This is a genomic window from Massilia putida, from assembly GCF_001941825.1.
GTDB lineage: Bacteria > Pseudomonadota > Gammaproteobacteria > Burkholderiales > Burkholderiaceae_D > Telluria > Telluria putida.
Window position 1 is genome coordinate 3,264,982 of record NZ_CP019038.1, and the last position, 57,148, is coordinate 3,322,129.

Annotated in this window: 48 protein-coding genes, 1 tRNA gene and 2 pseudogenes (2 of these 51 running past the window's edge); 25 read left to right on the plus strand and 26 right to left on the minus strand. The window is 62.1% G+C overall.

Going from position 1 to position 57,148, the window contains the following annotated elements:
- A protein-coding gene (locus tag BVG12_RS16720) for a hypothetical protein (RefSeq protein ID WP_075793394.1) crosses the window boundary here: on the minus strand, positions 1–191 show its beginning. It extends 475 nt beyond the left edge of the window; only the first 191 of its 666 coding nucleotides appear in the window; the start codon lies at positions 189–191; its stop codon lies off the left edge, out of view.
- A 23-nt stretch (positions 192–214) separates the two neighbouring features.
- Entirely contained in the window at positions 215–1,885 is a 1,671-nt protein-coding gene (locus BVG12_RS16725) for an amidohydrolase (protein WP_075793395.1), read from the minus strand.
- Between the two features lie 173 nt (positions 1,886–2,058).
- Here BVG12_RS16725 and BVG12_RS34835 point away from each other — a divergent pair, with 173 nt between their 5' ends.
- Positions 2,059–2,337 carry a glutathione S-transferase family protein gene (locus tag BVG12_RS34835; protein ID WP_218921059.1) on the plus strand — a complete coding sequence of 93 codons (279 nt, stop codon included), beginning with the start codon at positions 2,059–2,061 and terminating at the stop codon, positions 2,335–2,337.
- 24 nt (positions 2,338–2,361) lie between these two features.
- Positions 2,362–2,697 (plus strand): glutathione S-transferase C-terminal domain-containing protein, encoded by a 336-nt coding sequence (locus BVG12_RS34840; protein WP_218921060.1) that lies wholly within the window; start codon positions 2,362–2,364, stop codon positions 2,695–2,697.
- A 10-nt stretch (positions 2,698–2,707) separates the two neighbouring features.
- On the opposite strand, the gene BVG12_RS16735 is transcribed toward BVG12_RS34840, so the two are convergent.
- Entirely contained in the window at positions 2,708–3,208 is a 501-nt protein-coding gene (locus tag BVG12_RS16735; RefSeq protein WP_075793396.1) for a hypothetical protein, read from the minus strand.
- A 198-nt stretch (positions 3,209–3,406) separates the two neighbouring features.
- Here BVG12_RS16735 and BVG12_RS16740 point away from each other — a divergent pair, with 198 nt between their 5' ends.
- Positions 3,407–4,147, plus strand: coding sequence for a transposase (locus BVG12_RS16740; protein WP_156895656.1), 741 nt, complete (start codon positions 3,407–3,409; stop codon positions 4,145–4,147).
- Positions 4,148–4,156: 9 nt separating this feature from the next.
- Here the strand turns inward: BVG12_RS16740 and BVG12_RS16745 are convergent, their stop codons facing one another.
- Entirely contained in the window at positions 4,157–4,864 is a 708-nt protein-coding gene (locus tag BVG12_RS16745; RefSeq protein WP_075793397.1) for a 2OG-Fe(II) oxygenase, read from the minus strand.
- On the minus strand, positions 4,861–5,967 hold the full coding sequence (gene ada, locus BVG12_RS16750; RefSeq protein ID WP_075793398.1) for a bifunctional DNA-binding transcriptional regulator/O6-methylguanine-DNA methyltransferase Ada: 1,107 nt from the start codon (positions 5,965–5,967) through the stop codon (positions 4,861–4,863). Before ada ends, BVG12_RS16745 begins: the two co-directional genes overlap by 4 nt.
- Before the next feature lie 138 nt (positions 5,968–6,105).
- Here ada and hutC point away from each other — a divergent pair, with 138 nt between their 5' ends.
- From hutC to BVG12_RS16780, 6 genes are all read left to right on the plus strand, one after another.
- Complete coding sequence (gene hutC, locus BVG12_RS16755) at positions 6,106–6,825, plus strand: histidine utilization transcriptional repressor HutC (protein ID WP_156895657.1); 720 nt, start codon at positions 6,106–6,108, stop codon at positions 6,823–6,825.
- A gap of 306 nt (positions 6,826–7,131) precedes the next feature.
- The gene (gene trxA, locus BVG12_RS16760) at positions 7,132–7,458 is read left to right on the plus strand and encodes a thioredoxin TrxA (RefSeq protein ID WP_036236119.1); all 327 of its coding nucleotides are present in this window, start codon (positions 7,132–7,134) and stop codon (positions 7,456–7,458) included.
- A gap of 137 nt (positions 7,459–7,595) precedes the next feature.
- Positions 7,596–8,858: a transcription termination factor Rho gene (gene rho / locus BVG12_RS16765; RefSeq protein ID WP_036236120.1), complete on the plus strand. Its 1,263-nt coding sequence runs from the start codon at positions 7,596–7,598 to the stop codon at positions 8,856–8,858.
- 136 nt (positions 8,859–8,994) lie between these two features.
- Positions 8,995–9,264 carry a hypothetical protein gene (locus BVG12_RS16770; protein ID WP_075793399.1) on the plus strand — a complete coding sequence of 90 codons (270 nt, stop codon included), beginning with the start codon at positions 8,995–8,997 and terminating at the stop codon, positions 9,262–9,264.
- Between the two features lie 153 nt (positions 9,265–9,417).
- On the plus strand, positions 9,418–9,687 hold the full coding sequence (locus BVG12_RS16775) for a type B 50S ribosomal protein L31 (RefSeq protein WP_036236125.1): 270 nt from the start codon (positions 9,418–9,420) through the stop codon (positions 9,685–9,687).
- A 141-nt stretch (positions 9,688–9,828) separates the two neighbouring features.
- Positions 9,829–11,589, plus strand: a complete 1,761-nt coding sequence (locus BVG12_RS16780) for an ArnT family glycosyltransferase (RefSeq protein WP_075793400.1) — start codon at positions 9,829–9,831, stop codon at positions 11,587–11,589.
- A gap of 3 nt (positions 11,590–11,592) precedes the next feature.
- Here BVG12_RS16780 and BVG12_RS16785 read toward each other — a convergent pair whose 3' ends face one another.
- Complete coding sequence (locus BVG12_RS16785; protein WP_083685123.1) at positions 11,593–12,198, minus strand: FxDxF family PEP-CTERM protein; 606 nt, start codon at positions 12,196–12,198, stop codon at positions 11,593–11,595.
- A 403-nt stretch (positions 12,199–12,601) separates the two neighbouring features.
- On the opposite strand from BVG12_RS16785, the gene BVG12_RS16790 reads away from it, so the two are divergent.
- Entirely contained in the window at positions 12,602–13,075 is a 474-nt protein-coding gene (locus tag BVG12_RS16790) for a hypothetical protein (RefSeq protein ID WP_075793401.1), read from the plus strand.
- Positions 13,076–13,096: 21 nt separating this feature from the next.
- Here the strand turns inward: BVG12_RS16790 and BVG12_RS16795 are convergent, their stop codons facing one another.
- Entirely contained in the window at positions 13,097–15,064 is a 1,968-nt protein-coding gene (locus tag BVG12_RS16795) for an APC family permease (protein WP_075793402.1), read from the minus strand.
- 151 nt (positions 15,065–15,215) lie between these two features.
- Between BVG12_RS16795 and BVG12_RS16800 the strand changes: the two genes are divergently transcribed.
- A tRNA-Leu gene (locus BVG12_RS16800) sits at positions 15,216–15,300 on the plus strand.
- A 165-nt stretch (positions 15,301–15,465) separates the two neighbouring features.
- A pseudogene (locus BVG12_RS16805) lies at positions 15,466–16,694 on the plus strand (tyrosine-type recombinase/integrase).
- 1,095 nt (positions 16,695–17,789) lie between these two features.
- On the opposite strand, the gene BVG12_RS16810 reads toward BVG12_RS16805, so the two are convergent.
- Genes BVG12_RS16810 through BVG12_RS16820 form a run of 3 tightly spaced genes read right to left on the minus strand, consistent with a single transcriptional unit; the run spans position 17,790 to position 20,323 of the window.
- Positions 17,790–18,602 carry a DUF4435 domain-containing protein gene (locus BVG12_RS16810; RefSeq protein WP_075793403.1) on the minus strand — a complete coding sequence of 271 codons (813 nt, stop codon included), beginning with the start codon at positions 18,600–18,602 and terminating at the stop codon, positions 17,790–17,792.
- Complete coding sequence (locus tag BVG12_RS16815; protein ID WP_075793404.1) at positions 18,599–19,651, minus strand: ATP-binding protein; 1,053 nt, start codon at positions 19,649–19,651, stop codon at positions 18,599–18,601. Before BVG12_RS16815 ends, BVG12_RS16810 begins: the two co-directional genes overlap by 4 nt.
- Before the next feature lie 51 nt (positions 19,652–19,702).
- Complete coding sequence (locus BVG12_RS16820; protein WP_075793405.1) at positions 19,703–20,323, minus strand: hypothetical protein; 621 nt, start codon at positions 20,321–20,323, stop codon at positions 19,703–19,705.
- A gap of 1,036 nt (positions 20,324–21,359) precedes the next feature.
- Between BVG12_RS16820 and BVG12_RS16825 the strand changes: the two genes are divergently transcribed.
- From BVG12_RS16825 to BVG12_RS16845, 4 genes are all read left to right on the plus strand, one after another.
- The gene (locus tag BVG12_RS16825; protein WP_075793406.1) at positions 21,360–22,253 is read left to right on the plus strand and encodes a hypothetical protein; all 894 of its coding nucleotides are present in this window, start codon (positions 21,360–21,362) and stop codon (positions 22,251–22,253) included.
- A gap of 662 nt (positions 22,254–22,915) precedes the next feature.
- Complete coding sequence (locus BVG12_RS16835) at positions 22,916–23,830, plus strand: HamA C-terminal domain-containing protein (RefSeq protein WP_075793407.1); 915 nt, start codon at positions 22,916–22,918, stop codon at positions 23,828–23,830.
- Positions 23,830–25,932, plus strand: a complete 2,103-nt coding sequence (locus BVG12_RS16840) for a DEAD/DEAH box helicase (protein ID WP_075793408.1) — start codon at positions 23,830–23,832, stop codon at positions 25,930–25,932. The genes BVG12_RS16835 and BVG12_RS16840 overlap by 1 nt, the downstream gene beginning before the upstream one ends.
- Positions 25,933–27,119: 1,187 nt before the next feature.
- On the plus strand, positions 27,120–28,034 hold the full coding sequence (locus tag BVG12_RS16845; RefSeq protein ID WP_075793409.1) for a hypothetical protein: 915 nt from the start codon (positions 27,120–27,122) through the stop codon (positions 28,032–28,034).
- Between the two features lie 156 nt (positions 28,035–28,190).
- On the opposite strand, the gene BVG12_RS16850 is transcribed toward BVG12_RS16845, so the two are convergent.
- The 4 genes from BVG12_RS16850 to BVG12_RS34070 all read right to left on the minus strand — a co-directional run bounded on the left by BVG12_RS16850 (position 28,191) and on the right by BVG12_RS34070 (position 32,368).
- Positions 28,191–28,721 carry a hypothetical protein gene (locus BVG12_RS16850; RefSeq protein WP_156895658.1) on the minus strand — a complete coding sequence of 177 codons (531 nt, stop codon included), beginning with the start codon at positions 28,719–28,721 and terminating at the stop codon, positions 28,191–28,193.
- A 217-nt stretch (positions 28,722–28,938) separates the two neighbouring features.
- The gene (gene istB, locus BVG12_RS16855; protein WP_075791335.1) at positions 28,939–29,691 is read right to left on the minus strand and encodes an IS21-like element helper ATPase IstB; all 753 of its coding nucleotides are present in this window, start codon (positions 29,689–29,691) and stop codon (positions 28,939–28,941) included.
- Between the two features lie 90 nt (positions 29,692–29,781).
- On the minus strand, positions 29,782–31,311 hold the full coding sequence (gene istA, locus BVG12_RS16860; protein WP_075791334.1) for an IS21 family transposase: 1,530 nt from the start codon (positions 31,309–31,311) through the stop codon (positions 29,782–29,784).
- A gap of 160 nt (positions 31,312–31,471) precedes the next feature.
- Entirely contained in the window at positions 31,472–32,368 is an 897-nt protein-coding gene (locus tag BVG12_RS34070) for a hypothetical protein (RefSeq protein ID WP_156895659.1), read from the minus strand.
- On the opposite strand from BVG12_RS34070, the gene BVG12_RS16870 reads away from it, so the two are divergent.
- A complete protein-coding gene (locus tag BVG12_RS16870; RefSeq protein ID WP_075790971.1) occupies positions 32,337–33,587 on the plus strand; it encodes an IS256 family transposase in 1,251 nt (416 codons plus the stop codon). The genes BVG12_RS34070 and BVG12_RS16870 overlap by 32 nt on opposite strands.
- Here BVG12_RS16870 and BVG12_RS34075 read toward each other — a convergent pair.
- Positions 33,584–33,895, minus strand: a complete 312-nt coding sequence (locus BVG12_RS34075; protein WP_156895660.1) for a hypothetical protein — start codon at positions 33,893–33,895, stop codon at positions 33,584–33,586. The two genes, BVG12_RS16870 and BVG12_RS34075, sit on opposite strands and share 4 nt — an antisense overlap.
- 547 nt (positions 33,896–34,442) lie before the next feature.
- Entirely contained in the window at positions 34,443–34,631 is a 189-nt protein-coding gene (locus BVG12_RS35975; RefSeq protein WP_075793412.1) for a restriction endonuclease, read from the minus strand.
- A 294-nt stretch (positions 34,632–34,925) separates the two neighbouring features.
- On the opposite strand from BVG12_RS35975, the gene BVG12_RS16880 reads away from it, so the two are divergent.
- Positions 34,926–35,180 carry a helix-turn-helix transcriptional regulator gene (locus tag BVG12_RS16880; RefSeq protein ID WP_075796411.1) on the plus strand — a complete coding sequence of 85 codons (255 nt, stop codon included), beginning with the start codon at positions 34,926–34,928 and terminating at the stop codon, positions 35,178–35,180.
- 74 nt (positions 35,181–35,254) lie between these two features.
- On the opposite strand, the pseudogene BVG12_RS16885 reads toward BVG12_RS16880, so the two are convergent.
- Positions 35,255–35,392, minus strand: a pseudogene (locus BVG12_RS16885) (transcriptional regulator); the annotation flags it as partial.
- Positions 35,393–35,656: 264 nt separating this feature from the next.
- Here BVG12_RS16885 and BVG12_RS16890 point away from each other — a divergent pair.
- From BVG12_RS16890 to BVG12_RS16900, 3 genes are all read left to right on the plus strand, one after another.
- Positions 35,657–37,411, plus strand: coding sequence for a class I SAM-dependent methyltransferase (locus tag BVG12_RS16890; RefSeq protein ID WP_075793413.1), 1,755 nt, complete (start codon positions 35,657–35,659; stop codon positions 37,409–37,411).
- Between the two features lie 10 nt (positions 37,412–37,421).
- Complete coding sequence (locus tag BVG12_RS16895; protein WP_075793414.1) at positions 37,422–37,970, plus strand: DUF2726 domain-containing protein; 549 nt, start codon at positions 37,422–37,424, stop codon at positions 37,968–37,970.
- Positions 37,971–38,210: 240 nt separating this feature from the next.
- Positions 38,211–38,414: a type II toxin-antitoxin system VapB family antitoxin gene (locus tag BVG12_RS16900; RefSeq protein WP_075793415.1), complete on the plus strand. Its 204-nt coding sequence runs from the start codon at positions 38,211–38,213 to the stop codon at positions 38,412–38,414.
- Between the two features lie 246 nt (positions 38,415–38,660).
- On the opposite strand, the gene BVG12_RS16905 is transcribed toward BVG12_RS16900, so the two are convergent.
- Complete coding sequence (locus tag BVG12_RS16905) at positions 38,661–39,401, minus strand: substrate-binding periplasmic protein (RefSeq protein ID WP_075793416.1); 741 nt, start codon at positions 39,399–39,401, stop codon at positions 38,661–38,663.
- A 233-nt stretch (positions 39,402–39,634) separates the two neighbouring features.
- Between BVG12_RS16905 and BVG12_RS16910 the strand changes: the two genes are divergently transcribed.
- Both BVG12_RS16910 and BVG12_RS16915 read left to right on the plus strand, forming a co-directional pair.
- The gene (locus tag BVG12_RS16910) at positions 39,635–43,015 is read left to right on the plus strand and encodes an MHYT domain-containing protein (protein ID WP_075793417.1); all 3,381 of its coding nucleotides are present in this window, start codon (positions 39,635–39,637) and stop codon (positions 43,013–43,015) included.
- Positions 43,012–44,037 carry a response regulator gene (locus BVG12_RS16915; RefSeq protein WP_075793418.1) on the plus strand — a complete coding sequence of 342 codons (1,026 nt, stop codon included), beginning with the start codon at positions 43,012–43,014 and terminating at the stop codon, positions 44,035–44,037. The genes BVG12_RS16910 and BVG12_RS16915 overlap by 4 nt, the downstream gene beginning before the upstream one ends.
- A 43-nt stretch (positions 44,038–44,080) precedes the next feature.
- Here the strand turns inward: BVG12_RS16915 and BVG12_RS16920 are convergent, their stop codons facing one another.
- The 5 genes from BVG12_RS16920 to BVG12_RS16940 form a co-directional block, all read right to left on the minus strand.
- Positions 44,081–45,232 (minus strand): glycosyltransferase family 4 protein, encoded by a 1,152-nt coding sequence (locus BVG12_RS16920; RefSeq protein ID WP_075796412.1) that lies wholly within the window; start codon positions 45,230–45,232, stop codon positions 44,081–44,083.
- Between the two features lie 29 nt (positions 45,233–45,261).
- Positions 45,262–46,485 carry a glycosyltransferase family 4 protein gene (locus BVG12_RS16925; RefSeq protein WP_307189119.1) on the minus strand — a complete coding sequence of 408 codons (1,224 nt, stop codon included), beginning with the start codon at positions 46,483–46,485 and terminating at the stop codon, positions 45,262–45,264.
- Positions 46,486–46,513: 28 nt separating this feature from the next.
- On the minus strand, positions 46,514–47,458 hold the full coding sequence (locus tag BVG12_RS16930; RefSeq protein ID WP_370662845.1) for a GDP-mannose 4,6-dehydratase: 945 nt from the start codon (positions 47,456–47,458) through the stop codon (positions 46,514–46,516).
- Between the two features lie 10 nt (positions 47,459–47,468).
- Positions 47,469–48,512, minus strand: coding sequence for a GDP-mannose 4,6-dehydratase (gmd, locus tag BVG12_RS16935; RefSeq protein ID WP_075796415.1), 1,044 nt, complete (start codon positions 48,510–48,512; stop codon positions 47,469–47,471).
- Between the two features lie 362 nt (positions 48,513–48,874).
- The gene (locus BVG12_RS16940) at positions 48,875–51,187 is read right to left on the minus strand and encodes an NADP-dependent malic enzyme (RefSeq protein WP_075793419.1); all 2,313 of its coding nucleotides are present in this window, start codon (positions 51,185–51,187) and stop codon (positions 48,875–48,877) included.
- Positions 51,188–51,296: 109 nt separating this feature from the next.
- Here BVG12_RS16940 and BVG12_RS35150 point away from each other — a divergent pair, with 109 nt between their 5' ends.
- Both BVG12_RS35150 and thiL read left to right on the plus strand, forming a co-directional pair.
- Positions 51,297–51,458 carry a hypothetical protein gene (locus tag BVG12_RS35150; protein ID WP_229503983.1) on the plus strand — a complete coding sequence of 54 codons (162 nt, stop codon included), beginning with the start codon at positions 51,297–51,299 and terminating at the stop codon, positions 51,456–51,458.
- Between the two features lie 9 nt (positions 51,459–51,467).
- Complete coding sequence (gene thiL / locus BVG12_RS16945) at positions 51,468–52,442, plus strand: thiamine-phosphate kinase (protein ID WP_075793420.1); 975 nt, start codon at positions 51,468–51,470, stop codon at positions 52,440–52,442.
- A gap of 100 nt (positions 52,443–52,542) precedes the next feature.
- Here the strand turns inward: thiL and BVG12_RS16950 are convergent, their stop codons facing one another.
- The 3 genes in view from BVG12_RS16950 to BVG12_RS16960 are tightly spaced (at most 10 nt apart) and all read right to left on the minus strand, a layout consistent with a single transcriptional unit that may run on beyond the window.
- Positions 52,543–55,122, minus strand: a complete 2,580-nt coding sequence (locus BVG12_RS16950; protein WP_075793421.1) for an EAL domain-containing protein — start codon at positions 55,120–55,122, stop codon at positions 52,543–52,545.
- 10 nt (positions 55,123–55,132) lie between these two features.
- On the minus strand, positions 55,133–57,136 hold the full coding sequence (locus BVG12_RS16955) for a sensor histidine kinase, YfiR-like protein-associated (protein ID WP_075796416.1): 2,004 nt from the start codon (positions 57,134–57,136) through the stop codon (positions 55,133–55,135).
- A gap of 5 nt (positions 57,137–57,141) precedes the next feature.
- Positions 57,142–57,148 carry the final stretch of a YfiR family protein gene (locus BVG12_RS16960; RefSeq protein WP_075793422.1) on the minus strand. 548 nt of this gene lie beyond the right edge of the window, so 7 of the gene's 555 nt are visible here — the last part of the coding sequence; its start codon lies off the right edge, out of view; the stop codon is at positions 57,142–57,144.

Below are 57,148 nucleotides of genomic sequence, written 5' to 3' on the forward strand. Positions count from 1 at the left end.
CAGCCATACCACGTCCACGTGTCCTTCGCGCCCCGGTGCCATTGCAGGTGCCGCTCGTAGCCTTTTTCGAACGCGTCGGCCTGGCCGGGCTTGGGCACGATGACGACCATGCGGGCGTAGGACGGGCTGCCCTGCTGGGCGAACGCCGGGGACAGGGCGGCGAGAGCGAGAGCGGCGACGATGCCTTTCAATGCATTTCCTCCCAATGTCGATGTCATGGCTTGCGGTAGACCTGGCGGCCGCCCACCCACGTTTCCAGCACGCCGATCTGGTGGATGTCGTACGGCGACATCTTGAACATGTCGCGGTCGATCACGATGAAATCCGCGTACTTGCCCGCTTCGAGCGAGCCTAGCGTGTTTTCCTGATGGCCGGCGTACGCCGCGTCCAGCGTGAAGCAGCGGAACGCCTCCTTCAAGGACATCTCCTGCTCGGGATACCAGCCGGCGATCGGGTTGCCGGCCGCGTCCTGGCGCGTGACGGCCGCGTGGATGCCGAAGAACGGATTCGGCGCCTCGACCGGAAAATCGGAGCCGCACGCGATGCGCGAGCCCTGCGCCAGGAACGTCCGCCACGCGTACGCGCCCTTGATGCGCTCGGGGCCGATACGCTGCTCGGCCATGTTCTTGTCGGACGTCGCATGCGTCGGCTGCATCGACGGGATGATGCCGATGCTTTTGAATCGCGGGATGTCGGCCAGGGTCACGACCTGGGCGTGTTCGATGCGGTGGCGCAGCGCTTGTGCGTGATTGGCCGGGATCTCTTTCGCGAACGTGTCGAGGATCTGGCGGTTGCCGGCATCGCCGATCGCGTGCACGTTGACCTGGTAGCCCTTCTTCATGGCCTTGGCGATCATCGCGTCGATTTCCCCGTTCGAGTGGAACAGCAGGCCGTGCGAATGCGGGTCGTCCGTGTACGGCGCCAGCAGCGCGGCACCGCGGCTGCCCAGCGCGCCGTCGGCATACAGCTTCACGGCGCGCAGCGCGTACATGTCGTGGCCGTAGGCGTTCAGCGGGCCGCTTTTCGACAGCTGGTCGAAGTCCGCCCCGGTGCCCCCGATCATCGCGTAGATGCGCGCCGTCAGCTTGCCGTGGTCGGCGTAGTCGCGGTACAGCCGGTCCTGGCCGACGCCAATGCCCGCGTCGTGCGCGCTCGTGAGGCCGACGCTGGCCATCCTGGCCAAGGCGCGGTCGAGCATCGTGCGGGCTTCCTGCTCCGTCGGTTGCGGCAGCACCTCCTGGATCATGGCCTGCGCGGCGTCGACCAGCACGCCCGTCGCGTGACCGGCGGCGTCGCGCACGATCTTGCCGCCCACCGGATCGGGCGTCTTGTCCGTGATGCCGGCCAGCGCCAGCGCGCGGCCGTTGGCCCAGCCGGCGTGGCCGTCGACGCGCTCCAGCCAGACGGGGCGATCGGCCACGACGCCATCGAGTTCCTGCGCCGTCGGGAAGCGGCCCAGCTTCCAGTTTTCCTGGTTCCACCCGCGCCCGCGCACCCACGCGCGCTCGCCGTTGGCGCGCGCATAGTCGCCGATGGCGGCCAGCGCCTGCGGCAGCGACGTCGTGGCCGACAAGTCGAGCTGCGTCAGCATTTCGCCCAGGCCGAACACGTGGCCGTGCGCATCGATCAGGCCCGGCAGCACGGTGCGGCCGGCCATGTCGACGTGCTTCGCCTGCGGCGCCTTCGCCGCCACGTCCGCGGCGGTGCCGACGGCGAGGATGCGGCCGGCGTCGTCGAACGCGAGCGACGCGAACTGGACGACGTCGCCCTTCGCGTTCAGCGTGTAGCCGTTGGCATTGTCGATGACGGTGGTGGCGTGGGCCGTGGCGGCGGTGAGGGCCAGGGCGATCAGGGTGTGCCTTGTGTGCTTGTGGCGCAGGCGCATCGGGGTCTCCGTTCTCGTTGTGGTTGAACCGCGGTACGGTTCAATAGCAAGAAACAGAGTGTATCGAAATTTATATTGTGGTCAATCGCCGGGCCACGGTTCGATCGCAAGAACCGGAGGGTGCGACGCTTTGTACGGTGGTCCAATCGTGGTCCGACGATTGGAGATGAACGATGATCACCCTGTACGATTACCTGCCCTCGCAGAATGCCTGGAAAGTCCGCCTGCTGCTGAACCACCTCGACCTGCCCTACCGCACGGAGATCGTGCGCATCTTCGAAGGCGAAGGCCAGCGTCCCGAATTCCTGGCCGTGAGTCCGACCGGCGCGGTGCCGGCGCTGCGCCTGTCCGACGGCCGCACGCTGGCCGAGTCGAACGCCATCCTGACGTACCTCGCGCACGGCACGCCGTATCTGCCGGAGGATGCCTTCGGCCAGGCGAAGGTGCAGTAATGGCTGTCGTTCGAGCAGGACCACGTGGCATCGATCGCCACCTTGCGCCACTGGAGGCTGACGGGCAAGCTGGCGCGGCGCGCGCCGGCGCTGGTCGACCGCCTGCGCCTCGTCGCGCACAAGGCGCTGGCGATCCTCGACCGCGAACTGGCGCAGCGCCCGTTCATCGCGGGCGCCGCGTACACGATCGCCGACATGTCGCTGTTCGCCTACGTGCACCGGTCCGACGAAGCCGGGCTCGCGCTGGAAGACTATCCCGGCATCGTCCGCTGGATAGCCGGCGTGCGGGCGCAGCCGGGCTTCCTGGGCACGGTATACCCCTACTCGATCGACCCGTTCTCGGGCAACGAACTGCCCTGACGGCGCGCGTTCACTCGAACTGGATGCGCGTGATGTAGTACGGCGGGTAGGCGTTGCCCTGGCCCTGCCAGAGGATGGCGTCGATGGTCTTGCCGGCCGCGTCGATGTCCTTGAGCGGCACCTCGACGACGGCCCACGTCTTCGCCTTGGGCTGGATGACGTAGTCTGCCTCGATCGCTTTGCCGTCGGCCATGGCCTTGACCATCAGGGTCTGGCCGCCGTCCCTGCCGCCGTTGATGACGAAGGTCAGCTTGCTGTACCCCTCGGTGGAAAACGGATCGTGGTGCAACGCGAGGGCGCTCCACGGATCGCCTTCGACGCGGATCGGCTTGCCGTTGCCGATCGGGACGGCCAACTGCGTCTTGGCCCAGCTCCAGTTCTGGAAGCCGTTCTTCAATTCGTCTTCGTAGACGACGAGGGGTTGCGGCAGGTTCCCGGCCCGGGCCAGGCCCCCGCCGGCCAGGCCGGCCGCACCAAGGGCGGCCAGGAACAGGCGGCGCGATACGCTCATGGTTGTCTCCGTTGGATTATCGTTGTCATGCCTGCTTGACGCAGGTAGGTCGATGTTACGACTGAAACATATGCATATCCAAAGCCCGGTAAAAATTCTTTGCCACTTGGCGGATTTCGTAAACCAAAACCGGGGTCAGAGCCCGATTTTTGGAAAGTTCCGCATGCAAATGGTCCAGATACACCTGCACAGTTGATCTTGCTCGCCGCCGGTCGGACGACGATTCTGTATCGTCTCGTTTTTCGTCGCTTTCCGCTTTCCGCTTTCGCCATGCCACGTCCGCGCCGCCTTGTCCTGCCGTCGGTACCACTCCATGTCATCCAGCGAGGAAACAATCGGCTTCCGTGCTTCACCTGCCGGAGCGACTATCTGGTCTATCTCGACATGCTGCGTGAATGCGCATACGACTGCGGTTGTACTCTGCATGCCTACGCACTGATGACCAACCACGCGCATTTACTCTTTTCGCCAGATGATGAGCATGGCGCCAGTGTACTGATGCGGCGCTTGGGCCAACGTTACGTGCAATACTTCAACCGTCGCCATACGCGTACGGGCACCTTGTGGGAAGGCCGCTTTCGTTCTTGCCTGGTGCTTGACGAGCAATATTTTCTGGCATGCCAGCGCTACATCGAGCTCAATCCTGTCCGTGCGCGGATGGTGGACAAGCCGGAACACTATCCTTGGTCCAGTTACCGAATAAATGCCCTTGGACAGGAGAGTCCGCTGGTCAAACCGCATCTCGCTTATTTGCGCCTGCATCGTGAAACGATCGCCCGTCAAGCTGCATACAGGCAGCTATGTGAAGAGGCATTCCCCGAGCAACTCATCGCAGAAATCAGAGATGCCAGCAATGGCCATCGTCCTCTCGGCACCGCAGCACCGAGAGGGACGACGCCAGAAAAAGCGCTGGAACAATTTCCAAAAATCGGGCTCTGACCCCGGTGTTTAGCTGGCGTCGTGGAAGATGATGCCGAGCGTATGCCGCCGGCCGCTGCGCACCCGGCTGACGCCGTGCCGCATGTTGACCCGGTAGACGCCGCGCGTGCCGTTGACGGGGCGCGTGTGCACGGGGAAGACGACGGCGTCGCCCTGCCCCAGCGGCACCACCTCGGCGCGCGATTGCATGCGCGGTCGCTGTTCCGTCAGGACGAATTCGCCGCCGCTGAAATCCACCCCGGGACGCGCCAGCAGCACGGCCACCTGCAGCGGGAACACGAAGTCGCCGTACAGGTCCTGGTGCAGGCAGTTGTAGTCGCCCGAACCGTATTGCAGCAGCAGGGGCGTCGGCCGCAGCTGGCCGGCCGCATGGCAGCGCGCGAGGTAGTCCGCATGCGCGTCCGGATAGCGGTCGGGAAGGCCGAGCGCGGCCTGCCAGCGGTTGGCGATGCGCGCCAGCGGCGGATACAGGGCCGTGCGCAGGTCCGCAAGACCGGGCGGCAGCGGGTAGGCGTAATAGCGGTACTCGCCCCGCCCGAAACCGTGGCGCTCCATCACGACGCGACTGCGGAACAGCGCCTCGTCCGCGTAACCGGCCGCGTATTGCGCGCACTGGCCCGAGTCCAGCAGCGACGGCAGCACGGCGCAGCCGAACGCATCGAGGTCGTCGCCGACGCGGTCCCAGTCGATGCCCGCCATGCGGTCGACGTCCGTCATGCCTCGACCTCGTCCGCCTGGCTGGCCTCGCGCTGGAGCAGCGCGTGCTTGCGGTCGACGCCCCAGCGGTAGCCGGAGATCGAGCCGTCATTGCGCACGACGCGGTGACAGGGAATCGCCACCGCCACCGGATTGGCGGCGCACGCCCCCGCGATGGCGCGTGCGCCCTGCGGCATGCCGAGGCGCGCGGCCAGTTCGGCATAGCCGACCGTCTGCCCGGCCGGGATCTGGCGCAGCGCCTGCCAGACGCGCTGCTGGAACGCCGTGCCGCGCACGTCCAGCGGCAGGTCGAGGCCGAGGCGCGGCGCCTCGACGAAGGCGACGACCTGGGCCACCGTGCGCTCGAAGCCGGGTTCGGCGCCGATCAGTTCCGCTTTCGGGAAGCGGTCCTGCAGGTCGCGCACGAGCGCGTCCGGATCGTCGCCCAGCAGGATGCAGCAGATGCCCTTATCGGTCGCGGCGACAAGCAGCGCGCCCAGCGAGCATTGCGCCACAGCGAAGCGGATGGCTTCCCCGCCGCCGCCCGCGCGATAGCGTTTTGGCGTCATGCCCAGCATGCCGGACGACGCGGCGTAGAAGCGGCCGCTGGAATTGAAGCCGGCATCGTAGGCGGCCGCGGTGACGCTGCCCGCCTGCGCGAGCCCCTGCTTCAGACGCTCGGCCCGGCGCGCCGCCGCATAGGCCTTGGGCGTGATGCCCGTATGGGCCTTGAAGATGCGGTGGAAGTGGAAGCGGCTCATGCCGCAGGCCTCGGCCAGGCTGGCGAGGTCCGGTTCTTCCTCGGCGGCCTCGATCAGGCGGCAGGCCTTGGCGACGGCGTCGGCCTGGCGTTCGGCCAGCGGCGGCGCGTCCGGACGGCAGCGCAGGCAGGCGCGGAAGCCCGCCGCCTCGGCATCGCCCGGCGTCGCGTGGAAGGCCACGTTGGCGCGGCGCGGCGTGCGCGACGGGCACGACGGCCGGCAGTACACGCCCGTGCTGCGCACGGAATAATAAAACCGGCCGTCGGCGTCGCGCGCGCGCGCGACGACGGCCGCCCAGCGCTCGTCGTCGGTGGCGTAGGCGGCAGGTGCGGTCTCGGTTCGGCGGATGGTGGCGGTGTTCATCTCGGTCTCCCAATTCACGATAGCCCCATCGTAAGCGCCGGCGTGGCGGCAAACACTTCGGGTCTTGCTTTCGAATTCGCGATGCTAGAATAACGCCTCTCATCGCCGCGGCGGCATCCAGGATTTTCGGAGAGTAGTTTGGACGAACAAATCGCGCAAGACAGTACACCCATTTTCCAGCGCATCAAGGACTACCTGCTCGGCGAAATCGCATCGGGCCGCTGGAAAGAAGGCGACCTGGTGCCCTCCGAGCAGGCGCTCGTGCGCCAGTTCGGCGTCTCGCGCATGACCGTCAACCGGGCCGTGCGCGAACTGACGGCGGAACAGGTGCTCACGCGCCGCCAGGGTTCGGGCACCTATGTCGCGCCGCAGAAGTACCAGGCCACGCTGGTCGAGATCCGCAACATCGCCGACGAGGTGCGCGCACGCGGCCACGTGCATGCGAGCCATCCGCGCCTGCTGGAACAAAGCCCGGCGGGCGAGGCGCTGGCGCGCCAGTTCGAGCTGGCGCCCGGCACGCCGCTGTTTCACTCGCTGATCGTGCACGACGAGAACGGCCGGCCGATCCAAGTCGAGGACCGCTGGGTCAATCCGGCCTGCGCGCCTTCCTACCTCGATCAGGATTTTTCGCGCATCACGCCCAACGAACACCTGATGACGGCCGCGCCGCTGCAAGGCGCCACCTACAGCATCGAGGCGCTGCCGGCGCCGCGCGAGGTGGCGGACATGCTGGACGTCGCTCCCGGCACGTCGTGCCTCGTGCTCAAGCGCCGCACCACGTCGAACGGCCGGGTGGCCTCGGTCGTGACGATGTGGCACCCGGGACATTTGTACAAGTTCACAGGCAGCGTCGGCTGACGATGCCGTTCGACCCGGCGTAAAATCGCGATCATGGCTGACGTTAATCAGGATCGCCGCGTATGTTAAGATTTTGTACAAAGCTTACGAACACGTTCCAAAAAAATCGGTTATTATTCCGATTAAACCCCGCCTGACATCCTCTTGCAGCTCTTCCACTATTGAATATTGCACACATTGGCACCACCTTTGTGCAGCAAGCCAGTCTGACAAGTACGGGAACCGGCTGACACTACCGAGCAGGATCGACGAGAGGTCCACGAAGACCTGCAGGCATTAATTGACCTACCTCTCACTGAGGAAAACATGAGCGAAAACATCAAACATATCAGCGATGCATCTTTCGAAACCGACGTGCTGAAGTCCGAGCGCCCGGTCCTCGTCGACTTCTGGGCCGAGTGGTGCGGCCCCTGCAAGATGATCGCGCCGATCCTGGAAGAAGTCGCGAAAGAATACGATGGCAAGCTGCTGATCGCGAAGATGGACGTCGATGCGAACCAGGCCGTGCCGGCCAAGTTCGGCATCCGCGGCATTCCGACGCTGATCCTGTTTAAAAACGGTGTCGCAGCCGCCCAAAAGGTCGGTGCCATGGCCAAAGGCCAGTTGACCGCCTTCATCGACAGCAACATCTGATACCATTGGTGGCGGCAGCGCGCCCGCACTGCCGCCTGTTCCGGACTGGGTAGACGATCGATTCCGATCCTATCCTTTGATTAACCCACGCAGTCCCCTCCCCTACCTTTACATTCCCGTCACGGGACACCCGACACATGCACTTATCTGAACTGAAGGCAATGCACGTCTCCGCCCTTCTGGAGATGGCGATCAGCCTGGATATCGACAACGCAGCCCGCCTGCGCAAACAAGAACTGATGTTCGCGATTCTCAAGAAGCGCGCGAAACAAGGCGAACAGATTTTCGGCGACGGTGCGCTCGAAGTGTTGCCGGACGGGTTCGGTTTCCTGCGTTCGCCGGATGCGAGCTACATGGCTTCCACCGACGACATCTACATCTCGCCGTCGCAGATCCGCCGCTTCAACCTGCATACGGGTGACTCGATCGAAGGCGAGGTGCGCACGCCCAAGGATGGCGAACGCTACTTCGCGCTGGTGAAGGTGGACAAGGTCAATGGCGAATCGCCGGAAGCCTCGAAGCACCGCATCCTGTTCGAAAACCTGACCCCGCTGCATCCGAACGAGCCGCTGCGCCTTGAGCGCGACATGAACGGCGCGGAAAACATCACCGGCCGCATCGTCGACCTGATCTCGCCGATCGGCAAGGGCCAGCGCGGCCTGCTGGTCGCTTCGCCGAAGTCGGGCAAGTCGGTCATGCTGCAGCACATCGCCCACGCGATCACCGCCAACCACCCGGACTGCACGCTGATCGTGCTGCTGATCGACGAACGTCCCGAGGAAGTGACGGAGATGCAGCGCTCGGTGCGCGGCGAAGTCGTGGCGTCGACGTTCGACGAACCGGCCACCCGCCACGTGCAGGTCGCGGAAATGGTGCTGGAAAAGGCCAAGCGCCTCGTCGAGATGAAGAAGGACGTCGTGATCCTGCTGGACTCGATCACCCGTCTGGCACGCGCCTACAACACCGTGATCCCGGCCTCGGGCAAGGTGCTGACCGGCGGTGTCGACGCCAACGCGCTGCAGCGTCCGAAGCGCTTCTTCGGCGCCGCCCGTAACGTCGAGGAAGGCGGCTCGCTGACCATCGTCGCGACCGCCCTGATCGAGACCGGCTCGCGCATGGACGACGTGATCTACGAGGAATTCAAGGGCACCGGCAACATGGAAGTGCACCTCGAGCGCCGCCTGGCCGAGAAGCGCGTCTACCCGGCGATCAACCTGAACAAGTCGGGCACCCGCCGCGAGGAACTGCTGATCAAGCCGGACCAGCTGCAGAAGATCTGGATCCTGCGTAAGCTGCTGTACTCGATGGACGAGATCGAGGCGATGGAGTTCATCCTCGACAAGATGCGCGCGACCAAGAACAACGTCGAATTCTTCGACCTGATGCGTCGCGGCGGCTGATCCTCCAGCCCTGGCATCGAACGGAAAAGGCGAGTCTTACTCGCCTTTTCTGCTTTATGCGCTACGATTCGTTTAGATCAAGCCCCGGGTAGCCGCGGCGCGGAGAATCCGCACCGAGACCACCAAGGAGACCGACATGCCTTCCGAACTGCATGATGCTCCGGCGCAGCGCAACAAGGATCTGCTGCTCGACCGCCGGCTGACTGTCCTCGAAACACGCTTCGATACGACAATGACCATGCTGCCCAACAAAGCCGACCTCTCCGAACTGAAAGCCGAACTGAAGACCGACATCCATGACGAAGCCGCTCGTCTGAGCAAATGGGTGGCGGCAACAGCCGTCACGATGGTCATCGGTTTCGCCGGCATGATCCTGACCATGCTGGGGCGCCTACACGGCGTCTGAACGGTGTAGAAACTGCACCGGTTGCCTTGGGGGCACGGCTGGCTTATAATCGCCGGTTCCGTATCCAACCCTGGCAAGTGATCGGCAATCGGGTCAAGAAGCAGGTCGACCGACGAAGTGCCGTTTGGCTACCAACTACACCGAGGCAAAACCATGAAGACCGATATCCATCCGGATTACCGCGAAGTCGTGTTCCACGACCTGTCCTGCGATTTCAAATTCATCACCCGTTCGACCATCGCTACCCGCGAAACCATCAATTTCGAAGGTAAAGATTACCCGCTGGTCAAGATCGAGGTGTCCGCTGAATCGCACCCGTTCTTTACCGGCAAGCACAAGATCGTCGACACCGCTGGCCGCGTTGAAAAATTCCGCCAGAAGTTCGGCTCGGTCGGTTCGAAGACCAGCGTCGCCAACGGCTAATCGCCGACGAGCGAACACCAGGAAGCCTGCGGGCTTCCTTTTTTTTTCGCGTTACGCCTGGTAGCAATGCCATCCGCGACGCTTTTCCACCGTCCCCTTATACTACGCGACATTAATTTATTGCATTACTTCGCGCTATCGATGAAACCCGTCCGCCTTCCCGCCGCCGCCACCCTCGCGCTGCCACGCTGGGCTTTGTATGCACTCGGCCTGTTGTACATCCTGCCGGGCCTCATCGGGCGCGATCCGTGGAAGGATGACGCCGCCAGCTTCGGCGTCATGTGGACGATGGCGCACGGCGGCATCCGTGACTGGCTGTTGCCGAATATCGCCGGCCTGCCCTCGCCCGACGAAGGGCCGCTGACGTTCTGGCTCGGGGCGCTGTGCATCAAGCTGTTCGGGTGGCTCGTGGGCGACGTGCTCGGGGCGCGCATGTCGACCATCGGCATCTTCGTGCTGGGCACGGTATCGCTGTGGCACACCGCCTTCCACCTGGGCCGGCGCTCGGAAGCCCAGCCGCTGCGCCTGGCCTTCGGTGGCCAGCCGGAGCCGGACGACTATGGACGCACGCTGGCCGACACGGCCGTCCTGATCTATCTCGGCTGCCTCGGCCTGCTGCTGCACAGCCACGAGACACTGGCCGTCACGCTGCAGGGCGCGCTGCTGTCCTGGTTCCTGTTCCGCTCCGTACGCTATATCGAAGACAGCACGCCGCGTAACGCCGTGCTCGTCGGCGCCACACTGGGGCTGCTTACCCTGACACGCGGCTTCGCCCCGTCGCTGGCCCTGCTGGCCGCGCTCTACCTGTGCACCCGCTTCCTCAAGCTGCCGCCGTCACCGACGCTGCGCCACCTCGGCCAGGCCACCGGCACAGCCCTCCTGATCACGCTCCTGTGGGCCCTACCGGCCACCTTGGCGCATCCGTACGGCCTGTCGCCTGTCAGCGGTTGGCTGGCCTGGAACGCCGACCAGCTGGGCGTGCCGGGCTGGCATGCGATCAAGGCCTTCTGCCGCGTCGGCATCTGGTATTTCTGGCCGGCCTGGCCGTTCGCGGCCTGGGCCGCCTGGGCCTGGCGCCGCCAGCACGGGATGCTGCACATCATCCTGCCGACCTGCTTCGTCGGCGTGCTGGCGCTCGTGATCCTGTGCGACCCCGTGCCGGAGAGCGGCGACTTGCTGAAACTGCTGCCGCCGATGGCATTGATGGCCGCGTTCGGCCTGCCGACGATGAAGCGCGGCGCGATCAATGCGATCGACTGGTTCTCCGTGATGGTGCTGACCCTGCTGGGCGGGCTCGTCTGGATGTTCTGGATCGCCAAGCTGACGGGCTGGCCCGCGCAGCTGGCCAAGAACGCCCTCAAGCTGGTGCCGGGCTTCCGGCCGGAATTCGGCATCGTCGCCTTCCTCGTCGCGGCCGCGACGACGATCGGCTGGATCTTTCTCGTGCACTGGCGCCTGTCGCGCCAGCCGTCCGTGCTGTGGCGCGCCGTGGTGCTGTCGTCGGGCGGCCTGATCCTGCTGTGGGTGCTGCTGATGACGCTGTTCCTGCCCGACCTGAACTACGGCAAGAGCTACGCCAGCGTGGCCCAGCAGATTGCCGCGCGCCTGCCGGCCGACGCCGATTGCATCGACACCAACATCGGTCCGGCCCAGCGCGCGTCGTTCGCGTATTTCGGCCACTTGCCCTTCGCCCCGGTCGACGGCGGCACGTGCAGCTTCCTGCTGCTTCAAGACAGCGTCGGCCAGAAAGTGCCCGTCCCTATCGGCCCGATGCAGAACGGCGCGCTGGTACGCGGCGGTGCTGCGCTCCCCTTCCGAGGACGCGACTGGACGCTGCTGTGGGAAGGCCGCCGCCCATCCGACCGCGACGAACGCTTCCGCCTGTACCGGCGCGTGCGCTGATTCTTATCCGCGCCGGCCATCCGCGTGCACGCGCGCGGGCTGGCGCCGGCGCCATGCCAGCGTCGTCAACACGCCCAGGCCGGCCAGCAGCATGCCCCAGGTCTGCGGCTCCGGCACCGGCGCGATCGTCAGGTCGGCCGCGAACGCCCCGCCGCCGACGCCGCGCACCTGGCCGTCCACCTGGATCGCGTAGGAACCTCTCGTCAACCCATAACCGCTCAGCGACCAGGAATCGGGCGCATCGGCACCGGTTCCGGTCCCGTCGATGCCGGCAATCGCCGTGCCCTGCATGGTCTTCGTGACCGGGTCGTAGCGATACAGGGAAAGGCCGGTGATCAGGAGGTCCTTGGTCTGCGGTGTGTTCAGGTAGGACGACGTCAGCGACGCGGCCGCGTCGAACGGCGTGCCGACGTCGAAGGTGAAGATGTCGGTGAACGTGCTGCCGGTAGTCGATTGCGCGAACGTATCGCCGAAATGCGCATTGAAGCCGCCCAGGCCGTCGCCGACCGTGACGACCGGCGCCGTGCGGTTGACCGTCGCCGCACCCGCGCCTTGCGCCACGAGGGCCGCGCCCGCGACCATGGCCAGAACGAGAGATTTGAGTTTCATGACAGTTCCGTTGAGAGATTAATCGGACTCGCTATCCAGGAACGCGTGTCTTTACACCGATCCGTCGGCACAGCTTAAATTCGTCGCGCATGACTAACCGTTAGATCTCGCACAAATTTCGCGCATTTCCGGGTTGAAAAGAATCTCCCGTTCAGGAATTTTCCTTTTCGAAATAATTCATTCCGGAAAAAGCAAATTTGAGGGAAGTCAATCCACCGTGGAGGCGCTTGATCAAAATGGAGTTGCGGCCGGTCCCAGCCGTCGTTCAACGAAGGGAGTCTCGAAAAACCGTCGCGAGCGGCCGCAATGCCGTGGAAGAAGCGGAGCTGTACGGGTAGTACAGCGAGCCTCGCAGCACGGCAGTGCAACGCGCAGGTTTTCGACGTGTCCGAAAGGAGTTTCCATGAAAAGCGTAACGTTTTCCGAGATCGAGCGCGTCCGGAAGGGACCGCATCGCCCCTTCCCCACCTCCCCCGCGCAGCGCCTGACGCTGCTTGGGCTGAGCCTGGTGGTGGGCCTCCCCGCGCTGGTCCTGACGTTCCACTTGATCGATCCGACGGCGCCGCTCGGCTACATCGTCGTACCCGTGCTGCTGGGCGGCCTGCTGCCGACGGTCGCCCGCACCTTCCCCGGCCGGTTCGAAGTCACGACGCGTTTCTCGGCCTGCCATCTGGTCGGCACACTGGACGATGCCATGGAGCGGCTCGGTTATACGCTGGACGAACGCGGCCCCGGCACCGTGCGCTACTGCATGCACGCGGCGCGTTGGCCGGCATGGAAGAGCGGCGACATCACCGTCACGGTGCGCGACCACATGCTCGAAGTCACCGGCCCGATGCGCACGCTGCGCGCCCTGCGCAGCCAGCTCAGTTGCTGACGGCGGCCTCGCCGGTGGGCCTCACACCTTCATCGGCAAGATCACCATCTGCAAGCCTTCCAGGTGCAGCCGGCGCTGCACCGCCAGCGACGCCTGGTTGTGCAGCAGCCGCGTGAACCAGTTATCGGATGCGAAGATCAATTTACTGGTGAAGAAAATCGAATTCGGATACTCGCGGTTGATCTGCTCGCACATGCGGGTCACCTCTTCCACCGCGTCCGTGCCGAAGCCGATGTAGGATGCCGACGCCATGCCGTGGCTCTGGCAGAAGTCGACGAAGTATTCCAGCGTCCGCGCCGCATCCTTGCGCATCTTCTCGAGCGCGCCTTCGCCGCCGTACGCGAGCGAATCGACCGTGCGCGCGTTCACGAACAGGAAATTCTTGAAGTGGCCGGGGAACATGCGCAGCACCCACAGCAGCGCATGCAGACCGCCGCCGCGCGAGTTACCGACGATGAACACGGCCGTCTGCGCATTCGGGTCCGGTTCGACGATGTCCTTCACCGGACCGAACGGCTGGTTGGCGAAGACCCGGTCGACGGAGCGGATGGCGCGCTTGGTCTCGCGGTAGTGGTTGCGGATGACGATGCACAGGCCGGCGATGGCGGTGATGATGAGCGCGGTGGCCCAGCCGCCCTGCATGAAGCGCTCGACGAGCAGCACGGCCAGGATGCCGGCGCAGATCACGAAGCCGACCAGCGACAGCAGGAAGCGCCGCACCCAGCGCACATTGTCCGTGTCCCTGCGATGGCGCCACCAGTACAGGCACAGGCCGAACAGCGAGATCGCGAACGTCAGGAACACCGAGATCGAATACAGCACGACGAGCAGCGTGACCTGGCCGCGCGTCCAGAACAGGATCGCCAGCGCGGCGATGCCCATCACGAGGATGCCGTTCTGGGTCACGAGGCGCGTGGACAGGTAGCGGAACTGGTGGGGCACCCAGGAATCCGACGCCATGTTCGACAACACCGACGGCCCGCCGAGGAAGCCCGTATTAGCCGCCACGAACAACAGCCCGGCCTCGAATGCGAGCGCGACGGCGAGCAGCACCTGGTTCGCCAGTTCGCTGCCGAGGCCCATGCTGGCGATGATGCGGCGGAACGCGGTCGCATTCAGCGTCTCGCCCGGGGTCGGCTGCGCGTCCCACAGCAGGTACAACAGGATGATGCCGCCGGCCGTGATCGCCAGCGACAGCGCCATGTAGAACATCGTCATCTTGCCCGTGCGGACGCGCGGCTCGGCCAGCAGGTTCACGTTGTTCGACACGGCCTCGAGGCCCGTATAGGTACCGCCGCCCTGCGAATACGCGAGCAGCAGCATGCCGGCCACGCCGGCCCAGCCGATCTCGCGCGCCAGCGAGGCCGTCTCGGCCACCGTGTTCGGCACCAGCTGCGGCAGGTGCGACGCATGCGCCACGATGCCGTACACGATCAGCACGAGGTGCGTGGCGACGAAGCCGAGGAAGATCGGCAGCAGGATCTGGATCGCCTCCTTCAGCCCGCGCAGGTTCATCACGATCAACAGGCCGATGAAGAACGCTTCGGCCCAGAGTTTATAAGGCTGGAAGCCGAGCGGCAGGAACGAGGCGAGCGCATCGACCCCCGACGCGATCGAGATCGCGATGGTGAGCACGTAGTCGAGGATCAGGGCGCAGCCGGACACGAGCCCCAGATACGGCCCGACGAGCTTGGTGGCCACACGGTAGCCGCCGCCGCCGGTCGGGAACAGCTCGATCACCTGGTTGTAGGCGAGCGCGATGATGAACACCGTGACGGCGGTGGCGATGGCCATGTACAGGCCCAGGTGCGTATGGGCACCAAGCGCGCGAAAGGTTTCTTCCGGACCGTACGAAGAGGACGACAGGCCGTCCGCGCCGAGCCCGACCCAGGCCAGGAAGGCGACCAGGGCCATCGAGTGACGCGTCTCGCTCTTCATGGGATCGAGCGGCTTACCAAGGATGATCTCGCGTATTTTTTTATTCTTCATCGTGCAGGCCGCCTTTGCCGGGCGGCTCGTTTGCTCAGGTAGGCGAGATCATACGCCGGAACGCCCCCTGCGCCCACTGCTCGCGCCCCGCCAGGCACGCACGCTGGTCAATTTGGCATCGCATGTGCTAATATGCGCGCCTGCGCTTGCAGCCTCTGTGGCGGAATTGGTAGACGCACTTGACTCAAAATCAAGCGCCGAAAGGCGTGCCGGTTCGATTCCGGCCGGAGGCACCACCTACTCATCCGTAGTAGTCCCGCAAAGTCCAAGAAACCGCGTTTCTCCCTCTGGGAACGCGGTTTTTTTGTGCGCCAAAGTTTGAGCTCGTCCATTACCAGCCGCCGTTTTTTAATCCATATTTCTCCATATGGATAAAAAACGCCAACCGTCATGGATTTAAAATGCCAAAGATCTGCACCCCTCTGTCAGACACCGCTGTTCGGAACGCCAAGCCCAAGGACAAAAGCTATACCTTGGGCGACGGTGAAGGCATGTATCTCGAAGTCATGCCGAACGGGACAAAATTCTGGCGCATGGCCTACAGGCAGCCGAACGGCAAAAATAACCGACTGACCTTTGGGAAGTATCCGATAGTGACTCTTGCCGAAGCCCGCATCAGGCGGCTTGCGGCTCGCCGGCTGCTGGACCAGGGGATCGACCCCGGAAGGGTCAAGCGTGAAGAGAGGAGGCTAAGGCAACGGCAGCGCAACATACCTTTGAGGGTGTGGCCCGCGCTTGGCTGGCCAAGACCGCGCCTAGCCGGGCCGCCAGCACGCAACAGAAGAACACCGCCTGGCTCGAAGCGAACGTCTTCCCGGTCATCGGCTCCCTCCCCATCTCCACCATCAAACCCAAGGACGTGCTTTCCGCGCTTCGACGGATCGAAGCACGAGGAGCAATCGAGTCCGCGCACAAGATCAAGCAGTTGTGCGGTCAGGTATTCCGATTTGCGGTTGCCAGCGGACTTGCCGACCGCGACGTCACCACGGACCTGCGGGGCGCACTTTCCGCCGTCCCGGAAGCGCACTACGCCGCGATCACCGAGCCGGAGCAGGCTGCCCAACTGCTGCGCGCCATCGACGCTTACCACGGCCATGCCTTTGCCATTTTCGCGCTCAAGCTGGCGCCGCTGGTATTCGTCCGCCCCGGAGAGCTGCGCGCTGCCGAATGGTCCGAGATCGACCTCGGCGCGGCCGAGTGGCGCATCCCTGGCGCCAAGATGAAGATGGGACAGGACCACATAGTCCCACTGGCGACGCAAGCGGTCGCGGTGCTACAGGAGCTTCACGCTATTACCGGACATGGAAAGTTTGTGTTCCCCAGCGTCCGCACGGGCGAACGCTGTATGAGCGAGAACACGATCAACGCGGCCTTGCGCGCCATGGGCTACGGCAAGAATGTGATGACCGGCCACGGCTTCCGTGCGATGGCGCGCACGATCATGGATGAAGTTCTGGGCGAGCGGGTCGATTTGATCGAGCACCAGCTTGCGCACGCCGTCAAAGACCCGAACGGGCGTGCATATAACCGGACGGCGCATCTGCCTGCGCGGCGGTTGATGATGCAGCGCTGGGCGGACTACCTTGATGCAATCAAACGGGGCGGTGGACCACCCGACGTCAAGCAGTAGAGGTCCCGGCACTCTGTCAATTGACACCGCAGTTGTGGCGCGAGCGCAAAAGTGCCTTCGGTGCTGCGAGAAGTATCTCAGGTATAAAAATACCGACGCGCACATGCTAATTTACTTAGCCATCCTTAAGTAAACCAGTGAAACCGGTCAATTTCGTGGGTAATCTCACGCTATGTTACGGGCGACTTTGCTTCCAAAACTGCGTAATCGCCGATGCCGACCACGATCGGAATCTGGCTACGGATAGCAGGCACTTGCCGCTCTCGGACCGCGAGCGGATCGCCCGGCTATCAAAAACGTTCACCTTTGAGAATTCGTTGCCCGTGCGGCTTGGGATGTGCCATTCCACTCGCAGCATCAGACGAGGCCGCGCGGCCGACCCGTACCAAAGAATTAATGTGACAGTCACGCATTTGCGTCCATGCATTGGACGGTCGCGTGTGCCTTCAGCGCAGTTACCGATTAGCTAGGGAACGGTTTTTACGCCACCTTTACAGCAACAAGCGTAGAGTTGAAGCAACAGAGCGAAGCCTCTTCACAACAGACGCCGCACGCTCATGCAGACAGCTGACATCGAAAGACAGTCAGCAGGACAGAAACAAGAACGAAAGGCGCTCCGTGATCACCCCATATCCGGCACTCGTGTGCGTCCTCCTGGGGTGCGCATTGATTTCGAGCTTGAGACTCACGCACCTCATTTTCCGTGAATTCCGCGATAACTATCCTGTTACTTGGGTGGAGATGGGAGAACCAGAGAGCGTATTCACGCGAAGGAGTACGTACTGGGAGCTCGACAAATTCTGGAACTCGGCCGTTCAGTAGTCAGCAGTCAGTCCGCATACTTCCTATCGGCGAGTGGCATTTTATTTCAGAATCTGGGGCATTTTTGCTTCAACGGACGGCCGGCTTTTGATTCGAAGGACGGTAGCGATCTACGTCAACTACGGTCGCGGACTGGGCTTCGGACAGTCACGCTTTTGTTTCATCAAACCGCCTCGGCGCGGGGCCAGCTGTCAAAAATGATCAACATTGAGGAGAGAGCTTGGCCGTACGCTCGTGCCGAGCCCGGTTCAACTCGCAGCACCTTTTGACGCTCTACAAGCCCATCTTTGTCCAGAGCGGCGCAAGGTCAGCAGGTAACGGCATAGTCAGTAACAGTTTCTGCCACCGGTCCTCCTCCTGCGTCTGCCCGAGAACCCGGTTCAGTACGTCATGCACGACCATCGGGTAAAACTTCTTCGCATACAGATGTTGATGATAAAACTCGAACGGCTGTAACTGTTCGTATCCGAGTAGTTTCTGGTTGACTTCCTGAGCGATCCGCGCTGCGTCAAATTTATTCAGCCAACCACTGACGATTTGGGTTAGGGTGGCGTCATTGGGCACGGCGGTCGGATCGAGGAGCGAATCCCGATGTTCGGAACTACGCATGTGGCGGTAGATCGGATGAATAACATGCCATAACGCGGCATGCCGCTTCCAGTTAGCCAGATTCGCCTCGATCGCTTGGCGCAGCTGTGGTGCACCATCGTTAAACCGCGCGCGCTGTATTGGCGGCAAGGCAGCCCAGATCTCGGCTGGATCGACTAGGTAGCTTTCGACGCAAAACCGGGGAAGCACGAACAGGTTTGAACAAGCGGCGCTGGCCGACCCGACTTCTGCCAGGGTCCATTCGTCGCGGTCGACGACGCCGATCCATGTCGGTTCTTCCTGCAGGATCTCCGGCACCCGCGTCTTTGCGCCAGCGTAGGCGACCACCCACTGCTGGTCCCACGCCCCATTGCGTTTGCGCAGGAACGCCGAAAACGCCCCGACGTCATCCTTTCCTTCAACAACCAATGCACGTTTGCCTGTGATACCGATTTGCTGGCTTTTGATGTCGGCAATCCGTTTAGCGAGCTTGCTCATACGGCCCCGCGCAGTTCAACCCGTTTGCCAGTGGCTTCGTAGCGAGTCCATATCTCAGGCTGATGCGAAGTGGTAATGAGCTGCCCACCTTTATCGGTAACGATGCTTTCGAGGGTCGACATGATACTGCTGACAAGGGAAGGATGCAGGTGCAGGTCTGGTTCGTCGACCAGCACAACGCATCCTTCTTCCGCCCAGCGGGTGACAAAATAGATCAGGATCAGCGCTTGGTGCTCGCCCGCACTCAGGTCATCAAGCGAGAGTTTGACGTTTGATTGCCCTGGGAACCGGACACGCAGACGGTTCTCTCCGGGACGCATTTCCGGATCAATCTTCTTGCCCATCAGGAAGGTATTGAGGCGGCGCACGACATCGACGAACGCGCGTGGCTGCGTCGTTTTCATCGCAATCAACGATGCCTCCAACTGGCCTTTCCATTCGTCCGTCGCCTGGTAGCGGGGTAGCCAACGGGTGGCTGAATCATCGGCAACGAATGAGCCTACGCTACGCTTTGGATTGACCCACCGGCGCTCCTCTGCATCTAGGTAAATCATGTTCGGCGTCGAAACCTTCTCGAAACTAAGGATCAATTTGCGTCGCGCAAGCGCGAACTCCTTCAGCCATTTGTCGCCTCGCGAGTAGAACGTTCTCTTCGGCGTGCCAGGCTTGCCACGGCTGACGAATTCTCCGATCCAAGTGACGTCCGGATAGTCTTTCTGAAGGCGCTCGCACCACTCGGTTTCACCGAACATCAGCCCGAGTTTGCCTGGAACAAATGGCACGCCGGAGAGGATGACGGAACAGCCATCCCAACGTTGCAGCCATTCTCTTGCCGCAGCGTTCTTCGGCAGCTCCTTGTGATAATCGAGCCAATAACCTAAGGCTTCCCACAGGTTCGCTGCGGTGCGCAAGACTGTCGATTTGCCGCACCCGTTCGGCCCCGTCAGCAGGACATATTTTGCAACTTCTCCTGACCAATCGTCGGTGAAGTCGATTATTTGGTGCTGCAGCGGCCCTACCGCCGAGATGACGAATTTTTCGATTTTCATGTAGAAATTTCAGCCGGTGTTTCATTCAACGAAGCAGCGCATGCGGGCCGATCAGCTATTGCTATCACTTTCGGCTAGCCTGGTCGGCGTTTGATCGCTTTCGCGCCCCGTCCGCATCATGCGGTCGAGGCAATGCGTGGCGTATCCATCTTTCTCGATTGCACCAAGAGTAGCATCGATCTCCGTCAGCCCCATAGAAACCGCCAGGCGCAGACGTCCTTCGATGGTTTTCCAGTAGCGCCAATGACCTGAATCGGTCCGCTCCAGTTGCGCTCCTTTCCTGTCGAGTGTGAGAGCGAGGAAACGAGGGTCCTCCAGCGAGCGCCAAACGTGCAAACGCACGAAACCGCGAGCACGGTAACGGGTGGCTCGGACAAAAGGTGCGCCGTTGGTTACCTTGACGTTCTGCGCGTCGATAACATAACCGTCACGCTCCATAATCTGCCGGACCATGTGGCCTATCATCTGTTTAATACGATCGTTCTGGACTGTCGAGCCGAATTGTTCGAGCAATTGTTCTTCGATGCCTTCCACCGCGGGTCGGCCAAGCGCGGTCGCAGTTTGCATGCGAATACGTGTCTCAGACGACGTCAGGTAAGACCATAAGTTTTGGCCGAGCTCTGTTTTAAAAACGCGATCAAACCCTTGGGCATCATAGTCGAACGTATCCATAACTTTTCCCCGCAATCAGACCGGGCGATTTTGACCGGTCTAATTATCCACGTCAAGCATATATTTCCAATGGTCAACGATGGTTGTGTCGCATTGACGAGCGCATTGGCCGAGTCTAGTAAACTGTTGAGGCATGTCCCGCGTCACCTTTGCTTCATGAAATAGCGCTCCTCGGCGAGTCCCACTTTCACTTCATCGAAAGTTGTCGGATGGTTTTCGCGTATCACACGTCGAGCTTATGGCCTACGATCGGGCCGTCAACGATCAGAGTGAAATGCTGCCAAGAAGAACGAAGTCAGAAAGCGATTAGAAAATGAAGTGAAGTGGCGCAGCGGACGTCATGCGCATCGGTGCGAGTTACGGCTCAGGCACGGGAACGAAGCTTACGTACGATTTATCGACATGAGGCAAGGCATACGGCGGGGCAACCCAACCAGCTAGCATCGATCGATTTCCCGTGACACATCGCGATCAATTCCAGACTGCTCTTGCAGAAGAATTCTTAGTTCTACGCCTGTGTCCTCAACGGCGACAAGCATCCGGTCCAGGACTTATTGACGGATACAGCCAATGGACCGCATATGCTGCTCGGTTACCGGCACCAAATTTCGATATTGGGACGTGCAGAGCCGTCGCTACCACTAGTGATCCAGCGTGTGAGCGCTATCGGTGTCTGCAGCACACATGGCGCCTGCGTTTTACGCTGCCGTCCGCTAACACTACCCTTTCCCATACCCTCATTGATCAGCGGCCTATATAGCTGCGGTACGAGATACATTAATTATCTGACCGAAATTACAGCCGCCGCCGAGGCTGTAGAGGCCGCGCATCCACTGCCGCGCTACGTCGTTGTTGCTATTGCAGAGTTCGCTAGACATGCGATATGCTTACGCGCAGGCGTCCGCCAGAGTTCCAGCGACTCAAATCCGACCATGTTCCTTCTTGTAGTATCCCAACTTTTCCGACCTCGTGCGTTTCTCGCCGGCATGGAACAAGTTAAGCGCTGGTTGTTCCTTGCCTAATTTGGAGAAAACACATGAGTACGGATTTCGCATCCCTGTCCTATTCCTTTCGTGTAGTGAGCCAGCAGCGTGACATCGCCATCAAACTTGGCCACGCCCAGCAGCTCCTCGCCTGCGCTTTCGGCTACCAGACGCTGGCTGGCTACCAAAGGTCGAGTGAAGAACCGGCCACGATCAATGATGGTGTTCACCTCGTCCTCGACGCAGCCACGTTGCGGCAGCGTGCAACAGATCTAGGCCTATCCTTGACGAGCAAGCAACTGGTCGACCTCATCGATGCGGCTTTCGCCAGCCGGCTACGACGAAGCGGTGTGCACGCATCGGAAATGGACTTCTTCGACTTCCTGCACGGCAGCTTACAATCCACCGTGGTCAATGACGATGACGTGGGACGCATAACGGCAGACATGAACACGAACGGTGTCCGCGAGATCTACGTGCCGTTCGATTTCACCCTTGCCGACCTACCCGAGGTCGGCGAGACTTTATCGATACCCGTGGTCGGACATCTGAGCATGGAAATCGACCTGGAGCGGCCTTATGCCGGACACCAAGTCGATGTCGAGGCGATCGTGAGCGTAGATCGTCTGGGTCGCCGGCTCGTCGGCAATGTGCACATGGAGATCGAACGGGCGTCTGAGAACGCCCCCTACGCCGACCGGGCCCTCATCTCGCGTGCACAGGCGTATGCGGATAGGCTGGATATGCCGCTTGAACTCATGGAGCAGCTCGACAACGTGCTCGTCGACGAGAACGCTGGCACGAGTGGCGATGGTGCATACGGGTACTGGCTCGACTTCTCGGCGGCTGACCCACAGCACGTCGTTGCGGCGATCCTGCAAAAGCATGGAACACTACTGTTCGACGTTGGGCCAAGCTTCTTCGAAGACGTCGAACGGGAGGATTAACGCCATCTGGACAAGTGGATAAGCTGGCCGTGAGCGATCATCGGTCATGAGCAGCTCTAGCGTCCCTCAAGCAGACGTGAGTTCGACAGCAAGCGCCGACTCTGGCGACGCAGCAGGCGTAATAAACGCTTAGGTGTAGCTCAAGCATCTGGCACAGCCGACGTAGAATACGCACGCTAATGCTCCTGCACGAATCCGTACTTCACCGGGACACCTCGGCGAAGTACGCGGCCGCCATTTTTTGAATATCTCCTTCTGTGTGACGTTTCTGCTCCGCCTTCAGACGGCGGAGCTCCACTTGCTGCTCGTTGCTGGCTTGTTGCTCAACCGGCGTTGCACTGTACCGCTTTACTCACTGATATAGGCTATATCCGCTGACCGGTACATGCCGCTACCTCGGCTACCATATGGCCACGCTCGCTGACCTGCTCGACCGCTTCGATGCTGAATTCTTCGGCGTATCGCTCGCTGCTAATTACCTGTCCACATGCCTCATTGTAAGGCTGAAGAGTATCCACGGTAGCGGTGGCAATTCACTTCGACTGGCCAGCCCTACCAAAAGTGCAACAGTTGGAGAGATTCTTAAGGACAATCTAAGATAGTATGACGACTTACCTCCTTGTCAAGCTTTTGACGATCCTGATGGTTTTGCCTCGACAATAATGGACTTCGAAATACTCATCGACGACTCGTTCCTCAACCTCAACACTAAACCTGGACTCTCGCCTCTGGATCGTAAGCATGTACTCAGCCTTGTAAACGGCTTCGAGGACGGCAAGTGGCAGTTTTCGGACTTGCACAACTTCGTTTGGGACAATATTGCGGAAACTGCCCTGTCGGAGCGTGAAAGGGCCAGCTTAGTCGGGAAGGCTCACAGTCAGCTAACTGCCGCAGCGCGGAATCTACGCCTGACCGATAAGGAAGACGAATTCGGAAAAGGAAGCGAACTTGCCGAGATAGTCTTGTACGGAATAATGAAAAAGCATTACGATGCCTTGCCTGTAGTGCCAAAGATATTTTATAAGCAAAACGCCCAGGATAATGCTAAAGGCGCAGATAGTGTCCACCTTGTCATAGCCAACGGCGATTTTTCGCTATGGCTTGGGGAAGCAAAATTTTATAACAGCATAGACAACTCTCGACTAGCCAGCATTATCCAGTCCGTAGGGAATGCACTTGATACGAATAAGCTAAAGAAAGAAAATAGCATCGTAACAAACCTTCAGGACATCCAACACCTTATCAGCGACGAAGATCTACGCAATCGCATTCTTAGTGCTTTAGCAGTACGAAAGTCGATTGACGAGCTGGTAAGTCGAATCCATATTCCCATTCTTCTCATCCACGAGTGTGCGATTACAGCTGAGGCCACAGCCCTATCAGAAGAATATATAAAACAGGTTCGGCGTTTTCATAGGGACCGCGCACAAGCCTATTTCGAATCGCAAATCGCGAAGCTAAAATCTTTCCACAAATATCCACAAATAACTTTTCATCTCATACTGTTTCCAGTGCCTGACAAGAAGAAGATCATTGATAAATTCATTGCTAATGTAGAATACTACAAGGATCAGTAATGACCATAGATTTGTTTGACTTATGCAATGTCATCAATGATCTTCTCATTGCCGGGCAGGAAACCGAAGCACGCGACGAACTTATCCGAACTCTCGACTATTGTAAGCGCCACAGTGTCGAGTTCACGCCGCTACTAAACCACTTGATCCGTCAGACTGGGCTATATCCATATCTTCAGTTGTCTAGCGCAGACTGGCAGGACCGCTACGTCTACGAAGCATTCAAAGTAGATGTGGGAGAAAAAAAGCCTGTCGCGTTACATAGGGAACAGTCCGCCCTACTGGCATCATTATTAGATGGTGAAAGTCTAGCCGTTAGCGCACCAACCAGCTTCGGCAAAAGCTTCGTTATTGATTCCTTCATTGCCGTTAAGCAACCTAAAAATGTAGTGATTATTGTCCCTACGATTGCTCTAACCGATGAGACAAGAAGGCGTATTCAGCGAAAGTTCGGCCGAGATTACAAGGTAATTACGACTGCAGACGTTGAGCTAGGTGAGAGGAATATTCTGATATTTCCCCAAGAACGAGCGATCGGATATGCGAGTCGCCTGCCTGAAGTCGATATATTGATCATCGATGAGTTTTACAAAGCAAGCAAAAAGTTTGACAAAGAACGATCGCCATCCCTCTTAAGGGCAATACTAAGCTTAAGTGAACGGGCAAAACAGCGTTATTTTCTTGCCCCAAATATTTCAGGCCTAAATGACAGTCCGTTCACCCGCGGCATGCGGTTTGAGAAATTTGACTTCAATACCGTTTTCCTGGAAAAGAAGGAATATTTCAGACAGATTGGCACAGACGAGGTAAAGAAGAGCAAATATCTCTTGAGAATACTTGGAGAGAATGAAAAGAAAACGCTAATCTACGCAGGAAATTATCCAAACATTCACAAAGTCAGCAATCTTCTTATAGATAACTTAACGCCAGTACGCAGCAAGCTACTGTCGGCATTCGAATCCTGGCTCTCGAGCAATTACGACAAGAATTGGCACCTAACCTCGCTCGTAAAAAGGGCTGTAGGAGTACACAACGGGCAGCTTCACCGATCTCTTAGCCAGATACAAGTACGTCTCTTCGAGGAAGCAGACGGGCTGATGAGTATGATATCAACATCATCGATCGTGGAGGGCGTAAACACATGTGCCGAAAATGTTGTCATATGGCGTAACAAGAATGGGAACTCGAATTTAAAGGACTTTACATATAAGAACATTATTGGCCGAGGTGGACGAATGTTCAAGCATTTCGTCGGCAAAATCTATATTCTTGAAAGTCCACCAGCCGACGAGCAGGCCGAACTCGACTTAAAAGTCCCTGATGAGCTGTTAGGTGATATTGATGAGGAGAAGTATCGCGATGATCTTACTCCTGATCAAATCGGGAAAATCATAGAATACCGGAGAGAAATGCAGTCCATCCTCGGAGACAAAGAGTATCAATCCTTGCACGACGATGGAATCTTTCAGTCCAGCGATAGTTTCCTACTAAAACGAATTGCAATTGATATCAAAAGGAACCCGCAGTGGAATGGCCTTGGATATTTAAACTCGCCTAATCCGGCCGACTGGGATCGCTTGCTGTACAAAGTAATCGCGCTAGCACCTGGGGGATGGGACATAGAATATAGCAAGTTTGTAGCATTCGTAAAGATTTTATCAAAGAACTGGTCTTTGTCTATTCCGCAGCTATTATCAATGTTGGACAGCGTGGACGTTGGAATTGACGATTTCTTTAAGCTCGAAAGGAACGTGGTTTTTAAGCTTTCTGCACTGCTCGCTGACGTTAATACGATCCAGAGTGCTATTCTAAAAGACAAAAAATACGATATATCTTCGTTTGTAGCAAAAACGTCATTCGCTTTCCTTCCACCGGTTGTATTCCAGCTAGAAGAATACGGACTCCCGAGGATGTTAAGCAGAAAAATCCACAGGGCCGGCTTAATCGATTTCGAAGCTCAAGAACTTTCGCTTCATACGGCAGTTGCCAAGTTAAATAAAATCGGGATAGAAAAAATTATGACTACCGTGGAAAATTTAAGCGAGTTCGACCGATACTTATTAGAATATTTTTACGAGGGAATTCAGGTGGAAGAATTTTAGATCGGCGCAGACGATCGGAGTTGCCTCTATGTGCTTTTTCGGTCAACTGCTCTTTTACCTAAACCTTGCAACACACCATCAATATGCCGCGAAATGTCACTTATTGAACTTGAGGATGCAAGATACTGCTTCGCAGCAGGTCCGAGACAGATTCATTTAGCAATAAGAATCCTGGCCGTTGTCTTCGGAAATAGCAGCGCACGAGGTTTTGCAATCCTTGTTTTGGGCTGCCCCCTCCCGTTGCCGTTCTTGTTTCGCTCAATGCCGCGCGCTACACTAAACCGTGCTTAACATAGCCTATCACAAATTAGATTCAGCAAAATTATTGTTTATTCGACCAAGACCGTTAGATCAGCGTAAGATTTCTTAGCAATTGCCGTTGCCGTTGAGCATGTCTCGGCATTGGAAATATGCGCCCAGTGGTTATCAAGCCGCCAAATAGCGCGCCGCGATAACTCGTGTTTTCGCTCGAAAGCTGTTATGTCCATTTAACGGCTGATCGGCCAACGCCGCGCGCGACAAAGGAAGGGCAGCGTGCACTGAGCCTGCCGACAGTTCGGCCTATATACATATCACTTCGCATAAATCTTCAAGTCGACAATACATTTCTGATATCGGGTCTATTTGATAAGTTTCGGAGAATGGGGGAGCGATGAGCGGCAGCGTACCTTTGCGCCGCCTGCGCATCGCCTGCCCCCTTCAGTCGTGTGAAGGGATTCCGACCGACTCGCCGGTCTGCCTGCGCGATCAAACGAAAAGCCCGCGCAGAGAGTGACCGACCGCCGCCCTGGCAGCGGCTGACTACCTGGCTCGCCCTCGTGCGCAAGCACGTCCTTCGTGAGCAAGACGCGAGCCACGCGAGCCGCGCGCCTTGTGCCCGCTCGATGCGCAGCCGTACCGTGTGCATCGCTGCGCCCAACTTTCGCGCGAAAGCCCTGGCCTGTTTTAGTGGCGCAGCTCCTCGATCACGGGTTGATGTTCCAGATGGTCGACGGCGGCGGCAAGTGGCAGCGAGCAAACGCCGCTAGCCGCGTAAGCGTCATGAATGGAAGCTTCCAAGGCGAGACCGTACCGCAGCCTCGATGCGAAGCACGACAGTGCGGTCCGAGGGCCATGCCCGAGGAGACGCGCTACACTGGACGGGCCCAGCTCGCCGCAGTAGCATCGATTCTTTGCCCGGCACGACCATGAACGACAGCGACCAATTGACTGCGGCCACGCCTAAGCGGGGCCGTCTGGCTTCGACGCACTATCAATGGGGCTTCCACCTCAACGGCAACGAACACTGGCTCGAAAGCTTCACCAACTTCTTCACCTCAGTCGACATAGCGATCATTGCGAATCACGAAGACGACAGGCCTACAACCTTCGATTTCACGTCTACGCACCTGAACGGGTTGACCGGCGTACAAGCCGCGATGCGCGCGCGCGAGCTGCTGACCTTGTTTAACGGTGTTATGCAGTTGCGCGAGGGCGACAGATTTCGCCCGTTTCGGATCGGAGAGGGCTACGATTTCTGGTCCCACGCCCGGGCGCGGGTTGATTACTTTCGCACCGTGCCGGTGCCGATGTTCCCTGACGACGTCGAAAACCTGCGCTACCTGAGGCACAGCCAGCGCAAGCTTGATCCGACGAGCAAGCAGCTGTTCCTGGCCAGGTCGGACAGGTACCTACGCACAATCTTCCGGACGCTCGGTCGCGAAGGCGTCTCGTTCGTGGCCCTGTCGAAGGTACAGGACACGATCGCGGCGCACCTCCAACTGAGCGGCAAGAAGGCAACCCGGGCAGAACTGGCGGCGCTCGGCGACAAGACGGCGAGCGACGTCGAAAATTTTGACTGGACGGCCAACAACTTCGACGTCGCGGGCGAGGATGCACGTCACGGGCTGAACGCAAAGTTCAAGCCATCGACGAGGTTGAGGGCGCTAACGCTCGAGGAAGCGGCCGACGTAATGTTCCCGATCATCCGTGGGTTCGTGCGGGAACGCGTCGACCAGACCTTCGACCAGCAATGGGAGGCGGTCCTGATCGATAACGTAGAGGGGGTAGATCCACCGATACCGCGCCCCGAAGATACGCGGCCGGATTACAGGCCAGGGTAGCCAGGTTTTTTTATCCAAGTCCACTTTCGCGCGTCAGCGCGAAAGTCTAACTATAGGTGCACGCGAGAGGTGCACGCGAGAGCCTGATCCATCGCCGCATGGTCGCCCAGGTCTGGTAAGCCCTTTGCCGCGAGAACCTTAGCGATTAGGTGTCGATTAGGTGTGGCTCTGGCCTACTTCGGCGACCACGCTACCAAAATCACGATGCGCAAGGTCTGAAAATGCAGCCTCGACCTGAGAAATCTGCCGCTTGGAAAGCGAATTGATGACATCATTCGGAGTCGCCATTGGATGGTCCAGGAAGTGCTGCTTCATCACCTTGCGGAGCTCTGGAAGTGTCTTCACCAATTTTTCGATATCTTGAGCAAGCAGGACTTTAATGGTGTATCGATCCGGGTCTACTGTCGCCTGTGCGGTCGAGAGTCTTTTTTGAGCTTCGGGCGAAAGCTCGCCAGTGAGCCACAATTCGAAGGCGAGCTTAATATTCTTGAATTCAGAATTCTCGAGGGTTTGGCTTCTCACGCTTGGAATGCGCTTGGTTAACCAAGCTTCGATTTCTGAATCTGGCAGCATTCGGCCGGGTAGTAGGCCTTTGCATTCGATGAATCTGATCTCGTGGTCGGGCACGTGGACTCTGACGTCGACTTCTGCTACATCCTTACCGTCCTTGCGATAAATCTTGTTCATAAGGATATGGGCGCCTGGAACTGTTTTCCGCATCACGTCTGCGACGACGAACTCGAAGAGGGCCCCGCGGAGCGTGCCGGCTGCGCCCTGCGTATTCCGCCGAAACTGGACACCCGTTCCGCCGCAAACTGGACACGCATTCCAGCGCAAACTGGACACCTGTTCCAGGCCAAACTGGACACTCGGGGCGTGACGGCACGGGGTCGAGGTTCGGGTTTTACTCCTGATGAGCTGGTCTTGTCAAATTGGCCCGTTTTTTTCGCAGGGAATCTCCTTTCAAGTTGAGCTGGTGGGCGTTGTGGACGAGCCGGTCAAGGATGGCGTCGGCCAGGGTCGGGTCGCCGATGGCGGGATGCCAGTGCTCGATGGGCAGCTGGCTGGTCACGATGGTCGAGCGGGTTCCGTGGCGGTCGTCGAGCACTTCCAGCAGGTCGCGCCGGTGGGCATCGTCGAGCACAGCCAGGCCCCAGTCGTCGATCACGAGCGTGTCGATCCTGGCCAGTTGCTTGAGCAGCTTGCCATAGCGCCCGTCGGCACGGCCAATGCCCAGTTCGTCGAGCAGGCGCGGCAAGCGCACGTAGTACGCGCTGTAGCCCTGGCGGCAGGCCTGGTGTGCCAGCGCGCATGCGAGCCAGGTCTTGCCCACGCCGGTGGGGCCGGTCAGCAGCACGTTCTGCCTGTCAGTCAGCCATTGCCCGGCCAGCAAGCGCTGAAACAGCGCCTTGTCGAGGCCACGCGGGTGGCGGTAGTCGATGTCCTCGGCGGCTGTGTTGGGTTTGAGCCTGGCGCGCTGTAGGCGCAGGGCCAGTGCCTTCCCGTCGCGCTCGGTCACTTCATGGTCTACCAGCAGGCCGAGACGCTCTTCGAAAGTCAGATGGTCCAGGTCCAGTGCGCTCTGCTCGGCAAAGGCGCGCGCCATTCCAAACAGCTTCAGGCGCGTCAGTTTGTCGTGGGTGGGATGATGCAACATGGTACGTCCTTTCATGGTTGCAGAGCGCGCCCGGGGGGGCGCAGCTTCCGCGTTCAATGCATAAATTGTTTATATCGTTTATTCGCGATGTCAGTGCAGCTGATGCGATTGGTAGTAGGCGGCGCCGCGCAGGTTCTCGTGCTCGGGCAAGTCGAGCGTGCGCTGCACGCCCTGCGGTTGCTGGTCGAGTCCGTTCTTGAGGATGGCCTGCACGCTCTTCCAGCTCACCGCACCGTGCTTGAGGGCGTGGGCGCAGGCCGCCTCCAGGCGTTCGACGCCATATCGCTGGCCCAACGACAGCACGCCGAGGCAGCTGCGGTAAGCCTGCTGGGGATGACGCCGCTGATGCAGCAGCCGCTCAACCAGCACCGCGCAACGCGGCCCGATCGCAGCGGCCCGCGTCGTCAGCGTGGTGGCGTTCCAGCCGGCGACTTCACGGTGCGCCGCGGGCATGTGCGCGTCGATCGTCGTATGGCGGCCCTTGACGGTGCAGTAGGCGTGGCTGGCGATGCGCTGGCCGCGCTGGAAGATTTCGACGGTCATCTTGGTGACGCGCACGTCCACCTGGGCGCGCGCGTGCTGGCATGGTACCGAGTAGTAGTGCCCGTCGATCTCGACGTGATAGTCGATGCCCACCCGGGCCACCTTCCATTCGGCGTACTCGTAGCGCCGTTGCGGCAGCGGACGCAGGGCCGGCTGGTCCATCTCCGCAAAGGCGCTGGCGCGGCAGCCCGGCAGCTTCTTGAAGGGCCGCTGGTTCACATCGGCCAGCAGGGTCCGCAGTGCGCGATTGAGCTCGTTGAGGCTGAAGAAGCGCTGGTGGCGCAGCCGCGCCAGCACCCAACGGGTGATCACCAGCACGCCGTTCTCGACCTTCGCTTTATCTTTCGGACGTCGGGCACGTGCCGGCAGCACGGCCACGCCGTAGTGCTCCGCCAGGTCGTGGTAGGTCGGGTTGAGGTCCGGCTCGTAGCGCGACGCCTTGGTCACGCCGCTGCGCAGGTTGTCCGGTACCCACAGCTCCGTGCAGCCGCCGAAGAACTCGAGCGCGCGCACGTGGCTGCCAATCCAGTCAGGCAGCTGCTGGCTCCAGGTGGCTTCGAGATAGGTGTAGTTCGACGCGCCCAGTACGGCGACAAAGATCTGCGCGTCGCGGATTTCGCCGGTGGCGCCGTCGGTGACGCCGACGGTCTGGCCGGCATAGTCGACGAACAGCCGTTCGCCCGGCGTGTGGGTCTGGCGCATCGACAGCGTCAGCTGCTGGCGCCAGCGGCGGTAGTGGTCGCAGAAGGCGCTGTACTGCAGGCCGTCGGCCTGCTCGACCTTGTACTCCTGCCACAGCAGCTCGAGCGTGACGCCCTTGCGGCGCAGCTCGTTGTGCACCGTCAGCCAGTTCGGCGCCGGACGCTTCACTGACGATGGCTCGCTCGGCGGAAACAGCCGCCACTCAAGCGCGGCGTCGTCAAGATCCGCCGGCATCGGATACGGCAAGCCTGCCACCTTGGCGCGGGCCAGGTAGTCCGACACGGTGGTCGGCGAGGCGTTGATGATGCGGGCGATCTCCCGCTTGGAGCGGCCGTGCTCGAAATGCAGCCGCAGGACTTCATGGATTTTGCGCATGGATAACCTTTTGTTGGTCAAGCAACCCTCCCGGAAAAATCCGCGAGAGTGCCACAGTTATCCCTTGCCGCCAGCCCCTTCGGCCCGCTTCAAACTGTCCAGTTTGGAGCGGAATCAGTGTCCAGTTTGCGCTGGAACGGGTGTCCAGTTTGCCGCGGAATCAGTGTCCAGTTTGCCGTGGAATGGGTGTCCAGTTTGGTCTGGAATACGCAGCGCCCTCAACCTTTCCGAGTTTATCGAACAGATGAGAGAACTTATCGGGGTCTACAGCTTGAGTCGCAGCTTGCGTCAGCGTGCCGCTTAGCTCCATCAAAGCACGGGCCACATCAGTTCCGAACAGCGACTCAGTCGTAGCCGGAATGATGCCTTCCTGACGAATTGCATCGAGGGCGTCGCGGCTATATCGATGAGCAACGAAGAACTGCAGCGTGCGAACGTTGCGCACCTGGCGTAGCGTCCTGCACTTGTAGATGAAAGGCATCATGTCGTCTAATTCGACCTGCTCCTTCAAAAGCACGTCGAGAACCATAAAGCCTGGTTTGGGGCGGCCTGAGTTGGTCCAACTCGTCAGCGCACTGACATATGATGGAGCTGTCAAATCCCACTCGAACACGGAGACGGTAGGCGCGGTTCCTTGTTGGCTATCCCGCAACATAAAACTAGAGAAGCTACCAAGTCCGAGTTTTGCGGCCCATTCTTGTACGGACTGAAGAAGCACGGTTTCCGCAATCATTCGAGCGCGTATTCCAGGGAGCAATTCGTCAAGATTTGCGGCCTTCTTCGTGAACGCGAAGCACTCGCCCAAACCAGGTACTTCTATGGTCTGGAAGAGCGTAGTGCCGACAAGGTCCTGCCAGACACGTTCAAATGAGATTTGGCGGGTGCCGGATGAGATGCCAGCAGCGGAAGCGAGATGTGCCAGGGGGAGAAGGCCGCCGCGAGCATGCAGTGCTCGAATCACGAGGGTGTAAATAATATTGTGTAAACGGTCATTTGGCAGGACACTGCCGCCATTAGGAGAAACGATGACCGTTGTAAAGCGTAACAAGCGGGCCAAGCCCGATCCGGAACTGCTCAAACTTGCCGACGGCCTGCTGGCAAACTACCAGAAGCCCGAGGACCTGATCGGCGAAAATGGGCTGCTCAAGCAGCTCACCAAGATGCTGGTCGAGCGCGCGCTGGAAGTCGAGATGACCGACCACCTGGGCCACGACAAAAGCGGCGAGGTGACCAACAGCACTGCCAACACCCGCAACGGCCATAGCATCAAGACGCTCAAGGGCGATTTCGGCGCGCTGCCGCTTGACGTTCCTCGCGACCGCCAGGGCACGTTCGAGCCGCAGATCGTCGTCAAGCATCAGACACGCTGGACCGGCTTCGACGACAAAATCATCTCGCTCTACGCGCGTGGCCTGAGCGTGCGGGAGATCCAAAGCCATCTGGAAGAGATGTACGGCACCGAGGTGTCACCGACCCTCATTTCCAACGTCACGGACGCTGTCAGCGAGGATGTGAAGCTCTGGCAGGCCCGCCCGCTCGACGCCGTGTACCCGATCCTCTATCTCGACTGCATTCACGTCAAGGTGCGCGACAACGGCGCGGTGCGTACCAAGGCGGTCTACCTGGCCATCGGCGTCAACATGGATGGCCACAAGGAGGTGCTGGGCCTGTGGATCTCCCAAACTGAAGGCGCGAAGTTCTGGCTGCAGGTCGTGACCGAGCTAAAAAATCGTGGCGTGCAGGACATATTCATCGCCTGCGTCGACGGCCTGAAAGGCTTCCCGGACGCCATCGAGGCGGTCTACCCGCAGACCTCGGTTCAGCTGTGCATCGTTCACATGGTGCGCAACAGCCTGAATTTCGTGCCCTGGAAAGCGCAGAAGGAAGTCGCCGCCGATCTGAAGTTGATTTACAGTGCAGCCACTACCGACGAGGCTGAACTCAGGCTTGCCGAATTCGAAGATAAATGGGATAAACAGTATAAACCGATAGGTCAGTCCTGGCGCCGTAACTGGGCGCGCGTCATACCGTTCTTCGACTACCCGCCGGAAATCCGAAAGGTGATATACACCACGAACGCTATTGAATCGATTAACATGAGCCTGCGAAAAGTGACCAAGGCCCGCAGTTCCTTTCCGACCGATGAAGCTGTCAGCAAGCTGTTTTATCTTGCCCTGAACAACATCAGCAAGAAGTGGACGATGCCGATACGGGACTGGAAAGCTGCGTTAAACCGCTTCGCCATCCAGTTTGAAGACCGGGTGCCGCAGACTTAAACGAAGAATCGTTTACACAGAATCTGGTACACCCCCCGAATCACTCGCGCATAGGCTCCGCTACCTTCCTCAAGCGCTTTAGCCAACTGGCCCCAAAATCGATCGCTCCCGTACTGACTTGCCACATACAAAAACTTTGCTCTGCGTGCGAAAGGTAGCTTCAATTCGCGAACAGACTTGCTTCGTCGTTCGATTTTCTTACGAGCGGCAGCCGGCGTAATACCAAGCCATTTTTCAAGGCCGAGAGCAAGCTGGCCGCTCAACTGCGGGCCATCGCTTAACAAGAAGTCATGTACCTCATCACGCATGTTGCTCCTCCAGTGTCACAGAGCGCTATTTATAATCGTACGGCGGAGTGACAGTGGAGCGCAAACTTTTATTGGCGTCGTCAAAAAAGATCAACAAAAACAGATACTTAAAGATTTTTCGCTTAAAAGAGACCGGAAACATGTTGTCACAGTCCAAAAGCTTTTCTTAGTTGAGCTCCGAATGGCTGCCGAATTTACTGTTTTGACTAGAAATACTTGGTACCGGCAGATGCAGGCTTTAGGCGAAGTTCAGTAGCAAGCATAGCCGCGCTTGGGCGCTTGCGGCCCGAATGCAGTCTGCAAATGAGATTCGTGGTCATTGCCATTCAGAGTACAGCATGCATTCCACTTCCAGCATCGTAACCGGGTACGCGTTAAGGAGCCGTGCAAGGTCCTCCTGGTCGAGCAGCTGCATCGGGTTGAATGATGCATTTTCCCGTGCGTGACCGTTGAAGAACTGGTTCGTGATGCATACTTGCTCAAAGCGCACACCCGAATGGCGGCGCCGATAGTAAGCTTCGCCGGCGACGACCTCTTTGACGGCATCTCAGCCGAGCATGGCCCCATCCTTGCCCGGGCTCTTAGCCTGCACCAGCTGTCCGCGGTCTCCCGAGATGGCAACGACATCCACTCCATAGCCCTTGGTACTCGGCGTGCGATAGGTTTCGTGACCCTGCTTTACCCACAGGACGCCGGTCAGGCATTCGAAGTGCTGTCCGCCCATGCGCAGCGCCATGTCCAACGTGAACCATTGTTAATCTCGAAGAGATTAACAATACGAGACGCCAGTCTATCCTGCCTCCAAAAACCAACCCCAAAGACACTGCTTTCAATACTCTCGAGCCGAGTCTAATGACGCTTGCATAGGTATCAGCGCAATATCCCGGACGCCACTCGACGGCACACTGCTACCTGCGTCGCAGCCGCGCTAAGGATCCTATGCAGTCACTGCACCGACGACGCGACGACACCCGCGCTATCCGGCTATGCGGCAGCGATGCTTCTTTTCAGGCTCATTTTGGAGGCGTACATGTATCAGCAAACGGTCGATGTGGCGGTTGAACGCCGTGCGTCGAGCAATCGTGCCGACGTTCGGTTCCTCAGACTTAAGGAAGTGCTCGCCATCTGCGGCAAGTCGCGAAGTAGCGTCTACGACGCAATCAAAAAAGGTGACTTCCCAAAACCGGTAAAGCTCAGCGGCAGGTCGTCCGCGTGGATCAAGAGCGAAGTGGAACAGTGGGCTGTCGAATGCATTCGCGCCAGCCGACGGGATTCAAGGCCTTGAGCTACGGGCCGTCGACTATGAACGAACGCCGCGTCCGAATGGATGCGGCGCGATTCGTCGCCTTCATGCTGCCCCTACGGGTTCTGGTACGGACGCATGACGTTCGCCACCCTGCAGATTTCGGCGTCGTGCCATAGTTCATCTATCGTGGCGTGCTTGCCGTTCCAAGCCTCGCGCAGCGCTTCGAGAGCGACATCGAGACCGATCTTATTGCTCAAGAATTCTGTCGTCTGGTGGTTTATCTCGCCAGCCATACAAAATCTAGGCAGCTATCCATATTTGCCGAGCTTTTGTGCAGAATATCGGCCGGAGTAAGGCAAACAGGTCAAGTGTTCGTCATGACGAACACTCGGATTTCGTCATGACGAAATTCCTCCTTGCGCCCTTGTTGGAAGTTGCACCAATGAAACAAAATGTGGATATTGAACAGTTCCACATTACAATGGCAGTTAGCTCAACAGCAAGGGCAACAGCCGATGTCCGCAATCCTCTATTACGAACAGCACGCAACCCGGCTGGTGACGCAGTACGAGTCGCTGTCATTTGAAGACGTCCACGCGGACCTGATGGCTGTACTGCCGGCGCCGGGAAGTACGGTTCTCGATATCGGCGCAGGTTCCGGCCGCGACGCGGCGTGGCTCGCGGCAAAGGGATACGACGTCGTGGCCGTCGAGCCGTCCGAGGCCATGCTCGCCCACGCGCGCGCTAAACACGCATCGAACCGGATCCAATGGCTTTCCGACAGCCTGCCTGACCTCGCAAGGGTCCGCCGCCTCGGCCTGAGCTTCGACCTCATTCTGCTGTCCGCCGTCTGGATGCAAATCCCTCCAGCGGCGCGCCAGCGCGCGTTGCGCAAGCTGGTGACGCTGCTGGCGCCGAAAGGACGTATCGCGATCAGCCTCCGGCTCGGCGCGCCCGAGACCGAACGCGCGATGTACGAGGTCTCGCTGCCGGAACTGGCCGGCCTTGCCCAGCAATTCGGGCTGCGCATCGTCCACACCAGCGACAGTCAGGACAAGCTGGGACGGAGCGAGGTGTCGTGGACGAACGTCTTGCTGGGACTTCCCGACGACGGCCTCGGCGCCCTGCCCCTGCTACGGCACCTGATCCTCGTAGACGAAAAGTCGTCGACGTACAAGATCGCGCTGCTGCGCGTCTTGGCGCGCATTGCCGATACCGCCGCGGGACTAGCCAGGTACGATGCAGAATCCGTAGTTGTGCCGCTGGGTCTCGTATCGCTGTTCTGGCTCCGCATGTACAAGCCCCTGATCGAACATCTCCTTCCTCAGATGCCGCAGAGGACCGGCCCCGGCTTCGTCACCAACAACTTCACCTCGCTGCGGTCCGTCACCGCGGTCGAATTGCGCATCGGCTCCATGTTCAGCGGCCAGACGGCAAAACACCTGCACCAGAGTCTTTCCGAGATCTCGCAGGTGATCCGCAACATGCCCGCGAACTACCTGCGTTGGCCCGCGAGCGACAATCCGATTTTCGAAGTCACGCGGCGCCGCATGGTGCCGACGCCGTCCCCGTTGCAGATCGACGAAGCCTTCCTGTGGAGTCTCGGCGACTTCCGCATCCCACTTGAGATCTGGCAGGCGCTCACGCATTACAACGTGTGGATCGAGCCCGTCCTCGTGTCCGAATGGGTCCGACTGATCGAATCCTACTGCTCGGATGGACGACCCGACGTCCGCACGCTTGCACACTCGCTGCTCGCATGGGTCGATCCTGCGCGCGACACCAGCTTCGCCCGCGCGGCGGTCGATCGCATGCGTGCAGCCGGCAAGCCGGTGTATTGCGTCTGGTCCGGTGCGCGGCTGCGCGACGAGTACGACGTCGACCACTGCTTTCCATTCGCCGCATGGCCCTGCGGCGACGCATGGAACCTAATGCCGGCGTCACGCCAGATCAACATCCAGAAGTCGAACCGGCTCGTCACCCAGGTCGCGCTGGAGAGCGCGAGCGATACCATCAGCAGTTGGTGGCATGACGCGTTCCTGAGTCAGGGCGACGGCCTACGGCGCCAGTTCTTCCTCGAAGCCTCGCAGACGCTGCCGATTCTCGTGGCCACGCCGGAGCCGGCCGACGTCATCGACGCGATGAAAGTCCATCGCATCAGGTTGAGCAAGGATCAGGGACTGCGTCCTTGGGAGCCGTCGACTGCCACTGGTCGCAACCGGACCGCGGCGCCAAGCCTTCCGTCAATATCGCAACCGAATATCGAGTGAGTTCGACGACATGAAAATTATCCTGATCCTCCTCGTGCTGGCCGTGCTGGCGGTGGCCGCCCTTGCTGCAAAGTCGAAGAGTACGAAAAAAACTAGCCGGACCGGTACCTACCGCCAGCGCAAAATCATGAGCGATAACGAGGAAGAGTTTTTCGGCCGACTCGTCGTGGCACTTCCCGACCACTACATTTTTCCGCAGGTAGCGATGTCCGCCCTGCTGGATCCGGCTAGCAGCGACAAGAAAGAAGCCCATAGCGACAGGATGAGCATCGCCCAGCAGCGCGTCGATTACGTCGTCTGCACCAGACGATGCGAGGTCGTCGCGGTCGTCGAACTGGACGACAAGACGCACACCCGCGCGAAGGACGAACTGCGGGATGCACGGCTCGAACAGGCGGGCATCCGGACCGTCCGCTTCCAGGCCCGTCACAAGCCGAAGGTCGAGGCCATCCGGAGCATGATTCTCGGCCCCACGATGACCGAGGCCGGCAACGCAGCAGCCGAACCCACCGGTCAGGGTGCCGCGCCTGCCGGCGCCACACCATTTACACAGCAATAGTCGCCACGTCTGCATCGGCACGACAACGCGCCGGATTTTTCGTCATGACGAAAAAATTTGTGGCCCGCAATGCCGGCATCCCGTCACGGGAACGACAGTGAACCTGAGCCAACAGCGCGGTCATGGCGAACAGCCAGATTTCGTCGCGACGAAATTTGTACCCATCGCTTTGGGCCGGCATCGCATATAAAGACGCTCTCCTGATGCAAAATCCTTCATATTTGACGTAGGGAGCAACCAATGCGAATCACCGTGACGATTGACGACGCGTTGTACGAAAAGGCGCTGGAGATGGCGGACCCAGACATAGACAAGGCCGACCTGTTTCGTGAGGCAATCAAGACCTTCGTGCGTGTCCAGGCCGCGCGGCGTCTTGCCAGCCTTGGTGGCGCGGCGCCTGACATAGCAAACATTCCGCGCCGGTCCGGTGAGCCAGCGGAATGAAAGCTGTAATAGCGGGCGCAACGTCAGCGCTTGGAAACGGCAGTGAACTAAGCTACGCGACAAGGGTCTAAGTGGTCAGCGGGATTTTGCATTCAAAAACCGCATCCGTACCCTAAACGGTTGAGCATCCACAGGTGTATCCATGCCACAGATGAGCCCGCCAAGAAAACCCAGCAGCCACGCGGCGTCCAGCGGACTCATCGATTCCGGCCGGAGCACCATTCCTGAGTAGTCATCTGACGCCGGTTAACGCGCCGGCAATCCCCAGTCGTCGTACTTGTGCACGATTGCACGCGCGGTGCCGTCGCGCTCCATGTTCTCCAGCGCGCCGTTCATGCGCGCCACGAGGGCATCGGGCACGGCCCGGTTGCAGGCCAGGTAGACGCGGATGCGATTGAATACCAGCACCGGCACCACCTTTCCCGTATAGCCCAGCCGGTCGAGCGTGATGCTGCCGCGCCGGATGCTGGCGGCCCACAGGTCGATCCGGTCCATCATCAGCTTGCGGGGATTGATCATGTCGTTCGGCGCGGGGTCGACGTTGAAGCCGCGCGCGCGCAGGAACTGGTCGCGCGCGTCGCCGTTGTAGGTGCCGACGCGATAGGCGCGCGCATCGTCCAGGCTGCGCAGGTCGAAGTGCCGGTCGGCGCGTCCCATCAACACCCATTCGGCCTCGCCGATCGGGCCGATCCATTTGAAATTCGGCTCGCGCTCGGGCGTGCGGGTGGTCGAAAACACGCAAGCGTCGCCACGTTCCAGCGCGGCCGTGTAGGCGCGCTTCCACGGCAGCAGGTCGATCGAATAGGCGATACCGGCCCGGGACATGATCTCGCGCACCATGTCGGTACCGATTCCCATCACGCGGTCGCCTTCGCGCATGCTGTACGGTGCCGAGGTCTCGGTGGTCAGGTACAGCCGCGGCGCCGGCTCCGCCCGCGCGAGTGTGCAAGCCACCGCCAGCAGTGCGGCCAGAACTGTCGTTTTCATACGTGTCGCACCCAATGCGGGCGTCCAAGGCGGACGACCCCGTCTTAACTAGCATAGCAGCAACATCACGGACGCGGCAACGCGTAACAACTCGGCAACATTGTCCGTCTTCCGGTGGCATCCATACGACAACTTTCATGTTCGTTCGGCATTTGATAATAGTCGGAAAGACTTTCACTTCGGAAAATGCCATACTGACGAGCAACAAGTAAATCTCTCAAAAAATCACAGCCATGCTGTCCGTGTTCACACTCCCGTCCGACCCGTCGCTGCTCAGCTACGGTCTATACACGCCCAAACTGGTCGCGTTGTCCGTACTGGTCGCCATCTTTGCCTCGTGGATGGGTCTGCAGATCGCGGGCCAGGCCGCCGCCAACCGTGCCCAGCGCTGGATCATCCTCGGCACCGGCAGCCTGTCGCTCGGCGCCGGCGTGTGGGCGATGCACTTCATCGGCATGCTCGCGTTCGACCTGTGCACGGACGTCGACTACGACCCGACCGCCACCATCCTGTCCAGCCTGCCGAGCATCGGCGCCTCGTTCGTGGCGCTGGCGGTGATCGCGCGCGATCGCCTGGGCGGCTGGGGCTTGCTGGCCGGCGGCGTGCTCGTCGGCGCCGGCATCGGCGTCATGCACTATGCCGGCATGGCCGGCATGCGCATGGACCTGGGATTGCGCTACGACCCGTTCATGTTCGCCCTGTCGATCGTCGTCGCGGTGGTGCTGGCGACCCTGGCGCTGTGGGTGCGCTTCGGCCTGTCGAGCCTGTCGCACCGGCTGAGCGAGCAGCGCCGCCTGCTGCTTGCCGCCATCGTGATGGGATGCGCCATCTCCGGCATGCATTACACCGGCATGGAAGCCGCGCGCTTCGTCGGCCACATCGACAATCTGACGCCGCACAAGGCCAGCAACGGCACCTTCCTGGCGCTGGCGATCACGCTGATCGTCGTCGCGTTCACCGTCTTCGTGCTGGCGGCCAACGGCCTGCTGCGCTACCGCCAGATGTTCCGCGAACTGTCGCGCAGCGAAGCGTGGATGCGCGCCCTGCTCACTACCACCGTCGACGGCGTGATCACGGTCGACCGCCAGGGCATCATCCGCGAATTCAACGCGTCGGCCGAGCGCATCTTCGGCTGGCGCCGCGACGAGATCGTCGGCCAGAACATCCGTCTCGTGATCGGCAACGAGACCGCGTCCGAAGAAGTCGGCCTGCTGCGTTCGCTGCGGACCGGCGAAATCAGCTCCAGCGTGCGCGGCGCCGACGTGACCGGCCGGCGCAAGGACGGCACCATCGTGCCGATCCGGCGCGCCCTCGGCCATGCGCGCCTCGACCAGCAAGACTTGTTCGTCTGCTTCATCACCGACATCAGCGAACGGCGCAAGATGGAGCAGGCGCTGCGCGCGAGCGAGCAGCAGTTCCGCTCGCTGATCGGCAATATCCCCGGCATTTCCTACCGCAGCAGCCTGATCGAAGGCGAGGCGCCGATGCTGTTCATCAGCGACGCCGTCGAGCGCGTCACCGGGTATGCGGGCCGCGACTTCCTGGGCGCGACGCCGCGCCGCACCTTCGCGCCGCTGATCCACGCGGCCGACCGGGTGCGCGTGTCGGAGACGATCGCCACCGCGCTGCGCGAGGACCGCCCCTACCTCGTCGAATACCGCCTGCTGCACGCGGACGGCAGCACCCGCTGGATGTGGGAGAACGGCACCGGCGTGCGCAACGATGACGGCGAACTGTGCTGGCTGGACGGCGTCATCCTCGACATCACGGAACGGCGCCAGATGGAAGACGCGCTGCGCGAAGCCAAGGAAAACGCCGAGCAGGCGGCCGCGGCGCGCGCCAGCTTCGTCGCCAACATGAGTCACGAGATCCGCACGCCGATGAATTCCATCCTCGGCTTCACCGACGTGCTGCTGGACGGCGAACTGAACACCGACCAGCGCCGCCACCTGGACACGATCCGCAGCTCGGGCCGCGCCCTGCTGCGCCTGCTCAACGAGATCCTCGACACGGCCAAGCTGGAAAAGGGCGCCGTGGAGCTGGAACAGAACGATTACAACCTGCTGTCGCTGATCGACGAACTGTCGTCCACGCTGGCGGCGAACGCACGCGCCAAGGGCCTGCACGTCGACATCCACTACGATCCTCTGCTGCCGACCTGCCTACGCGGCGACGAGCTGCGCGTGCGCCAGGTGCTCACCAACCTGCTCGACAACGCGATCAAGTTCACGGAACAGGGCAGCGTCACGCTGCGCGCCGAGCTCAAGGACGAACAGCTGCACTTCACGGTGACCGACACCGGCATCGGCATCGCGCCGGACCGCTTGAGCGCCATCTTCGAACCGTTCACCCAGGCCGACGCCTCGATGACGCGCCGCTTCGGCGGCACCGGTCTCGGCACCACGATCAGCAAGCAGCTGGTCGATCTGATGGGCGGCCGCATCTGGGCCGAGAGCGAACCGGGCCGCGGCACGACGTTCCATGTGGTGCTGCCGCTCGCGCTGGCGCGCTTCGCCCCGCAGCAGCCGCGCGTACGCACGGCCGCCGCCCTGCCGCCGCTGCGCGTGCTGGTGGCCGACGACGTGCCGCAAAACCAGGAACTGCTGCAGCTGTTGCTGGCGCGCCGCGGCCATACGATGACGGCCGTCAGCGACGGCGCCGCGGTCGTCGACGTGGCGGGCCGCGAGCGCTTCGACGTGATCCTGATGGACTTCCAGATGCCGACCCTCGACGGCCTCGACGCCACGCGCCTGATCCGCCAGCAGGCCGAGGAAGCCGGGCGCCCGCGCGTGCCGGTCATCGCCATGACCGCCAGCGTGCTGCCAGAGCACCGCCGTGCCAGCGTCGAAGCCGGCATGGACGGCTTCGCCAGCAAGCCCGTCGACTGGTTCGCGCTGTCGCACGAGATCGCGCGCGTGCTGGGCCTCGGCCCGGGCCAGCAGGCGAACGACCTGCCGGCGCAGGAGCGCCGGACCCTGAACCGCCACGCCGGCCTGCGCCGCTGGAGCGGCAACGAGGACGCGTACGTGGAAGCCCTCGCCCACTTCTCCGCCCAGCATGACGGTCTGGGCGCGGCGCTCGAGGCCCTGGCCACGGCCGCCGACTATCTCGCGCTACGCATGCAGGTGCACAAGGTCCGCGGCATCGCCGCCAACCTCGGCCTGGAACTGTTGGCCGACGCGCTGGCCCAGCTGGAAAGCCTCGTCGACAGCGACAGCAGCAAGCTGTATCCGGGTGCCGAGGCCGCGCTGCAGCAGATGCTGGATGCCGTGTGCGGCCAGCTCGACGACGCGTTGGGCGCGATCCGCGCGGCGCAGCCGGCCCCCGCGGGCAGCGCGCCGAGCGGCACGAACAAGCCGCAAGGCGCCCGTCCCGCGGCCGACCTGGACCGCGCGCGCCGCGCCGGCAACGTCCTGCGCGACGCGCTCAAGCGCGGCGGGCTGGACGACGCCGCGCTGGCCGGCCTGGCGGCCGCCACGAGCGGCCATCCGCTGGCGGGCCGCGTGGCGCAGGTGCACGCCGCCATTTCCGATTTCGAGTTCGACCTCGCCCTGCAACAACTTGACACCGTGCTAGCCGCCATCGACGAGCCGGCACAGGAGATTATCGAATGACCACCGTCTCCCAACCGCTGATTCTTGCGGTCGACGACGAAGCGAGCAATCTGCAGTTGCTGCGCCAGATCCTGCAAGACCACTATCGCCTGCGCTTCGCCAAGGACGGCCCGCGCGCCCTCGAACTGGCGCGCGAAGAACTGCCCGACCTGATCCTGCTCGACGTCATGATGCCCGGCATGAGCGGCTATGAAGTGTGCGCGGCCCTCAAGGCCGACCCGGCGCTGGCCGCCGTTCCCGTCATCTTCGTCACCGCACTGAACGAGACGAGCGACGAGCTGGAAGGTTTCGAAGCCGGTGCCGTCGACTACATCACCAAGCCCGTCAGCCCGCCGATCGTGCGCGCGCGCGTGCGCACCCACCTGTCGCTGGTGCGCATGGAAGAACTGCGCGCCTCGCGCCTGGAAATCGTCCAGCGCCTCGGCCTGGCCGCCGAATACAAGGACAACGAGACCGGCCTGCACGTCATCCGCATGAGCCATTTCGCGCGCATCCTCGGCCTGGCCGCCGGCATGACGGAAGCGGAAGCGGACGACCTGCTGCACGCCGCCCCCATGCACGACGTCGGCAAGATCGGCATCCCCGACCGCGTTCTGCTGAAACCCGGACCGCTCGACCCGGACGAATGGAAGATCATGCAGAACCACTCGCAGATCGGCGCGGAGATCATCGGCCAGCATGACCACGGCGTGCTCGCGCTGGCGCGCAACATCGCCCTCACCCACCACGAAAAGTGGGACGGCACCGGTTACCCGAACGGCCTGGCCGGCGACGCGATCCCGCTCGAAGGCCGCATCTGCGCCATCGCCGACGTGTTCGACGCCCTGACGTCGGTCCGGCCGTACAAGAAAGCGTGGTCGGAAGAAGAAGCGCTCGACTTTCTCGTCAAGCAGAAAGGCAAGCATTTCGACCCGGTGCTGGTCGACCTGTTCCTCGCGCAGTTGCCCGCGATCCGCGAGATCCGCGAGCGGTGGGCGGAGCGGGATGTGGCGCCAGCGGCGCCGCTGCCCGCGGCCGCGTAGGGTGGGTGCGGCCGGCGTAGGCACCCCGTGCCCACGCGTGACGCTATCCTAGACGCGGCGCGGCGGCCAATCGCACTTCCGCCTTGCGCGCCACCAGTTCCTGGTACAGGTGCGCATAGTTGTCGGCCATCTGCGCCGACGTGAACAGCTGCCAGTAGCGCGCCTCGGCCCGCTGGCCCATCTCCTGCGCCATCTGCGGATCGTTCCACAGCGTGTTCATCGCGGCGCGCAAGGCGTCGTGGTCGGACGGCGGCACGACGAGGCCGGTCTCGCCATGCACGTTGATGTAGGTGGTGCCCGTGCCGATCTCGCTGGAGATCATCGGCTTGCCGTACATCGCGCCTTCCAGCAGGGAGATGCCGAAGGCTTCCGAGCGCAGGTGCGACGGGAAAGCGACGGCGTAGCAGAGCTTGAGCAGCGCCGCCTTGTCGAGGTCGTCCACGGCACCCACGAACTGCACGCGCGTCAGCCCCAGGCGCGCGGCGTGCGCCTTGAGTTCCGCCTCGATCGGCCCCGCGCCGACGATCACGACCGGATAGTCGGTGCCGGCCACCGCGTCGAGCAGGATGTGCAGGCCCTTGTAATAGCGCAGCACGCCCACGAACAGGAAGAATTTCGGGCCGACCTTGGCGCGCCAGTGATCCAGGCGCGCCTCGTCCGGCTCCGGATAGCTGGATTTATCCAGGCCGAAGGTGATCACGCGCGTCTTGTCGCGGTAGCGGTCGAGCACGGCCGACGAGGCGAGATAGTTGGGCGACGTGGCGACGATCGTGTCGACGCTTTCCAGGAAACGGTGCTTGAGCGGCTGGTACAGCTTCAACAAGGCCTTTTGGCGCACGATGTCGGAGTGGTACGTGACGACGGTCGGCTTGTCGATGCGCGCCAAAAAGTGCGCCACGTCCATGAAGGGCCACGGGAAGTGGTAGTGCACGACGTCGGCCTCAGCCGCCATGCGCGCCAGCTTGCCGATCGCCTGCACCGACACCGCGTTCGACGCCACCTCGAAGTTCAGCGGCGCGCGGTGCACAGTGTGGCCTTCGTAATCAAAGGGTTCGAGGCGGCGGTCGCGCGACAGCGACAGCACCTGGTTCGTGATGCCCAAGCGCCCTGTCCCCACACACATCTGACGGATGACCTGTTCGACCCCGCCCACCGAGTCGGGAAAATAGGTCTTGTAGAAGTGGAGGACACGCATGGGTTTGAACATATGGACGGTCTGTTGCTTCAGAGGAGAGAACGGTAGACGGCAGCGGTCAGGCGCGCCGTCGCGTTCCAGGTCAGCTGGGCGGCACGCGCGCGGCCGGCCGTGATGCAGCGCGCCCGCACGGCGGATTCGCGCGCCAGCGTGAGCATGGCATCGGCGATCGCGCCCGTGTCGAGCGGATCGACCTCGAGCGCCGCGCCGGCCGTCACCTCCGGAAGCGACGTCGTGTTCGACGCGACGACCGGCACGCCGGACGCGAACGCTTCCACCACCGGGATGCCGAAGCCTTCGTACAGCGAGGCGAACACGAACACGCCCGCGCCCGCATACACGTGGCGCAGCTCCCCGTTGTCGGTGAGGTGGTTCAGCCACACGACGTTGGCGCCGTCCTGCACGGCGGCGGCGATGCGGCGCAGCACGTCTTCGGACCGCGCGCCGGCGCTGCCGACGATGACGAGCTGGCGCTCCGCGCGCACGGCGGCCGGCAGCGACAGATACGCGTCCAGCAGACGTTCGACGTTCTTGCGCGGCTGCAGCGTGCCCACGAACAGGAAATACCCCGGCCGCAAGCCGTTGGCCTGCAAGGTGGCCGCCACGGCGTGGGCCGGCGGCGGATCGAGCCATTCGTCGTCCACGCCGCACGGCACCACGGTGATGCGGCGCTCGTCGATGCCGAAGCAGTCGACCAGTTCGTCGATGGCGAAGTGCGACAGCGCGATCACGTGGTCGGCCTTTTGCGCGGCCTTGCGCTGCAGCCAGTTCTTCAGGCCGCGCAGGCGCGGGTTGCACCACTCGGGATGCTTGACCGGCAGCGCATCGTGCAGGCTCGCCACGACGGGGCAATCCATGCGCACGACACGGTAGTCGGTCACGTGGAACACGTCGACGGGCATGTGCACGCGGTACGCGCTCGGGGTCACCAGGTCGATGAAGGAGGCGCGCTCAAACGTGTGCGGCAACGCCGTGCCCGCCGTGATGGGGCCGGCGCCGCGCACGCGCGGCCAGGAATACGGCCGCGTCGCGCAGCCGGCGCCCGGCAGATGGCGCAGCAGCGCCTGCGTATAGACGCCGATGCCGTCCAGGTGCCCGCCCGTGAAGGCGGGTTCGATCATGGTCGTGCCGATGCCGATGCGCAGGTCGGGCAGCGCTTCCGCGTCGTTCGCCGCGGCCGGCACCGTACGGATGCGATCGTGGAATCCGGCCGCGCCGTCCGGTCGTCGTTTGGGAAGGCCCAGTTCGATCATGGTCGTGTCCAGGCGGTCGGCAGGCGGCTCACGCCTGGTACATCCAGCGCAGCGTCTCGACCAGCGGGGTGGGCGCGATGGCACCGATCGCGCCGGCCAGCTTGGCGTTGTTGCCGGACAGCGTGAGCACCTCGTTGGCGCGCACGAAGGCCGGATTGACGTGCACTTCGATGCGGTAGCCGGCGATGTCGCTCATCATGTCGATCAGGCTTTCGAGCGAATGCGAACGGCCGGAGCAGACATTGAAGACTTCCCCGGCGGGCGCTGCCGCGAGCAGGCGGCGGTAGCTCTTCGCCACCGTGCGCACGTCGGAAAAGTCGCGCGCGATGGCCAGGTTGCCCAGTTCGATGCGGCGCGCGCCCTTGCGGAAGTGCGACACGATCTTGGGCAACAGGAAGTTCTCGTTCTGGCCGACGCCCGTGTAGTTGAACGGGCGCGCGATCACGATCGGCAGCTTGTCCATCCACAGGCGCGCCATGTATTCCATCGCGAGCTTGCTGACGGCGTAGTCGTTAGCCGGCGCGGGCGCCACGAATTCGTCGATGACGGGCACGTCGGCATTGCCGTAGATATTCGCCGACGAGGCCAGCAGCACGCTGGACGGTTTATGCGAACCGTGCGCCAGCGCTTCCAGCAGGTTGCGGGTACCGACCACGTTGACGCGGTACATCTGCTCGGCGTCATTGTGGGCCACGAACGCGATGGCGGCCAGGTGGACGACCACGTCCGGCCGCACCTGCTCGATCACGGCGGCCAGCGCGGCGCGGTCGCTCAGGTCGACGGTGAAGATGTCCGGTCCGGTCTCGTCGCCCGGCAGCACCGTGCCGTGGACGTGGTAGCCCGCCGCGGTCAGCTCGCGCGCCATGTAGTAGCCGGTAAAGCCGCGCAGGCCGGTGATCAGGGCGCGCTTGCCCTCACCCTCACGCGGCTCGACATGCGGCTCCGCCATACGGACGAGATCTTCCGTGACCATACGGTTCATGTCAGAACGAGAATCCGGTTTCGTTGCGACGCAGGTCGGCGTCGACCATCATCTGGCACAGTTGTTCGAGCGACGTCTCGGCCTTCCAGCCCAGTTCGCGCTGCGCCTTGGACGGGTCGCCGATCAGCAGGTCGACTTCGGCCGGGCGGTAGAACTTGGGCGACACGCGCACGAGCAGCTTGCCGGTACGGGCGCAATGGCCCGTTTCCTGTTCGCCCTCGCCCTTCCATTCGACGTCGAGGTTGGCGCCGCGGAACGCCATGGTGACGAAGTCGCGCACGGTTTCGGTGCGGTTGGTGGCCAGCACGAACGTGTCAGGCTCGTCGGCCTGCAGGATGCGCCACATGCCTTCCACGTATTCGCGCGCATAGCCCCAGTCACGCTTGGCGTCCAGGTTGCCCAGCTCGAGCACCTCGAGCTTGTTCAGGACGATCTTGGCGACGGAATCCGTGATCTTGCGGGTGACGAACTCGCGGCCGCGCAGCGGCGACTCGTGGTTGAACAGGATGCCCGAGCTGCCGAAGATGCCGTAGGACTCGCGGTAATTCACGGTCATCCAGTGCGCATACAGCTTGGCCACGCCGTACGGGCTGCGCGGGTAGAACGGGGTCGATTCGACCTGGGGCACGGCCTGGACCTTGCCGAACATCTCGGACGTCGACGCCTGGTAGAAGCGCGCCTTCGGATGCACGATGCGGATCGCTTCCAGCAGGTTCACGGCGCCGATGCCCGTGATCGAGGCGGTGGTCACCGGCTGTTCGAACGAGACGCCGACGAAGCTTTGCGCGGCCAGGTTGTACACCTCGTCGGGACGCGAGGATTCGATCAGGCGGATGCTCGAGGAGAGATCGGTGAGGTCGTATTCGACGAGGGACAGGTTGGGATGCTGCTCGATACCGAGTTCGGCGATGCGCCAGAAATTAACCGAGCTGGACCGGCGGAACGTGCCGGTCACGTGGTAACCCTTTTCCAGGAGCAGTTGCGCTAGATAAGCGCCATCCTGCCCGGTAATACCGGTGATCAGGGCCTTTTTTGTTGTTTGCATGTTCTTGGTGATCCAGTGGTGGTCCGTGACGGCCGCCGCGACGAGCACGGCGGGACGGCATGCGGGGCGCTAAGCCCATGGCGCGGACCAGATAAACTTCCGACAACCCCGCATTGTATCAGAGCGGTGCTTGTATCCTTGCACAACAGAAATCGTGCAAAAAATACAATAAGTACTCGTGTATTATCGCCTGAAACTGTGCTGAAACGGCGCGTGATTACGCATTGTTACGAGTCGCTCAAGCTTTATTACATATTCACGAATTGTCGGGAACTTCTACATTTCAATGACAAAAGGGCCAGAATCGGCCCTTTTGTTCGACGTTGTTCGCCGGTGGCGAATCTACAACACCAGCTCCGCGATCAACGCTCCGACACGGCGTCCACGACGCACAGCGCCGTCATGTTGACGATGCGGCGCACGGTGGCCGACGGGGTCAGGATGTGCACCGGACGCGCGCAGCCCAGCAGCACCGGACCGACGGCGACGCCGCTGCCGGCCGCCGTCTTGAGCACGTTGTAGGCGATGTTCGCCGCTTCGATGTTCGGCATCACGAGCAGGTTGGCGTCGCCCTTGAGCGTCGACTGCGGCATGATCTTGGCGCGCAGCTTCGAGTCCAGCGCGGTGTCGCCGTGCATCTCCCCGTCGACTTCCAGCTCCGGCGCCTTCTGCTGCACCAGCGCCAGCGCGGCGCGCATCTTTTTAGCCGATTCGCTGTTCGACGTGCCGAAGTTGGAGTGCGACAGCAGCGCCACGCGCGGCGTGATGCCCAGGCGCTCCAGTTCCTCGGCCGCCATGAGCGTGATCTCGGCCAGCTCTTCCGCGGTCGGGTTCTCGTTCACGTGGGTGTCGACCATCGCGATCTGGCGTTCCTGCGTGATGATGAAGTTCAGCGCGGCATACACATTGCTGCCGGCGCGCTTGCCCAGCACCTGGTCGATGTATTGCAGGTGGACTTCGGTCGTGCCGTAGGTGCCGCAGATCATGCCGTCGGCGTCGCCCTTGTGGATCATCATCGCGCCGATCAGCGTGTGGCGGCGGCGCATCGCCAGTCGGGCGAGGTCTTCCGTGACGCCCTTGCGCATCACCATCCGGTGGTAGGTCTGCCAGTAGTCGCGGTAGCGCTCGTCGAAATCCGGGTTGATGACGTCGAAGTGCTGGCCCTGCTTGAGGCGCAGGCCGAACTTCTCGATCCGCTTTTCCAGCACGGCCGGACGGCCGACGAGGATCGGACGGGCCAGGTTCTCGTCGACGACGGCCTGCACCGCGCGCAGCACGCGCTCTTCCTCGCCCTCGGCGTAGACGATGCGCTTCAGTTCGGCCGGCGCGCTCTTGGCGATCTGGAACAGCGGCTTCATGAAGCTGCCGCTGCGGTAGACGAATTGCTGCAGGCTCTCGGCGTATGCGGCCAGGTCGGTGATCGGACGGGTGGCGACGCCGCCTTCCATCGCGGCCTTGGCCACGGCCGGCGCGATGTGCGTCAGCAGGCGCGGATCGAACGGCATCGGGATCAGGTATTCCGGACCGAACGACAGGTTCGAGATGCCGTAGGCCGATGCCACGATGTCCGACTGCTCGGCGTGCGCGAGGTCGGCGATGGCGTGCACGACGGCGATTTCCATCTCGCGCGTGATCGTCGTCGCGCCGCAGTCCAGGGCGCCGCGGAACATGTACGGGAAGCACAGCACGTTGTTGACCTGGTTCGGGTAATCCGAACGGCCGGTGGCGATGATCACGTCGTTGCGGACGGCCTTCGCGTCTTCCGGCAGGATTTCCGGATTCGGGTTCGCGAGCGCCAGGATCAGCGGGTTCGGCGCCATCTTGGCGACCATCTCGGGCTTGAGCACGCCGCCGGCGGACAGGCCGAGGAAGATGTCGGCGTCGGGGATGATCTCGGCCAGCGAACGGTACGGGGTGTCCTGGGCGAAGCGTTCCTTGTCCGGGTCCATCAGCTCGGTGCGGCCTTTATAGACGACGCCGGCGAGGTCGGTCACGTAAATATTCTCGATCGGGAAGCCGAGGTCGACGGCCAGGTCGAGGCAGGCCAACGCCGCCGCGCCCGCGCCGGACACGACCATCTTGCACTTCTTGAGATCCTTGCCGACGACTTTCAGGCCGTTCAGGATGGCGGCGCCGACGATGATCGCGGTGCCGTGCTGGTCGTCGTGGAAGACGGGGATCTTCATGCGCTCGCGCAGCTTGCGCTCGATGTAGAAGCACTCGGGCGCCTTGATGTCCTCGAGGTTCACGCCGCCGAACGTCGGCTCCAGCGCGGCGATCACGTCGATCAGCTTGTCCGGATCGTTTTCGTTGATCTCGATGTCGAACACGTCGATGCCGGCGAACTTCTTGAACAGCACGCCCTTGCCTTCCATGACGGGCTTGCTGGCCAGCGGGCCGATATTGCCGAGGCCAAGCACGGCGGTGCCGTTCGAGATCACCGCGACCAGGTTGCCGCGCGCCGTGTATTTATAGGCGGTGGTGGGGTCCTTGACGATTTCTTCGCAGGGCGCGGCCACGCCCGGCGAGTACGCCAGGGCCAGGTCGCGCTGGTTCAACACGGATTTGGTCGGGGTGACGGCGATCTTGCCGGGAGTGGGAAACTGGTGGTACTCGAGCGCGGCAGCCCGCAGTTGTTGACGTAATTCTTCTTTTTTATCGATTGACGAATCCATGCTCTGCTGCCTTTTTGAACTGACGGGGGGTCTCCGATTTTAGCAGAGTGTCACCGTCCCTCGTCTACGTATTTCTTGGTATCGACAGCAGCGACCAAGGGCGGGTAGCATGGCAACCCGCCCCATCGCCTGTGTCGGGCGGGCGCTTTCGGGAAGTCACGGGATGCCGCCGGCCATCGGCTATCAATCGGAAGCCGCGTTCAAGCGCGTGTTCAAGCGCCATTACGGAATCGGGCCCGGCGGCTACCGGCGCACGGTCGTCCCGGATTAGAATCGCGGCATGCTTTCCGAATTCGATCTCATCAAACGCTACTTCCAGCGCGACCGCGCGCCCGGCCCAAATACCGTCCTCGGCGTCGGCGACGACTGCGCCCTGCTCGCGCCCACGCCCGGCAAGCTGCTGGCCATTTCGTCCGACATGCTCGTCGAGGACCGCCATTTCTTCGCCGGCGCCGACCCGTTCCTGCTGGCCCACAAATGCCTGGCCGTGAACCTTTCCGACCTGGCCGCGATGGGTGCCAGGCCGCTCGGTTTCACCTTGGCGCTGGCGCTGCCGGCCGCCGAACCGGACTGGCTCGATGCCTTCTCGCGCGGCCTGTTCGCGCTGGCCGACGCCCACGGCTGCGAGCTGGTGGGCGGCGACACGACCAAGGGCCCGCTGAACATCTGCATCACGATCTTCGGCGAGACGGCGCCCGGCCAGGCGCTGCGCCGCGACGCCGCGCGCGCCGGCGACGACATCTGGATCTCCGGCACGCTGGGCGACGCGCGCCTGTGGCTGGCGGCGCGGCGCAGCGAGGTCGCGCTGGACGCGGCCGACCATGCGGCCGCCGCCGAGCGCATGCACGCACCGGCGCCGCGCGTGGCGCTCGGGTGCCTGCTGGCGGAAGGCGGCCTGGCGCACGCCGCGCTCGACATCTCGGACGGCCTCGTGGGCGACCTGCGCCACATTCTCGCCGCGTCGCGCGTGGGCGCCGTGCTGGACGTCGATGCGCTGCCGGCCGGGCCGGCGCTGCAACGCCAGCCGCGCGCGCTGCGCCGCCGTTTCGCCGCGGCGGGCGGCGACGATTACGAACTTTGCTTCACGGCGCCGGTGGAACAGCGCGAGGCGATTCTTGCGGCCGGGGCGGCGAGCGGCACGGCCGTGACACGGGTCGGCTCGATCACGGCGGAGCCGGGGTTGAAGCTGGTCGATGCGGACGGCGCCGCGCTCGATCTGCAGCTGGCCGGCTGGGACCATTTCAGCCCCGGCTAACCGCCGCACGGTATGCCGAAACCGTGCGCGGCGCGCATGCCGCGGTTGAACGCGTGGACGGCCGGGCCGTCGACCCTGCCCGCAACGCCGGGTATTCGCGTCACGCCGCCTCTTCATCTCCCCGCGGCGTCCTGCGGTCGTCATACGGCCCGTGCGTGAGCCAGTACTGGCGGAACGCGAGGCGCACGTTGTCGCGCAATTCGGTGTCGTTCCACGGCTTCGTGTAGAAGCGGTAGATGGCCCCGCGGTTGATCGAATCGAGCACCGTCTCCACGCCCGTGTAGCCGGACAGGATGATGCGCATCGTGTCCGGATACATCTCCTTGACCTTGCTGAGGAACTCGGTGCCGCTCATTCCCGGCATGCGCTGGTCGCACAGGATCACCTGCACGTGGTACAGCGCCAGCAGCTCGAAGCCCTCGGCCGGCGACGCGGCCGTCAGCACCCGGTAGTTGTCGCGCCTGAACAGGCGGTGCAGCACGGTCAGCACGTTGACGTCGTCGTCGACCACGAGCAGCGTCTGGACGTTGCGGTCGTCCTCCGCCGGGCGCGTGGGCTGGGCACGGTTTTCCAGGATCAGCCGGGCCAGTTCGGCGGGCGCGAGCGCGCGCGCGAAATGAAAACCCTGGATCTCGTCGCAGCGGTGGCGGCGCAGCAGCACCATCTGGGCGCGCGATTCCACGCCTTCCGCGATCACCTGCATGTGCAGGCTGTGCGCCATGCTGATGATGGCCAGCGCGATCGCGGCGTCGTCCGGGTTCGTCGTGATGTCGCGCACGAACGCGATGTCGATCTTGAGCTTGTCGATCGGGAAGCGCTTCAGGTAAGCGAGGCTCGAATAGCCGGTGCCGAAATCGTCGATGGCGATGCGGATGCCCATCGCCTTCAAACGCTCCAGCACCTGCACCGTGTGCTCGAAGTTCGACATCAGCGCGCTCTCGGTCAGTTCCAGTTCGAGCAGGCTCGGATCGACGCGATGCGCTTCCAGCGCGGCGCGGATGTCGCCTTCCAGGTCGCCCTCGACGAACTGGCGGCTCGACACGTTCACGGCCACGCGCACGTCGCGCACCCCGTCGAGCGTCCACGCGGCGATCTGGCGGCAGGCCTCGCCGATGATCCACGCGCCCACGCGCACGACCATGCCCGTGTCTTCCATGATGGGCACGAATTCGGCCGGATACACGAGGCCGAAACCGGGACGGCGCCAGCGCAGCAGCGCCTCCACGCCGCTCACGCGGCCCGTGTTCAGGTCCAGCTTGGGCTGGTAGTGCAGCTCGAACTGGTTGTCGTCGATGGCGCCGCGCAGCGCCATTTCGAGGTCCAGGCGCGCCAGCACCTGCACGTTCATCCCGGCCGTGAAGAAGCGGTAGCCGTCGCGCCCGGCCTCCTTGGCGCGCACCATCGCCACGTCGGCGTATTTGACGAGCGTGCCGGGGTCGGTGGCGTCGTCGGGATACATCGAGATGCCGATGCTGGCCGTCATCACGGCCTGCTGGCCGTTCAGGTCGAACGGCGCGCGCAACGCCTCGCGCACCTCGTTGGCGACATTCACCGCCTCGTCCTCGGTCTGCTCGCGCGTCATCGTGAGGATCAACGCGAACTCGTCGCCGCCCAGCCTCCCGATGGTGTCGCGCAGGCGCACGGAGCGCACCAGTCTCGTGCTGAACTGGCGCAGCAGTTCGTCGCCCAGCGCCGGGCCGAGCGAATCGTTGACGATCTTGAAGCGGTCGAGGGTGATGAACAGGACGGCGATGCGCCAGTTCTTGTCCTGCGCGAGTTCGATGGCGTCGCGCAGCGTGTGGAAGAACAGGCTGCGGTTCGGCAGGCCCGTCAGGCTGTCGTAGTTCGACATGTGCTTCAGGCGCTGCGCGGCCTGCAGGCGTTCGCTGATGTCGCGCGCGACGGCGATCAGGATGCGGGTCTGGTCCAGCGACTGCAGCTGCCAGCTGATCTCGACGGGCACGGAGCCCTGCCCGTCCGAGCGCAGCAGCTCGGTCTCGACGATGTCGTGCTCGCGCGACGTCGACGCCGGATCGGCGTAGCGTTCGAGCTGCACGCGTTGCGCGAGGCCCAGCGCGACCGGGTCGATGCGAAGCAGCGCCTCGCGCGAAAAACCCAGCATGCGGCAGGCGCCGTCGCTGACGTCGACCATCGCCATCGTGTGCGCGTCGACGAGGAAGATGGCATCCGACGTCGCATCCATCGCGCCGCGGAAGCGCTGCAGTTCGGCCGTGCGCTCGCGCACCTTGCGCTCCATGCGCACGCCGTAGTCGCGCGACTCCTTGTGGAACAGCCGCACTTCGAGCAGGTTGCGGATGCGCGTCAGGACTTCGACCGTGTCGAACGGCTTGCCGATGAAGTCGCGCGCGCCCGCTTCCAGCGCGGCCAGCTTCTTGTCCGGCTCCGCCGTCACCACGAGCACCGGCAGCCAGGATTCGCGCTCCATCGGTTTCAGCGCTTCCATCACCTGGAAGCCGTCCATGTGCGGCATCTGCAGGTCGAGGATGATCAGGTCGTAGCGGTGCTGCAGGTGCAGCGCGGCGACCTGGCGCGGATCCGTGGTGCTGGCGACGTTCTCGTAGCCGCTCGTCTTGAGCAGGAACTCGAGCAACTGCACGTTCACCGGTTCGTCGTCGACGACGAGGATGTGCGCGCGGCGAATGTCGTTGGGCGAAATCATGGCGTGGTCCTTATTCGGGCTGTCTTTCCTCGACGGTGCGCTGCGCCAGCACGCCGTCGATGGCCTCGTTGAACTGGCCGATGTCGATCGGCTTGGTCAGGTAGCGCACGAAGCCGGCCGCCAGCGCGCGCTCGATGTCGGCGCGCATGGCGTTGGCGGACACCGCGATGACCGGGATCCGCGCGGTCTCGGGTTCGCGGCGCAGCTGCGCCAGGACCTCGAACCCGGAGAGGCCGGGCAGGTTCAGGTCCATCAGGATCATGTCGGGTTTCTGGCTGCGCGCCAGCGACAGGCCGAAGTGGCCGTCCGGCGCGCTCACGAGGCGCAGGTCGGGGCGGAAGCGCACGATCTCCTGCACCAGTTTCAGGTTGGCCGGGTTGTCTTCGATGTACAGCACCGTGGCCGGCTGCGCGGGCGCGACGGCGGGAGCAAGGCGCGCGGCCGGCTGCGCGTCGGCCACGTCCCCGTCCGCGTCGGTGCAGGCCAGCTCGATCCAGAACACGCTGCCCGCGCCGGGGCTGCTGGTGACGCCGATCTCGCCGCCCATCAGCTCGACGAGGCGGCGCGTCACGACTAGGCCGATGCCCGTGCCTTCCTGCGTGCCGCCTTCCTGGCCCAGGCGATTGAAAGGCTGGAACAGGCCGGCCACCTGTTCGGGCGACAGGCCCATGCCCGTGTCCTGCACGGACAGGCGCAGGCGCTGCGGCGCGGGATGCGTGCAATCGACGACGACGGCCCCGCCCTCGCGGTTGTACTTCACCGCGTTCGACAACAGGTTCAACAGCACTTGCTTCAGGCGCGTGCGGTCGGCCTGCACGCGCGCCGCTGGCGCTTCCGGGAACAGGACCCGCACCCCGCGCGTGGCCGCGAGCGGCGCAATCATGCTCCGGCATTCGTCCAGCACCTCGGCCAGCAGCACCGGTTCCATCGACAGGGAGAGCGCGCCCGCTTCCACCTTGGCCAGGTCGAGGATCTCGTTGATCAGGGTGAGCAGATGCCGGCCGGATTTCAAAATGTGGCCGGAGAATTCCAGCTTCTGTTCGGGCGTCGTCGGCATGTCTTTCGAGGCCAGGATCTGGGCGAAGCCGAGGATGGCGTTGAGCGGCGTGCGCAGCTCGTGGCTCATCGACGACAGGAACGCGGACTTGGCCTGGTTGGCGTTTCTCGCTTCCTCGATCGCCAGCTCCAGCTCCGAATTGGCCAGCTCCAGCTGGGCCGTGCGCTCCTGCACGCGCGCCTCGAGGCGTTCGTTCAGGCGCGCGATCTCGCGGTTCGAGTCTTCCAGCGCACGCGTGCGCTGCTCGATCTCGGTCAGCATCGCGTTGAAGGAATCGACGAGTTCCGCCGCCTCGTCCTCGCTGATGCGCGGCGCGCGCCGCGAATAGTCGCGCCGCGCCACGACTTCGCGCGCGATGTTGGTGATGGCATCGATCGGCGTCGTGATCGTGTGGCCCAGGCGGCGCACGAGCAGCCACGCGGTGAGCAGCGCCAGCACCGTCACGCAGGCGCAGATCACCAGGTAGTCGCGCATGCGTTCCATCAGCTGGTTCTGCGAGCGCAGGTACACGGTGCCGAGCAGCTCGCCGTTCTCGCTGATCGGCTTGTACAGCACCAGCTCGTCGCCGTTGCCGACATAGGTTTCCTTGCCGCCGGCATGCACCGGCCGGCCGCCCTTCGCGGGACGCACCGGGAACGCGCCGGTCTCGCCGGGGGCGACATAGGTCGCGAACAGCGCGCCGTGCTCGTCGTAGATCGCGGCCGCGCGCACCGAGGGCCGGCTGCGCAGCAGGGCCAGGTTCTCGCGCGCCAGGCGGCCGTCGTCGAACGCGAGCGCGGCCGACGTCATGTGGCCCACCAGTTCCGCCTGCGTCGCCAGGTCGTTCAGCAGTGCGCTCTTGTAGCTGCGCAGGTCGTAGGCGACGACGGTGCCCACCGAGACGGCCAAGGCGGCGAGCGTCGTCGACATCACGATCGTGACGAGTTTTTCGCGGATCGAGCGGCGCGGACGGATCATGGCCTTCACCAT

What these genes read in the sequence shown, in the direction of transcription:
- BVG12_RS16735 (WP_075793396.1), bottom strand. Translation starts at nt 3,208, where the DNA reads ATGAGCGTATCGCGCCGCCTGTTCCTGGCCGCCCTTGGTGCGGCCGGC.
- trxA (WP_036236119.1), top strand. Translation starts at nt 7,132, where the DNA reads ATGAGCGAAAACATCAAACATATCAGCGATGCATCTTTCGAAACCGAC.
- BVG12_RS16835 (WP_075793407.1), top strand. Translation starts at nt 22,916, where the DNA reads ATGGACTTCGAAATACTCATCGACGACTCGTTCCTCAACCTCAACACT.
- BVG12_RS16775 (WP_036236125.1), top strand. Translation starts at nt 9,418, where the DNA reads ATGAAGACCGATATCCATCCGGATTACCGCGAAGTCGTGTTCCACGAC.
- BVG12_RS16825 (WP_075793406.1), top strand. Translation starts at nt 21,360, where the DNA reads ATGAGTACGGATTTCGCATCCCTGTCCTATTCCTTTCGTGTAGTGAGC.
- BVG12_RS16915 (WP_075793418.1), top strand. Translation starts at nt 43,012, where the DNA reads ATGACCACCGTCTCCCAACCGCTGATTCTTGCGGTCGACGACGAAGCG.
- BVG12_RS16780 (WP_075793400.1), top strand. Translation starts at nt 9,829, where the DNA reads ATGAAACCCGTCCGCCTTCCCGCCGCCGCCACCCTCGCGCTGCCACGC.
- BVG12_RS35150 (WP_229503983.1), top strand. Translation starts at nt 51,297, where the DNA reads ATGGCAACCCGCCCCATCGCCTGTGTCGGGCGGGCGCTTTCGGGAAGT.
- BVG12_RS16900 (WP_075793415.1), top strand. Translation starts at nt 38,211, where the DNA reads ATGCGAATCACCGTGACGATTGACGACGCGTTGTACGAAAAGGCGCTG.
- BVG12_RS16850 (WP_156895658.1), bottom strand. Translation starts at nt 28,721, where the DNA reads ATGAACAAGATTTATCGCAAGGACGGTAAGGATGTAGCAGAAGTCGAC.
- istA (WP_075791334.1), bottom strand. Translation starts at nt 31,311, where the DNA reads ATGCGCAAAATCCATGAAGTCCTGCGGCTGCATTTCGAGCACGGCCGC.
- BVG12_RS16925 (WP_307189119.1), bottom strand. Translation starts at nt 46,485, where the DNA reads ATGATCGAACTGGGCCTTCCCAAACGACGACCGGACGGCGCGGCCGGA.
- BVG12_RS16950 (WP_075793421.1), bottom strand. Translation starts at nt 55,122, where the DNA reads ATGATTTCGCCCAACGACATTCGCCGCGCGCACATCCTCGTCGTCGAC.
- BVG12_RS16820 (WP_075793405.1), bottom strand. Translation starts at nt 20,323, where the DNA reads ATGGATACGTTCGACTATGATGCCCAAGGGTTTGATCGCGTTTTTAAA.
- BVG12_RS16725 (WP_075793395.1), bottom strand. Translation starts at nt 1,885, where the DNA reads ATGCGCCTGCGCCACAAGCACACAAGGCACACCCTGATCGCCCTGGCC.
- BVG12_RS16770 (WP_075793399.1), top strand. Translation starts at nt 8,995, where the DNA reads ATGCCTTCCGAACTGCATGATGCTCCGGCGCAGCGCAACAAGGATCTG.
- BVG12_RS16955 (WP_075796416.1), bottom strand. Translation starts at nt 57,136, where the DNA reads ATGATCCGTCCGCGCCGCTCGATCCGCGAAAAACTCGTCACGATCGTG.
- BVG12_RS16905 (WP_075793416.1), bottom strand. Translation starts at nt 39,401, where the DNA reads ATGAAAACGACAGTTCTGGCCGCACTGCTGGCGGTGGCTTGCACACTC.
- BVG12_RS16790 (WP_075793401.1), top strand. Translation starts at nt 12,602, where the DNA reads ATGAAAAGCGTAACGTTTTCCGAGATCGAGCGCGTCCGGAAGGGACCG.
- BVG12_RS16880 (WP_075796411.1), top strand. Translation starts at nt 34,926, where the DNA reads ATGTATCAGCAAACGGTCGATGTGGCGGTTGAACGCCGTGCGTCGAGC.
- BVG12_RS16785 (WP_083685123.1), bottom strand. Translation starts at nt 12,198, where the DNA reads ATGAAACTCAAATCTCTCGTTCTGGCCATGGTCGCGGGCGCGGCCCTC.
- BVG12_RS16920 (WP_075796412.1), bottom strand. Translation starts at nt 45,232, where the DNA reads ATGCGTGTCCTCCACTTCTACAAGACCTATTTTCCCGACTCGGTGGGC.
- rho (WP_036236120.1), top strand. Translation starts at nt 7,596, where the DNA reads ATGCACTTATCTGAACTGAAGGCAATGCACGTCTCCGCCCTTCTGGAG.
- BVG12_RS16940 (WP_075793419.1), bottom strand. Translation starts at nt 51,187, where the DNA reads ATGGATTCGTCAATCGATAAAAAAGAAGAATTACGTCAACAACTGCGG.
- BVG12_RS16895 (WP_075793414.1), top strand. Translation starts at nt 37,422, where the DNA reads ATGAAAATTATCCTGATCCTCCTCGTGCTGGCCGTGCTGGCGGTGGCC.
- BVG12_RS16815 (WP_075793404.1), bottom strand. Translation starts at nt 19,651, where the DNA reads ATGAAAATCGAAAAATTCGTCATCTCGGCGGTAGGGCCGCTGCAGCAC.
- BVG12_RS16810 (WP_075793403.1), bottom strand. Translation starts at nt 18,602, where the DNA reads ATGAGCAAGCTCGCTAAACGGATTGCCGACATCAAAAGCCAGCAAATC.
- BVG12_RS34835 (WP_218921059.1), top strand. Translation starts at nt 2,059, where the DNA reads ATGATCACCCTGTACGATTACCTGCCCTCGCAGAATGCCTGGAAAGTC.
- istB (WP_075791335.1), bottom strand. Translation starts at nt 29,691, where the DNA reads ATGTTGCATCATCCCACCCACGACAAACTGACGCGCCTGAAGCTGTTT.
- BVG12_RS16845 (WP_075793409.1), top strand. Translation starts at nt 27,120, where the DNA reads ATGAACGACAGCGACCAATTGACTGCGGCCACGCCTAAGCGGGGCCGT.
- BVG12_RS16890 (WP_075793413.1), top strand. Translation starts at nt 35,657, where the DNA reads ATGTCCGCAATCCTCTATTACGAACAGCACGCAACCCGGCTGGTGACG.
- BVG12_RS16745 (WP_075793397.1), bottom strand. Translation starts at nt 4,864, where the DNA reads ATGACGGACGTCGACCGCATGGCGGGCATCGACTGGGACCGCGTCGGC.
- BVG12_RS35975 (WP_075793412.1), bottom strand. Translation starts at nt 34,631, where the DNA reads ATGGCGCTGCGCATGGGCGGACAGCACTTCGAATGCCTGACCGGCGTC.
- BVG12_RS16795 (WP_075793402.1), bottom strand. Translation starts at nt 15,064, where the DNA reads ATGAAGAATAAAAAAATACGCGAGATCATCCTTGGTAAGCCGCTCGAT.
- ada (WP_075793398.1), bottom strand. Translation starts at nt 5,967, where the DNA reads ATGAACACCGCCACCATCCGCCGAACCGAGACCGCACCTGCCGCCTAC.
- BVG12_RS16840 (WP_075793408.1), top strand. Translation starts at nt 23,830, where the DNA reads ATGACCATAGATTTGTTTGACTTATGCAATGTCATCAATGATCTTCTC.
- BVG12_RS34075 (WP_156895660.1), bottom strand. Translation starts at nt 33,895, where the DNA reads ATGCGTGATGAGGTACATGACTTCTTGTTAAGCGATGGCCCGCAGTTG.
- BVG12_RS16870 (WP_075790971.1), top strand. Translation starts at nt 32,337, where the DNA reads ATGACCGTTGTAAAGCGTAACAAGCGGGCCAAGCCCGATCCGGAACTG.
- thiL (WP_075793420.1), top strand. Translation starts at nt 51,468, where the DNA reads ATGCTTTCCGAATTCGATCTCATCAAACGCTACTTCCAGCGCGACCGC.
- BVG12_RS16930 (WP_370662845.1), bottom strand. Translation starts at nt 47,458, where the DNA reads ATGGTCACGGAAGATCTCGTCCGTATGGCGGAGCCGCATGTCGAGCCG.
- gmd (WP_075796415.1), bottom strand. Translation starts at nt 48,512, where the DNA reads ATGCAAACAACAAAAAAGGCCCTGATCACCGGTATTACCGGGCAGGAT.
- BVG12_RS16910 (WP_075793417.1), top strand. Translation starts at nt 39,635, where the DNA reads ATGCTGTCCGTGTTCACACTCCCGTCCGACCCGTCGCTGCTCAGCTAC.